General features: G+C 52.2%; 51 protein-coding genes and 1 CRISPR repeat array (1 of these 52 running past the window's edge). Of the genes, 25 read left to right on the top strand and 26 right to left on the bottom strand.

The window, feature by feature from the left end; all coding sequences use genetic code 11:
• The first annotated feature begins 36 nt into the window (after window positions 1-36).
• A CRISPR array of direct repeats spans window positions 37-1,721; the repeat unit is 36 nt; unit sequence AGTGTATCTGAGCAGCGCTTCCTTCCAAGCCACAGC.
• Between the two features lie 144 nt (window positions 1,722-1,865).
• From RIB44_11045 to RIB44_11055, 3 genes are all read right to left on the bottom strand, one after another.
• Window positions 1,866-2,090, bottom strand: a complete 225-nt coding sequence (locus tag RIB44_11045) for a helix-turn-helix domain-containing protein (GenBank protein MEQ8617120.1) — start codon at window positions 2,088-2,090, stop codon at window positions 1,866-1,868.
• Window positions 2,091-2,100: 10 nt separating this feature from the next.
• The gene (locus RIB44_11050) at window positions 2,101-3,420 is read right to left on the bottom strand and encodes a hypothetical protein (protein ID MEQ8617121.1); all 1,320 of its coding nucleotides are present in this window, start codon (window positions 3,418-3,420) and stop codon (window positions 2,101-2,103) included.
• 160 nt (window positions 3,421-3,580) lie between these two features.
• Window positions 3,581-4,069 carry a hypothetical protein gene (locus RIB44_11055; protein ID MEQ8617122.1) on the bottom strand — a complete coding sequence of 163 codons (489 nt, stop codon included), beginning with the start codon at window positions 4,067-4,069 and terminating at the stop codon, window positions 3,581-3,583.
• 846 nt (window positions 4,070-4,915) lie between these two features.
• Here RIB44_11055 and RIB44_11060 point away from each other — a divergent pair.
• Complete coding sequence (locus tag RIB44_11060; GenBank protein ID MEQ8617123.1) at window positions 4,916-5,122, top strand: DUF2934 domain-containing protein; 207 nt, start codon at window positions 4,916-4,918, stop codon at window positions 5,120-5,122.
• A gap of 1 nt (window position 5,123) precedes the next feature.
• On the opposite strand, the gene RIB44_11065 is transcribed toward RIB44_11060, so the two are convergent.
• Window positions 5,124-5,936 (bottom strand): ZIP family metal transporter, encoded by an 813-nt coding sequence (locus tag RIB44_11065; protein MEQ8617124.1) that lies wholly within the window; start codon window positions 5,934-5,936, stop codon window positions 5,124-5,126.
• Between the two features lie 245 nt (window positions 5,937-6,181).
• Between RIB44_11065 and RIB44_11070 the strand changes: the two genes are divergently transcribed.
• Window positions 6,182-7,345, top strand: a complete 1,164-nt coding sequence (locus RIB44_11070) for an MFS transporter (protein ID MEQ8617125.1) — start codon at window positions 6,182-6,184, stop codon at window positions 7,343-7,345.
• A 50-nt stretch (window positions 7,346-7,395) separates the two neighbouring features.
• Here RIB44_11070 and RIB44_11075 read toward each other — a convergent pair whose 3' ends face one another.
• From RIB44_11075 to focA, 8 genes are all read right to left on the bottom strand, one after another.
• Window positions 7,396-7,854, bottom strand: coding sequence for a universal stress protein (locus RIB44_11075; GenBank protein ID MEQ8617126.1), 459 nt, complete (start codon window positions 7,852-7,854; stop codon window positions 7,396-7,398).
• Window positions 7,855-8,017: 163 nt separating this feature from the next.
• Window positions 8,018-8,479, bottom strand: coding sequence for an Hsp20/alpha crystallin family protein (locus tag RIB44_11080; GenBank protein ID MEQ8617127.1), 462 nt, complete (start codon window positions 8,477-8,479; stop codon window positions 8,018-8,020).
• A 184-nt stretch (window positions 8,480-8,663) separates the two neighbouring features.
• Entirely contained in the window at window positions 8,664-9,131 is a 468-nt protein-coding gene (locus tag RIB44_11085; GenBank protein MEQ8617128.1) for a hypothetical protein, read from the bottom strand.
• 143 nt (window positions 9,132-9,274) lie between these two features.
• On the bottom strand, window positions 9,275-9,889 hold the full coding sequence (locus RIB44_11090; protein MEQ8617129.1) for an isoprenylcysteine carboxylmethyltransferase family protein: 615 nt from the start codon (window positions 9,887-9,889) through the stop codon (window positions 9,275-9,277).
• Between the two features lie 49 nt (window positions 9,890-9,938).
• Entirely contained in the window at window positions 9,939-10,361 is a 423-nt protein-coding gene (locus RIB44_11095; protein MEQ8617130.1) for a DUF2267 domain-containing protein, read from the bottom strand.
• 65 nt (window positions 10,362-10,426) lie between these two features.
• Window positions 10,427-10,990, bottom strand: a complete 564-nt coding sequence (locus RIB44_11100) for a nicotinamide-nucleotide amidohydrolase family protein (GenBank protein MEQ8617131.1) — start codon at window positions 10,988-10,990, stop codon at window positions 10,427-10,429.
• Window positions 10,990-11,469, bottom strand: a complete 480-nt coding sequence (locus tag RIB44_11105; GenBank protein ID MEQ8617132.1) for a CBS domain-containing protein — start codon at window positions 11,467-11,469, stop codon at window positions 10,990-10,992. The genes RIB44_11100 and RIB44_11105 overlap by 1 nt, the downstream gene beginning before the upstream one ends.
• Window positions 11,470-11,700: 231 nt before the next feature.
• A complete protein-coding gene (gene focA / locus RIB44_11110) occupies window positions 11,701-12,585 on the bottom strand; it encodes a formate transporter FocA (protein ID MEQ8617133.1) in 885 nt (294 codons plus the stop codon).
• A 350-nt stretch (window positions 12,586-12,935) separates the two neighbouring features.
• On the opposite strand from focA, the gene RIB44_11115 reads away from it, so the two are divergent.
• The 5 genes from RIB44_11115 to RIB44_11135 all read left to right on the top strand — a co-directional run bounded on the left by RIB44_11115 (window position 12,936) and on the right by RIB44_11135 (window position 17,905).
• Entirely contained in the window at window positions 12,936-14,603 is a 1,668-nt protein-coding gene (locus RIB44_11115) for an ATPase, T2SS/T4P/T4SS family (GenBank protein MEQ8617134.1), read from the top strand.
• Window positions 14,600-15,001: a hypothetical protein gene (locus RIB44_11120; GenBank protein ID MEQ8617135.1), complete on the top strand. Its 402-nt coding sequence runs from the start codon at window positions 14,600-14,602 to the stop codon at window positions 14,999-15,001. The genes RIB44_11115 and RIB44_11120 overlap by 4 nt, the downstream gene beginning before the upstream one ends.
• Window positions 15,002-15,075: 74 nt before the next feature.
• Window positions 15,076-15,555: a hemerythrin domain-containing protein gene (locus tag RIB44_11125; GenBank protein ID MEQ8617136.1), complete on the top strand. Its 480-nt coding sequence runs from the start codon at window positions 15,076-15,078 to the stop codon at window positions 15,553-15,555.
• Window positions 15,556-15,560: 5 nt separating this feature from the next.
• A complete protein-coding gene (locus tag RIB44_11130; protein ID MEQ8617137.1) occupies window positions 15,561-16,400 on the top strand; it encodes a class II glutamine amidotransferase in 840 nt (279 codons plus the stop codon).
• A gap of 2 nt (window positions 16,401-16,402) precedes the next feature.
• The gene (locus tag RIB44_11135) at window positions 16,403-17,905 is read left to right on the top strand and encodes a hypothetical protein (protein ID MEQ8617138.1); all 1,503 of its coding nucleotides are present in this window, start codon (window positions 16,403-16,405) and stop codon (window positions 17,903-17,905) included.
• 58 nt (window positions 17,906-17,963) lie between these two features.
• On the opposite strand, the gene RIB44_11140 is transcribed toward RIB44_11135, so the two are convergent.
• A complete protein-coding gene (locus RIB44_11140) occupies window positions 17,964-18,359 on the bottom strand; it encodes a hypothetical protein (GenBank protein MEQ8617139.1) in 396 nt (131 codons plus the stop codon).
• Between the two features lie 277 nt (window positions 18,360-18,636).
• Here RIB44_11140 and RIB44_11145 point away from each other — a divergent pair, with 277 nt between their 5' ends.
• The 4 genes from RIB44_11145 to fdhF all read left to right on the top strand — a co-directional run bounded on the left by RIB44_11145 (window position 18,637) and on the right by fdhF (window position 27,092).
• Window positions 18,637-19,920 carry a glycosyltransferase gene (locus tag RIB44_11145; protein MEQ8617140.1) on the top strand — a complete coding sequence of 428 codons (1,284 nt, stop codon included), beginning with the start codon at window positions 18,637-18,639 and terminating at the stop codon, window positions 19,918-19,920.
• A gap of 845 nt (window positions 19,921-20,765) precedes the next feature.
• The gene (locus RIB44_11150; GenBank protein ID MEQ8617141.1) at window positions 20,766-22,367 is read left to right on the top strand and encodes an endonuclease/exonuclease/phosphatase family protein; all 1,602 of its coding nucleotides are present in this window, start codon (window positions 20,766-20,768) and stop codon (window positions 22,365-22,367) included.
• Between the two features lie 664 nt (window positions 22,368-23,031).
• Complete coding sequence (locus RIB44_11155; protein ID MEQ8617142.1) at window positions 23,032-24,255, top strand: NADH-ubiquinone oxidoreductase-F iron-sulfur binding region domain-containing protein; 1,224 nt, start codon at window positions 23,032-23,034, stop codon at window positions 24,253-24,255.
• Complete coding sequence (gene fdhF, locus RIB44_11160) at window positions 24,252-27,092, top strand: formate dehydrogenase subunit alpha (GenBank protein ID MEQ8617143.1); 2,841 nt, start codon at window positions 24,252-24,254, stop codon at window positions 27,090-27,092. Before RIB44_11155 ends, fdhF begins: the two co-directional genes overlap by 4 nt.
• Here the strand turns inward: fdhF and RIB44_11165 are convergent.
• A complete protein-coding gene (locus RIB44_11165) occupies window positions 27,089-28,060 on the bottom strand; it encodes a hypothetical protein (GenBank protein ID MEQ8617144.1) in 972 nt (323 codons plus the stop codon). The genes fdhF and RIB44_11165 overlap by 4 nt on opposite strands.
• Before the next feature lie 88 nt (window positions 28,061-28,148).
• Window positions 28,149-29,069, bottom strand: a complete 921-nt coding sequence (locus tag RIB44_11170) for a universal stress protein (protein ID MEQ8617145.1) — start codon at window positions 29,067-29,069, stop codon at window positions 28,149-28,151.
• Between the two features lie 350 nt (window positions 29,070-29,419).
• Between RIB44_11170 and RIB44_11175 the strand changes: the two genes are divergently transcribed.
• The 4 genes from RIB44_11175 (at window position 29,420) to RIB44_11190 (ending at window position 36,122) form a co-directional block, all read left to right on the top strand.
• The gene (locus tag RIB44_11175; GenBank protein ID MEQ8617146.1) at window positions 29,420-29,866 is read left to right on the top strand and encodes a hemerythrin domain-containing protein; all 447 of its coding nucleotides are present in this window, start codon (window positions 29,420-29,422) and stop codon (window positions 29,864-29,866) included.
• A 57-nt stretch (window positions 29,867-29,923) separates the two neighbouring features.
• On the top strand, window positions 29,924-32,371 hold the full coding sequence (gene ppsA / locus RIB44_11180) for a phosphoenolpyruvate synthase (protein MEQ8617147.1): 2,448 nt from the start codon (window positions 29,924-29,926) through the stop codon (window positions 32,369-32,371).
• A complete protein-coding gene (locus RIB44_11185) occupies window positions 32,356-35,079 on the top strand; it encodes an HAD-IC family P-type ATPase (GenBank protein MEQ8617148.1) in 2,724 nt (907 codons plus the stop codon). Before ppsA ends, RIB44_11185 begins: the two co-directional genes overlap by 16 nt.
• An 83-nt stretch (window positions 35,080-35,162) precedes the next feature.
• A complete protein-coding gene (locus RIB44_11190; GenBank protein ID MEQ8617149.1) occupies window positions 35,163-36,122 on the top strand; it encodes a universal stress protein in 960 nt (319 codons plus the stop codon).
• Between the two features lie 11 nt (window positions 36,123-36,133).
• On the opposite strand, the gene RIB44_11195 is transcribed toward RIB44_11190, so the two are convergent.
• Genes RIB44_11195 through RIB44_11210 form a run of 4 tightly spaced genes read right to left on the bottom strand, consistent with a single transcriptional unit; the run spans window position 36,134 to window position 38,145 of the window.
• Complete coding sequence (locus tag RIB44_11195) at window positions 36,134-36,562, bottom strand: universal stress protein (GenBank protein ID MEQ8617150.1); 429 nt, start codon at window positions 36,560-36,562, stop codon at window positions 36,134-36,136.
• A gap of 15 nt (window positions 36,563-36,577) precedes the next feature.
• Window positions 36,578-37,096, bottom strand: coding sequence for a CBS domain-containing protein (locus RIB44_11200; GenBank protein ID MEQ8617151.1), 519 nt, complete (start codon window positions 37,094-37,096; stop codon window positions 36,578-36,580).
• Window positions 37,093-37,575: a universal stress protein gene (locus tag RIB44_11205; protein ID MEQ8617152.1), complete on the bottom strand. Its 483-nt coding sequence runs from the start codon at window positions 37,573-37,575 to the stop codon at window positions 37,093-37,095. The genes RIB44_11200 and RIB44_11205 overlap by 4 nt, the downstream gene beginning before the upstream one ends.
• Window positions 37,576-37,614: 39 nt before the next feature.
• Window positions 37,615-38,145 (bottom strand): universal stress protein, encoded by a 531-nt coding sequence (locus tag RIB44_11210; GenBank protein ID MEQ8617153.1) that lies wholly within the window; start codon window positions 38,143-38,145, stop codon window positions 37,615-37,617.
• A 349-nt stretch (window positions 38,146-38,494) separates the two neighbouring features.
• On the opposite strand from RIB44_11210, the gene RIB44_11215 reads away from it, so the two are divergent.
• The 4 genes from RIB44_11215 (at window position 38,495) to RIB44_11230 (ending at window position 42,203) form a co-directional block, all read left to right on the top strand.
• A complete protein-coding gene (locus RIB44_11215; GenBank protein ID MEQ8617154.1) occupies window positions 38,495-38,959 on the top strand; it encodes a hypothetical protein in 465 nt (154 codons plus the stop codon).
• A gap of 58 nt (window positions 38,960-39,017) precedes the next feature.
• Complete coding sequence (locus RIB44_11220; protein ID MEQ8617155.1) at window positions 39,018-39,734, top strand: cytidylate kinase-like family protein; 717 nt, start codon at window positions 39,018-39,020, stop codon at window positions 39,732-39,734.
• A 117-nt stretch (window positions 39,735-39,851) separates the two neighbouring features.
• A complete protein-coding gene (locus RIB44_11225; GenBank protein MEQ8617156.1) occupies window positions 39,852-41,696 on the top strand; it encodes a PAS domain S-box protein in 1,845 nt (614 codons plus the stop codon).
• 216 nt (window positions 41,697-41,912) lie between these two features.
• Complete coding sequence (locus tag RIB44_11230) at window positions 41,913-42,203, top strand: BON domain-containing protein (protein MEQ8617157.1); 291 nt, start codon at window positions 41,913-41,915, stop codon at window positions 42,201-42,203.
• Here RIB44_11230 and RIB44_11235 read toward each other — a convergent pair.
• The 4 genes from RIB44_11235 to RIB44_11250 are packed head-to-tail and all read right to left on the bottom strand — an operon-like array spanning window position 42,200 to window position 45,828.
• The gene (locus tag RIB44_11235) at window positions 42,200-42,961 is read right to left on the bottom strand and encodes a VIT1/CCC1 transporter family protein (GenBank protein ID MEQ8617158.1); all 762 of its coding nucleotides are present in this window, start codon (window positions 42,959-42,961) and stop codon (window positions 42,200-42,202) included. The two genes, RIB44_11230 and RIB44_11235, sit on opposite strands and share 4 nt — an antisense overlap.
• A 13-nt stretch (window positions 42,962-42,974) precedes the next feature.
• A complete protein-coding gene (locus tag RIB44_11240; GenBank protein ID MEQ8617159.1) occupies window positions 42,975-43,412 on the bottom strand; it encodes a hypothetical protein in 438 nt (145 codons plus the stop codon).
• A 27-nt stretch (window positions 43,413-43,439) separates the two neighbouring features.
• Window positions 43,440-44,795 (bottom strand): sigma-54 dependent transcriptional regulator, encoded by a 1,356-nt coding sequence (locus RIB44_11245; GenBank protein MEQ8617160.1) that lies wholly within the window; start codon window positions 44,793-44,795, stop codon window positions 43,440-43,442.
• A gap of 40 nt (window positions 44,796-44,835) precedes the next feature.
• Complete coding sequence (locus tag RIB44_11250) at window positions 44,836-45,828, bottom strand: dihydroorotate dehydrogenase-like protein (protein MEQ8617161.1); 993 nt, start codon at window positions 45,826-45,828, stop codon at window positions 44,836-44,838.
• A gap of 321 nt (window positions 45,829-46,149) precedes the next feature.
• Here RIB44_11250 and RIB44_11255 point away from each other — a divergent pair, with 321 nt between their 5' ends.
• The 5 genes from RIB44_11255 to RIB44_11275 all read left to right on the top strand — a co-directional run bounded on the left by RIB44_11255 (window position 46,150) and on the right by RIB44_11275 (window position 51,116).
• A complete protein-coding gene (locus RIB44_11255) occupies window positions 46,150-47,757 on the top strand; it encodes an AAA family ATPase (protein ID MEQ8617162.1) in 1,608 nt (535 codons plus the stop codon).
• 18 nt (window positions 47,758-47,775) lie between these two features.
• The gene (locus tag RIB44_11260) at window positions 47,776-48,639 is read left to right on the top strand and encodes a sulfite exporter TauE/SafE family protein (protein ID MEQ8617163.1); all 864 of its coding nucleotides are present in this window, start codon (window positions 47,776-47,778) and stop codon (window positions 48,637-48,639) included.
• A 17-nt stretch (window positions 48,640-48,656) separates the two neighbouring features.
• A complete protein-coding gene (locus RIB44_11265; GenBank protein MEQ8617164.1) occupies window positions 48,657-50,084 on the top strand; it encodes a rhodanese-like domain-containing protein in 1,428 nt (475 codons plus the stop codon).
• A gap of 73 nt (window positions 50,085-50,157) precedes the next feature.
• Entirely contained in the window at window positions 50,158-50,643 is a 486-nt protein-coding gene (locus tag RIB44_11270) for a YeeE/YedE thiosulfate transporter family protein (GenBank protein MEQ8617165.1), read from the top strand.
• Between the two features lie 20 nt (window positions 50,644-50,663).
• On the top strand, window positions 50,664-51,116 hold the full coding sequence (locus RIB44_11275; protein MEQ8617166.1) for a YeeE/YedE thiosulfate transporter family protein: 453 nt from the start codon (window positions 50,664-50,666) through the stop codon (window positions 51,114-51,116).
• A gap of 779 nt (window positions 51,117-51,895) precedes the next feature.
• On the opposite strand, the gene RIB44_11280 is transcribed toward RIB44_11275, so the two are convergent.
• The 3 genes from RIB44_11280 to RIB44_11290 form a co-directional block, all read right to left on the bottom strand.
• Window positions 51,896-52,693: a biotin--[acetyl-CoA-carboxylase] ligase gene (locus RIB44_11280; protein ID MEQ8617167.1), complete on the bottom strand. Its 798-nt coding sequence runs from the start codon at window positions 52,691-52,693 to the stop codon at window positions 51,896-51,898.
• A gap of 22 nt (window positions 52,694-52,715) precedes the next feature.
• Entirely contained in the window at window positions 52,716-56,159 is a 3,444-nt protein-coding gene (locus tag RIB44_11285; protein MEQ8617168.1) for a pyruvate carboxylase, read from the bottom strand.
• An 864-nt stretch (window positions 56,160-57,023) separates the two neighbouring features.
• Window positions 57,024-57,419, bottom strand: coding sequence for a hypothetical protein (locus RIB44_11290; GenBank protein ID MEQ8617169.1), 396 nt, complete (start codon window positions 57,417-57,419; stop codon window positions 57,024-57,026).
• Window positions 57,420-57,543: 124 nt separating this feature from the next.
• On the opposite strand from RIB44_11290, the gene nhaR reads away from it, so the two are divergent.
• Window positions 57,544-57,671 carry the beginning of a transcriptional activator NhaR gene (nhaR, locus tag RIB44_11295; protein MEQ8617170.1) on the top strand. Its footprint extends 772 nt past the window's final position, so 128 of the gene's 900 nt are visible here — the first part of the coding sequence; its start codon is at window positions 57,544-57,546; the stop codon falls past the right edge of the window.

A 57,671-nucleotide genomic window follows, 5' to 3' on the forward strand; every position in this document is an offset into this window, starting at 1 on the left:
CACAGCGTGGCGACGCTGCGGGAAGCTCATGTGTCTAGTGTATCTGAGCAGCGCTTCCGTCCAAGCCACATCTGTGAGGCAAAACACCAACCAGCAAGGCAAGGGGATCTGAGCAGCGCTTCCTTCCAAGCCACAGCTGCCGATTCGCAAAGGTTTCCGCATGGGCGAGTGTATCTGAGCAGCGCTTCCTTCCAAGCCACAGCCGGGAACACGCGGGCTTGCGTGCGGTTCTCAGTGTATCTGAGCAGCGCTTCCTTCCAAGCCACAGCTTGTTGAGCATGATCCTGAGCCTCGAAGTAAGTGTATCTGAGCAGCGCTTCCTTCCAAGCCACAGCCTGCCTCGCCAGTAGTGAAGCATGATGCCAAGTGTATCTGAGCAGCGCTTCCTTCCAAGCCACAGCTCGTCCTGGACGACGCATTGCAAAATGCGGAGTGTATCTGAGCAGCGCTTCCTTCCAAGCCACAGCGTCTGAGGTCAGGCATTGATGCCAGACGTCAGTGTATCTGAGCAGCGCTTCCTTCCAAGCCACAGCGCGACCCCAAACCATTGCGTGCCGGTGGGTAGTGTATCTGAGCAGCGCTTCCTTCCAAGCCACAGCCAAGCGTTGCTCCGCTTCTAACCAAATAGTAGTGTATCTGAGCAGCGCTTCCTTCCAAGCCACAGCGTGATGTTCGCCTGGCTGATCGTGCTGACCAGTGTATCTGAGCAGCGCTTCCTTCCAAGCCACAGCTAGTGAGTGCTTGTTTGCTGAGCGAGAAGGCAGTGTATCTGAGCAGCGCTTCCTTCCAAGCCACAGCCGGTGGACTTTCCCATGAACGGGACGTTTGAGTGTATCTGAGCAGCGCTTCCTTCCAAGCCACAGCGCTGTCGAACATTAGAAATCGCCTCCCTCTAGTGTATCTGAGCAGCGCTTCCTTCCAAGCCACAGCCGACGTCGCACTGTTCGCACAATTCGCGGTAGTGTATCTGAGCAGCGCTTCCTTCCAAGCCACAGCCTTACCCACTTATCATCCGACCGCTTGGTCAGTGTATCTGAGCAGCGCTTCCTTCCAAGCCACAGCGCAATGGGAGCTGCATCGGAGACGCCGGGAGTGTATCTGAGCAGCGCTTCCTTCCAAGCCACAGCCAAACCAATGGCCGATCCACACACGCTAACAGTGTATCTGAGCAGCGCTTCCTTCCAAGCCACAGCAAAAGCTCGCGCCGCGAACGCATAGCTGTAAGTGTATCTGAGCAGCGCTTCCTTCCAAGCCACAGCTTACGCTTACGCGGAGCGAGCGAAACCAGAAGTGTATCTGAGCAGCGCTTCCTTCCAAGCCACAGCACGCACCGACGACGACGATGTAATGTATCAAGTGTATCTGAGCAGCGCTTCCTTCCAAGCCACAGCGAGAGTATCGGACAGGCTTCGTTCTACCGAAGTGTATCTGAGCAGCGCTTCCTTCCAAGCCACAGCTCGCAGCAATGCTTGTCAATGCTTTCCCCGAGTGTATCTGAGCAGCGCTTCCTTCCAAGCCACAGCTCGTGCTTGGCAGGGTGTAATCCGGGTACAAGTGTATCTGAGCAGCGCTTCCTTCCAAGCCACAGCGCTAGAGGTGATGGGAGGAGCGTCTTACGAAGTGTATCTGAGCAGCGATTCCTTCCAAGCCACAGCTACTTCTGATGAAGACATAGGTCCAATTGTAGTGTATCTGAGCAGCGCTTCCTTCCAAGCCACAGCGAGTCCTAGGAGTCGCGGCACATCTCGCCTTGCGTTATTCCAGGACGAATCTTTGCATTGAGCCATGAAAAACACTCACTAAGTCAAACGGCCTAGTGAGTGTAGCGCGAGCCTAACGACCCGCTTCGCAGTGGTTTAATCCAGCTACAAATCAAGGTGAGGAAAAGACATCTTCCGCTCAGAAGGGCTTGTGCACTGGCTTTCTGTCAGGAAAGCTTCCAGTTGCTGCGTAGTAAATCGCATTGCGGTACCAACCCGATAGCATTGCAGCTTTCCGCCAGAGACAAGCTTGTAGACCATTCTGGTAGAGACGCGCAGCCGCTGGGCAACTTCTTTCGCTGTGAACATTCCTTGCTGTTCTCGTGACATGGCACTTCTCCTACGCTTCGTATTTCAAGCGACGACGTTCGATCTCGGTTAGAAACCTCTGGCGTTCTACAGGATCTCTGAACTGAGTGACCAGGAGCTCTCCTGCCTTCTTAGCAAACTCACTGTAAGAGACGATCCGCTCGCCACGCTGCAACAAGCAATTTGCCAAAGCTCCTCGAGCCATGCGTGCCAGTAGAAGCGGTTCGACTGCTTGCCTATCGATAGGCTTGAACTCTCCCAGCGGTTCTCCGAAAACTTGACGAAAGCCTTCTTGAATTGCTTTCCAGATTGGAGCCGTCTCTGCTCTTGATTGGTGCTTTCTCTTGCGATCGACAGGACTCTCTGTCAGTCGAAAGAAGTCGTACGTAAGCGTCTCCGCGAGTTTTCCGCATAGATCCAGAAACTGCTCGGGTGTGTCGATAGACTTCTTCCGCAAATAGGGTCGCCCAAGTTGGAATTCTAGTCTTGTAGCAGTTGGGGGAATCTTGCCGTGCCATCGGCGTTCGATGAGGGCTCTGTTGTAAAGTGCATCAGCTACACCGAAACGCTCCTTGTACTTGTCGTAAACGATGAATCTTCTGGGTTTCTTCCCTACGACGAAGTCGGCCTTATCCTCGTCCTGAAAGTCTATCTCAGGCTTCACAGAATGTGCCTGCGTGATATAGCAGTCCCGCTGTACGTAGCTTAGTAACCTCGCGGGGTTGAGATACGAAACGTCGAGACACATGTCGGCGCGACTGATCACCTTCTCAAGGATTCGGTAGCCGAGTATTTCAAGCAGTACTTCAGCCGTGCTCAACACTTCCTGCAGGCCGACAAGTAGGCAGTGTCGGCCTGTTTGCTGTACGCAAAAGTTTGGTGTCGGGCGATTCCTTCGGTCCTTTAGCTCACACTCCTCGATGTTTCTTGGAGATATTCCAATAGTTGCTCCTCGAATCGATAGCTTGTATTCGAAGTGCTGGCCTTTCGCACCGCCTCGATTCAGACCCTGACGGTGAACGTGAATTTCTCCGAATTCCCAGAGGGTCAGTTTGACGTATGGCTTGCTTGACTGTTGGCATCTCTCTTTCGCTTCTGCGATAACACGCAGCGACATATTGGACGTAGAGTCTGCTATCCGCTGTGCCCATGCCGTCCACTCAAACCAGTCAATCCCTCCCGCCAATCCGTACTCTGGAAAGTTAGGAAGAGTTGGATGGCTACTGTTCCCTTGGGTGTTACTAAGGCACCCAGCGGCTTCGCCGCCCGCCTGCGGGGCGTTCCCTCCGGAAACGGACCGCTCCTCGGCAGCCGGCGAGACGTTCTTTTCTTCATAGTCCTTCGATTCCATTCTAAGGTACTCCTTTGATTACGTGATGTATAAGACCTCTGCTCTGGCTCGACAAAAGGGGCCCGCCCCTACCACCTTCGCCGTCGCACCGGCCCCAACGGCGGGGCGTAGGCCGATGCGACGTCGAAGGCGGAAGGGGCTCACAGGCTCCCTATGAAGGCTACTTCTTACCCTTCTTCTTTCTCTCAATCTCGGCCTGCTTCTGCTCTTTAGCGTGAATCTCCTTCATCCTCTTAAATCGCTTCTCCTTCGGCAGAAAGTTGGCCATGATCTCATTCCAGTCTCGTTTACATTTGCTCCTTGCTTCACCTGACTTCCATAGTTCAACAACGTCTCCAAACGACACAAAGCACGCCTTCGGGAATGCATACGTTTGATCAAAGTCTCCAAGCCAAGCGGTAAGCTTGAGCCAGGTGGGATCATCATGACCCACTGCGACTCCCACTATGTCTGGAGGTTTGGGGAAATGGACAGCACGGAGGTAGCCACGATTGACTAAACGGCTTACCGCCATTCGGTTCAGGTTCAACATCGTTGCCGCCTGGGCTTGAGTGATTAGTCCATCCGGATATTCTTCGAGGGCTTCCGCGTACCATGCCATCATGGCGGCGCCGATGTCCTCTGCTTTGGGCTTCGGTTTTCTAGGCATGTTCTCTCGGTTTCAATCATTGTTACATTTGTCACCATATGCGCAACAGACACAGTAGGCAAGAGCAGTATAAGGGAATGCAATCACGTTTTCACTGAAAATTGATTGCGGGATAAGAAGTTGCAGAGTTATTGCAGAGTTACGGAAGATAACCCATGCATTTCAGGGTATTGCAGAGACCCTGTTCCATTAGTAGATTCGACGCAAGTAATGGATTGATAATCGTTTGCGGTATTCTATGATTATCCCTCGCTAGATTCGGGACGCAGAGGTCGGAGGTTCAAATCCTCTCAGCCCGACTCGACCGAAACTACGCCGAAACAAGAGTTTACGTTACCTGCCCAACCTCGGCAGTGCGGCACTTTCTTCGAGGCTAAAACGGTACGGTACCGTTTTAGCAATCACTCCAAGGAGATTGCATATGCCGCGCACTACTCACGCTATTCCAACATACCGCCGACGACGAGGTCGCAAGTACGCAAGTGGCCGCCGCGAGGTTGATCAGGCCGTCGTGACAATCAATGGCCATGATCATTACCTAGGGCCTCGTGGAAAAGCTTGCAGCTCACTACCCGCCAGCCCACGATTTTCTCCGACAGCGGCGGGAGCTGGAGCAGTGGATCACAGAGCAATGGGGACTGCTGGAAACCTACCGTAGCAACCGACCGAGATAGCGATTGCCTCCTATCCCAGCGATCAATCCAATTCACTGCCCATTACTCATGCTGCTTCTGCTTAGCCGGCACTAATGACGTTCGGTAAACGTCTTTCATTGACAGAATGGCGCGCCATTTGCGTCAATTAATCTCTGGGAACAACCCAAACCAATGAAACGGAGAGAGCAAGATGTCCACCACCTCACTCGAATTGCTGCTGCTCACTGAAGATGAGCTCGACGAAGCGAAAGCGCAAGTTGAGGAAGCAGCCTACTTTAAGTGGCTTGATGCAGGGTGCCCACAGGGCGTTGCTGACGAACTCTGGCAAGAAGCGGAGCTGGAATGGATTGAATACAGCTATGTTCCAGATCGATTGCCAGCAGCAATTAGTGATTAAATCAGCCCAGGGCAACATCCAAGATCATCATGACAGTGAAGCCAACTATTAGGTTTACTGTCGCCAAATCAACGTTGCCCTCCCTTTGGGATTCGGGAATCAGTTCTTCGACAACGACGTAGATCATTGCACCCGCAGCGAAGCTTAAAGCGTACGGCAGTATCGGAGCAGCATACACTACCGCCGCCGCTCCTAGGACCGCAGCAGGAGGTTCAACCAATGCCGAAAGTTGTCCGTACCAAAAGCATCTCAACCGGCTGACACCTTCACCACGGAGTGGCAAGGCAACGGCCACACCTTCAGGGAAGTTTTGGATTCCGATTCCAATTGCAAGCGCTACGGCTGCCCCCAGGTTCGCAGACGGGAGGCCGGCAATCACACCGCCGAATGCGACACCAACGGCCAGTCCTTCAGGGATGTTGTGCAAGGTAATCGCGGAGACCAGCAGGATTGCGCGTCGCCATGTCGTTTTCGGCCCTTCTGCCTCTTCCGTTGGATAGCCAATGTGAAGGTGCGGAAGCAGCTTATCCAGCATCCAGAGCGCAGCGCAGCCCAGGAGAAACCCTACTGCTGGAGGCAGCCATGCGGGGAGAGAACCCTGCTCGGAAATTTCAATCGCTGGTGCCAATAAAGACCAGTAACTTGCAGCGAGCATCACACCGCCTGAGAAACCCAACATGGCGTCGAGAACTCTCCGATTCACTCTCGCAGCAAAGAATACCAGTGATGCACCCAGAGCAGTGACTGCCCAGGTAAACAATCCTGCCATCAATGATTGTCGAATCGGCGTTTGTTGGCTGAACCACTCGATCATGCTAAGAATCGCTCACGTTCGCAGGTTCACAACCGCTTACTCCTTCCACGGCACAGAACTTGCTTGTCGTAGGCAAGCAATTGCCAAGGCTTGTAGGGCATCGAACATTGGTTCCTATTTCTCAAAAAAATGCTGACCAACCTGCTAGGCGTAGTGAGATAGCAGCTTGGGTTCTCTATGACTGGGCAAATAGTGGTTATGCCGTTCTTATCATCACGGTCTTCGTTGCGTACCTTCAAAACGACGTGTTTCCAGCGGCAGTATGGGGATCGACAGGTCCCATCGTCTGGGCTTGGAGCATCGCGTTGTCGATGCTGATCGCTTCGATACTTTCTCCATTCCTAGGTGCGATTGCCGACGGGCATGCTTGCAAGTGGTTGTGGCTGGCAGGCACAGCATACAGCGGTTCTGTCTGCTGCCTATTGCTGGGGATTATGCCGACCGATTACCCCTGGCTGATCGTTTTCATCTTCTTCCTAGCTAACCTAAGCTTCGAACTCTCGCTCACATTCTACAATGGTTTCCTTCCTGAGCTAGCTGAGGAAGATAGACTCAATCAAATCTCGTCGTGGGGGTATGGCCTTGGGTACGTCGGAGGCGGAATAGCGCTCTTGATCTCCGTACTAATCATTAGCTACGGCCAATACCTTGGGTTAACTGATCGAATATGCCAACTCAAGTTCAGCATCGTTTTCATGGGATTATGGTGGGGTATCTTCACGCTCCCCGCAGTACTGCTACTGCGTGACAAGCATGTTGCTGAGTCCGGCCCAAGGTCAACTCTCGATTGGGCCCAATACTCTTGGCGTGATGTGGTTTCCACAATACGTAGCATTCGAAAATACAAAATGCTTGCGTTGTTTCTGTTAGCTTTTCTTTGTTACAACGATGGAGTGCAAACCGTATTGAGCCAATCTTCGACCTTTGCCTTGCAAGAACTGAGTTTCACAGAGAGCGAGCTAGTAAAAGTCATTCTTATGATTCAGTTTGCCGCACTGCCGGGTGCGATCGCGGTTGGTTGGGCGTCTGACCAATGGGGGCAGAAGCGCGTGCTTATGTGGTGCCTTGCTGTTTGGATTATCCTGCTGACTCTTGCGTATTTCATAGAGAGTAAGCATGAGTTTTGGATACTTGGCGGAGCAGTCGCCATGGTAATGGGAGGAACTCAATCGGTCAGTCGTGCCGTCATGGGAGTTATGACTCCCCAGAAACAGTCCGCGAAGTTCTTTGGATTTTATAATTTCTCTGGGAAGGCAACCGGATTCTTCGGCTCCTTCATGTTCGGGCTTATTCTGGCGTTCACAGGTAGCTCTCGCTTGGCCATTGTGAGTTTGTTAATCTTATTTGGCTTGGGTATGGCTCTTCTATCGCGTGCTAACTTCGTCAAGGCGCGGCGAGTAAGCAGCTAGCCGGATCCATGAACGGAGAGGAGCCAGAAAGCAATCGTTCCGTTGGGCAGCTAGGGCATCTCGAATTCATGTTCGGCTTCTCGAACTGTTAAGACGGGGCAGCTGGCCTTGCGAACAACTTTTTCCGCGACACTTCCAATCAATGCATGTTTGAGACCTGTTAGACCGTGGGTACCCATCACGATGAGATCAATCTGATTCTCTCTTGCATAGCGAATGATCTCTACGAAGGGGCTCCCATGGCGGATTGCGCGGCCACTTGAACGACTAACGCTGTGTTCTGCTGTCATCCAGCGATTCAATTGCTCCTGAACAGAACTCTCTTGTTGATCCAGGTAAGTTGTCGGCAGCGATTCTCCAATCATCGGGGCGACAATAATTGGCTCGATCACATGCAGCAAGTGAATTGCTGCGTCGAATCGTTCCGCAATTTCCTCAGCGTAGATCGTCGCGTCCTGCGAACACTTACTGAAGTCTACGGGAATGAGGATGTTCTTGATGGTACTCATGCTTACACGCCAGTTGCCTTGGAAATTGCTCGGCCTTGGAGCGGTAGGACTGACTTCTATCAAGTCACCTCACCGCACTTCGGGCTCGCCTGAGTGCTTAGAAAGGGAAGCAGTGAGTCCCAACAAACAGTAGAGACTCGCTGCTTCGCTATTAGCCCCCTTGTTAGCTCTTGACTTCGATTTTTCGCGACTTTGCTTCTTCCGCCTTGGGAAGCGTGACGCAGAGGACCCCGTCATGAAATTCAGCGACGGCCTCTCCTTCTTCGACAGAGCAAGGCAAAGAGGTCGTTCTTGAGAAGCGACCGCTAGAGCGTTCAACTCGATGGAACGATTTCCCTTTTTCCTCTTTCTGCTCCTCGCGTTCGCCACTAATCGTAAGGATGTTGTCGCTGAGGCTGATGTCAATCTCGCTGGCCTTCATGCCTGGAAGATCTACTTTGACCTCAAGGGTACTTTCGGTTTCAGCGATGTCCATGTTTGCCGTGACGTGCGGGGCAAACCATCCTTCGCCAATCTCGCCCCAAAGTCGTGAAGCAGCCTGCTCAAGGTCATCGATCAAACCTCGCCCAGCGTTAGAGCGTGCTGTGGTAGAGCTGGGCCCTCGAGCTGTTAATGCACCTGCCATTGTCTGGTCTCCTTTTTCCTGTTGCGCTTTGATAGATAATGATGACCTCGTTCCTAAAGAAGCCAATCGTCTCACTCCATGCTTTGCAACTGTCGTGCCATCGCACCTTCATCACTCCGTTCGCATTGCCGTTCCCAATTTGTTCTTCGCTTCTCCAAGAGAACCGGAACCTCTCAGAAATCTCCTAAAGATCGTTTAATCTCCCTGCATCTCGCACGAACTGCTTCAGAGCTTTTTCTTCCATCCGTTGGACATTTGAGAAAACCTCGCGCAGAAATTTTGGCTCTGCTCGGTCCGCCAATTCACGATACTGAGCGATTAATTCTTCACTAAGCGAGACACCAAGTGCGATGACTTCGTCCACGTCGGAGGAGACGTTGAGCTGCAAAGCTCTAATCCGATTATATAGATGGTGATGTGATTCGCCGTTTCCAGCATCCTGAAGCCACGAATCGAGGACTTTTTTTGGGGCATCGTGTTCATACTCTGCCAAGGCCTCTGCGATCCTCTGCTCATGTTGACTCATGTAGTCGAGCAGTAAGCGAACCCTCGTTTGATTGGCATCATCGGCCATTCTGTGATAGAGAGCGCTCACTTGCTCATGGAAATCTCGCGAACGATCAATAATGGCGCGTGTTTGTGTGAGTGGCATTGCTAACCCCCATTTCTGATAAGTAACCAGCAAGCTAGAGGGCATTTCTTATTCCAAGCCGCGTGACAGCGGTACGAAGTGGATTTCGCGGTAGCCCTTGAGCGATGCGAGCCGTTTCGCACAGTGAGGTGTGCGAAAAGTGGTCACGGTGTACTCTGCTCGCCCCCACAAGCCTTGGGTAAAAACCGTCCGCTGTGCTTAACATATGCTCGATAGTCTTCGCCAAACTTTGCTTCAAGATACCGTTCTTCGAGAAGCGCACGCTGGAAGAGCAGTGGCATTATCGACAGACCCAGTAACCCAATTAGCCAGTTACCCGTAATCAAGATCATTCCAAGGATAAGTAGCCCGAAAGAGGTGTACAGCGGATGACGGACGCAGCGGTAGGGGCCTCTCGTGATCAAACGCTGTCCGGCATTGGTTTGAACACTGTCGCTCCAATTCATTCCCAGGCAACGATAAGACCAAACCGCCAAGGCAGTACCGAGCGTGCCAGCAGTTGCTCCCATAACGATGACAGACGTTGAAGTCTGGAAACTTGACCACGCAAGCAATTCCGGGTTCAAGGTGTAAACCACAATTGCCAATGCTGTCAGGGCACTTGTGATTCGAACTCCGAAACGTGAAGCGATATGGTCGCTACGTTTCGTCACTGTGCTATCCGCCCCCGTAGCGCGCTTGCGAGCAAGCTGGGTAACAGCCAGTACGATCAGGAACCCAGTAATCAACAGGATCCTCGAAAGATGCGTCGCTGCCATTTGATGCTCCTGCAGAACTTTTTGAGTTCATCTGTCGCGGCGTCATAGGCTACCAGAGTCCTTGAAGGCTATCGGGTAAGCAGTGTCGGATATCGCGGACTTCGCCTTCGCTGACATGCTTTGCAAGGACACGAAAGACTGCCCTCGTAACCCTCTCAACATCCGTGAATTTATCTTCTCTGTAGCCTTCACGCACATGTTCTAGAAATTGTTCTTTCGTACGATCTTGAATAGGGACCTCTACCGGCTGCCAACCTTCGTAGAAAAACCCTCGCACAAGCATGGGCAGTTGTGCAGCTAGATCGACTGTTTCAGGAAGCATCAAGCGATCTCGTAGCGTGTGCAGCACTGTCCGTAGGGCGTGGTAGGCTTGACCATGAGTCTCTAGTTCAAGCTCCTCGGACAATTCGTGGAGCCACTGGTTGGTCTTGTGTATCGTCGAGTCAAATTGTTTAAGCCCTGAGCTAGCCATTTGATTACTCCTGAGAAAACGTTAAGTGCAGCGAACGCTTGCTTAAGCGTTCATTTCTCGCTCCCTTATTCTGTGGGATGTCGTGTCGCAAGTATGCAACGTCTTAGCTGCTCAAATAATTCTGCTGTCGCTTCATCTCGGCGGGCCAATCGATTCTTCGCCTTGAGATTCTTCAAGGTTACTTGGTAGGGCTTCACTCCATCGTTAGTCCTCCAAGCTAAGCCGATATAAACCATGCCATCGTGGCACTCTGCGGACATCGGACCAAGATGCCCGGTGATTGAAGCGGCATAATCAGCCTCAGAGGTCTTGAATAAAACACTGCACGCCATCTGCATCGCTACGGGTTCGCTGGTGCTAGTCCATTGCTCAATACCTTCCGCTCCAACGTCGAGCAGATCAATCTTTGTTTGATCGCGATAAGCAATCACCGAACCACAGAAGTACTCCGAAATATCTGGGATCGCCCCCAGAGCAGCCGCAGCGCGCCCCGAAGTGCAACTTTCGGCCAGAACCATACGCAAGGACTCGCTCCTGAGCAGCCTGACCAAGCTTGTCGTACTGGCACTCAACGGGGCACGGATCGAGTTTTGGACTGCGGATGTTGTCTGCGGATCGCCGCCATTCATTACGACCTCCTCTGAGAGGCTTGCTTGAGTGCCATCAGAATATCAATCGTGGAGACCAATCCTTTGAGATGACGTTCCTCATCAAGCACGAGCAGGCGATGGATACGGGAATCGATCACTGATGCAAGGATCTTCGACAAGGGAGCGTCAAGGTCCGCGTAGATCAGATCCGTTGACATGAACTCGCTGACTGGTCGCTCCGCAGCGAGAGCGATCTCCTTGCGAATCTTTTCGAGCTGTTCGTCATAGACTCTAGAGGGCAGGACCAAGTCGCTCGTAAAGTAACCTGAACTTGCTGCCTCTACCTGTTTCTCTGCAACCTTCTCTTCAGCCTTTAGGAAGTCGCTGATTGAGAAGACACCAACACAGACACCATCTTGCGAAACAACCGGGACACCGGAAACACCCTCCCTGAGAACAACGGCTGCAACTTGTGCCAGAGTGTGTGTCGGCCAAACAGACTCCACTTTTCGGGTCATGATGTCGCAAGCTCTTGTCTTGTTACACCACTCATGAATATCCATTGGGAATTTCCACCTTCAAGAGACGCAGGTTGTTAAACGGTTAAGGAACTCTGCAAAGAGAGTGCCAAATACGATTTCGTCTGGGCAGTTCAATTCCTTTCTAATGTGTGGTCCGCTCATCGACACAACGACGCACGAATGTGCGAAAAGCGTCCTTGTGTGCTGGATCGCACATCAGAAAGGGGGCTAGCCCTCGTCTTGCCCGCGCAAATAGACGAACCAATAGACAAGCCCAACCATTAGTGAACCTCCAACAATGTTTCCCAGGGTCACGGGCAAAAGATTCGCTACTAGAAAGTTCTCCCAATTCAGGCCAACGAACTCAGTCGAAGTCTTATCGACGATCTCCCAGAAATGTTCTTCAGCAAAAGACTTCACAAAGAGCCCTGCCGGTACGAAGTACATGTTGGCAACACTATGCTCGAATCCAGCAGCAACGAACGCTGTGATCGGAAAGAGAATGGCGAGGATTTTGTCGGTAGTGCTTCGAGCGCTGTAGCAGAGCCACACAGCTAAGCAAACTAAGGCGTTGCAGAGGATACCTAAGGAAAAAGCCTGTAAGAAGCTATAAGAGCACTTGTTGGCGGCGATGCTTAGAACATTCAGGCCAATGCCACCATGAGCTTGGTTGTATTGTCGAGTAAAAAGCATGATCAACGCTGTTAGCACTGCTCCAGTGAAGTTGCCGGCATACACGATGGTCCAGCTCCAGAGCAGCCGGGTGACTGTCAGTTTGCCACTTGCAAGAGCCATCACGACAAGGTTATTTCCCGTGAAGAGTTCCGCTCCCGCTACGACAACGAGAACTAGCCCTAGACAAAAGGCGACGCCTCCTAGTAATCGGGTAACCCCGAATGATAATGTTTGTGCGGTTTGTGTCGTGACCACTGTTGCGAAGATAGCTCCCAAGGCGATGAACGCACCGGCAAGCACCGCCAGGACAAACATTTTGCTCGCTGGGAGCGCTGCTTTCTGGACTCCAATCTGTTCGGCGCGCTTTGCCATTTCGACTGGTAAGAATGCGTCGATATGTATGTCTTGCGTCTGATTGTTTGTCTTACTGACAGGCACAGGCACCTCCCAACGGTTATCGCACAAGACTCTCCTGCAAGTTCGGGGCCGCATTTGGGCGTACACCTACATAGTTGCCGCATTTCATCGGCTTGAGTTTCGGAAGTTTCAAGCCGTAGCAGTCCGTACAGACTGTGCGAGTTCGCACGTACCCTGTTCGGCTTCTCCTGGTTGCGGGCGGTAGTCCACTGATTCTTCGCAAAATTCTGGGGGATTCGGCGAGGGGGACTCTTTGGCACATTCGTTGCTATTGTCTGGTTGGAAGATGAAAAGAAACCTAACTCGACAGCCAGTGGTGCGGACACTATTAGCAATACTAACTCTTGGTATTTGTTTCGCCGCCGAACTTTATGGACACGACTAAACGCATCCTCGTTCCCCTTGACTTCAGCCATTGTTGTTCGATCGCTTTGTCGAAGGCATTGCATTACGCGGATGAACATCATGCGAGGCTTTTCTTGCTTCATGTGCTGACGGCATTGCCCCACACACAATCCACAACGCAATCGCATAGCGAAGAGTCGCGCCTCATCAAGGCGGAATTGGATAAGTTGATCTTGCCTAGGGGAGAGCGCAAATACGACCTGATTCGAGAAGTAAGAGTTGGCTGCCCCGCTGAACAGATCGTCGAGTACGCCAAAGAGGAGGGGATCGACCTCATTATCATGGGCACTCATGGGCGATCTGGAAGCTCGACCGAAACGCTAGGAACCGTTGCGGCCCGCGTCGTCCGGGACGCGCCATGTGCCGTCATGACCGTACGTTCTAGTGATCCCGTGTCGCAAGAAGCGGCGCCCGTTGACTTTGAAGAAATCAAAGTCCCACGGGAGGAATTACCTCCTTGCCTTGACCTCGTGGAACGTGGCGTTTCTTTGCGGGCGACAGATATCCACATCGATCCATTGGACGAAGACTTCGAAGTGCGGATGCGAATCGATGGTCGCCTGCAACATTACTGCAATCTGAGTCACGGCATTGGCCGTCATATCATCGGTCAGCTGAAAACGCTTACCGACCTACCAATGACGGACAGTCTCCACACTTGGGAAGGGCGTTTGCATCTGCCGCGTCGACTCAATGAGCTTGAAGTACGCATGACCTCATCACCGGTGGCTGGAGGCGAAGCTTTGGCCCTGAGGATCCTTGATCGCAAGCACGCCTTGCGTCCGCTTCAAGAATTAGGACTCAGTACCGAAGCTGAGCAGGACGTAAGGCGAATGATCTCTCACAGAGAAGGGCTCGTGCTAGTTGTTGGTCCGACCAACTCTGGCAAGACAACGACTGTTTACTCGATCCTCAGCGAACTGAACGACAAGCAACAGAATATCATTTCGATCGAAGATCCTGCTGAGGTATCGGTCCCATTTGTACGCCAACTGACCGTGGATAGCAATCACGGGAGGACGATGGCAAGTGGTTTACAGACGGTTCTCCGGATGGACCCTGATGTCATCTTCGTTGGAGAAGTACGCGACCCAACAACGGCTAGCCTAACAATGCGGGCTGCTAGCTCCGGACAATACGTCCTGAGCACACTTCATGCCCGCGACGCTGCGTCAGCAGTGACGGCACTTCGTGATCTCGACCTTGATGGGCGGTCAATCGCTGGGCATCTGACAGGCGTCATTAGCCAACGGCTTATTCGCCGAGTCTGCAAAGAGTGTGCTGTGAAGCGCGCCTGCACTGAGGAGGAGAAGCAGCTGTACCAGCAACACCAGCTACCTGTTCCTGAGTCTGTCTTGGATGCGAGGGGATGCGACACATGCCGCGATACGGGATATCTCGGAATGACGGGAGTCTTTGAAGCAGTCGTTCTGAGCGGTGAATTGAAATCGGCGATCGAGGGTGGGCACTCAGAAGAGGAACTGAGGGCGCAATTGATCGAGAACGATAAAACCTCGATTACGGTGGATGCACTTCGCAAAGCAGCTTCCCACATCACGAGCCTTAGCGAAGCGACACAGCTTCGCTGGAATCACAGCAACAATCCTCTTAGCAGTGAGGAGATACCTCGATGAACAGTATCGACCTAGATAGCCGTGACTCCATTGTTCATGGTGAGCACCTTTTCTGGCACGAAGAGAATCTGCGTTGGGAAAAGGATGCGTTGGAATGGCAACAAGAGATGACCAAATCGATGGAACGACTAAAGCAGCTAGAGCTGCTGATTAAAGCGAACAGTCGTGCTGTTGGCGACCACGTTCTGGCAATTGATGAGAACGAACGAGCCCTGAGAGAACACGATAATTGCCTACAAGACATTCCCGGCGACCTCAAAGACCCATTAGCCCGAGAACGATTCCGTGAGCAGCACGAAGCGCAGCGAGCTAAGCACGTAGCTCAACGAATCAAGCACGAAGAACTTAGGAAAGAACTCTACCAGCTGTGGGCGAAGATGCACGCTTTGACGAATTAGCCTGAAGCTACCTAGGGGGCGTATCAGAACTTTTAGGTATACGTTTTCCAGGTCACTATATCCGAAAGTAAATCATGACTACCAAGCAATCTAACCTCCTGTGCGAGCTCTTCTTGCAAGATCATAAAGATTTCACACGCAAGTTGAATTGCCTTGTAGAGCAACTAGATCAAGGAAGCCTTGCTGCGGCAAAGCGAACTGCCTTCGAGCTCGATGTCTTGGCTGGCCCCCATGTCGCCTTTGAGGAAGAAGTGCTTTATCCCGTAACGGGCAAGGCTCAAGGGACGCCATTTCAAACTAGGTTGCTGCGGGAACATGATCAAACTCAAGCGGGATTAGTGCGTTTGCTATCCGCAAACGAAGACGAACTCAACGACCCTGGCTTCGTGAAAGCAGTCGCTGATGCCTTGCGAAAGGGACTGGAGCACGCGGAAAGCTGTGGGACTCTGGTCAGCCACCTGGGGATGCTTTCCAAGGAGGAAGAGTCGAAAGCTGCTCAGCGTTTTAAGGAACTCAAAGAGGAGGAGCGTCGTTGGACCGAGCTCCCAAGGTGAAAGTTATGTGCCGACTCTATGGACTACTTGCTAACGAACCCACGAAAGTAGAATGCACCTTAGTGCACGCACAAAATGCTCTTCTCCACCAGAGCCGTTCTGACTTAAGAGGGCACACGCACTCGGATGGTTGGGGAATCGGGTGCTATGCGAATTCCAAACCAACTTGCGAGCGCCGAGCGACTGCGGCCCATGAGGATCTGTGGTTCAGTGCAACTGCCGAGAGGACTTACTCGCAAGCGGTCGTCGCTCACGTACGACGAGCGACCGTCGGAAACCCAAGCTTAGAGAACTCCCATCCCTTTGTTTATGGTTGCTGGACGTTTGCCCATAATGGCACGCTGGCCAACTTCAAGCTGCACGAGCATCAACTTGCCGAGGAGATCAGCAGTTCACTGCTTGGCTGTCGTCATGGCAGCACTGACAGCGAGCTGATCTTCTTGTGGCTCTTAAGTCTTTTCGAGAATGAGGGCATCTCACTTCGCGCCGCTAATGCGGATGCCAGCCGCTCGATTGAGATTGTCTCAAGTGCCTTGTCTCAACTCGAATCATGGTCTGCAGAAATTACGTCGGAGAAAATGAATAAGCTGAACTTCGTTCTAACGAATGGAGAGTTCTTACTGGCGACTCGCTGGAACCACACCCTCTACTACACGGAGCGAATCGGTGTTCACGACTGCGAAATCTGTGGCATCCCTCATATTCAACATGCACGCGACCACGAATATCGGGCCTGCGTCGTTGCCTCTGAGCCTATCTCCGACGAGCCATGGAAGCTGGTCCCCAATCACTCAATTCTACTAGCTGACAGCAAAGTTAGACCCTGTATTTACCCTGCTGACTAGCCATGAACGTGCCATCATTCACAGTTGTGAAGCAATATGAACCTAAAGTTGGGGAAGAACGGTTAGGCTCGGCCATTGACCTTGCAGACCAGATACTCAAAGAGCGGCCTTCCCTGCGGCTAACGAGTGAATTCCAAGCCTTGGTCCCAGAGCGTATTAGTCCGGCTCCTACTTTACATCTCGATGACCTTTCAGAAATTCGACGACTCAAGTCTCTTAGCAATGCTTGTTACTTCCAAGAACGTGCACGGCTTCGTGCTTCGGAAGATGACATGGTTGCAGTTTGCGGACCGGAGACTGCAGCGTACGAGGATTATTGCCGCGAACAGTTGGGGCTGGGAAGCGTTCGGTGGCTTCATCCGAAGCCTCGTGCCAGATTAGATCAACTAGCCGGGGCATGCTGGGAAGATGATGTTGTCCGAACCGAACTGATTTGTCGGGTTCTTAGCGATGAACTCGTTTACCTGCATCCCCACATGGGTTGTTTACCCGTCTGGGAACTCGCTTCCCTCCTTAGCCACGAATCCGGGAGGAGCATTCAAGTCATTGCCCCGCCACCCCAACTAACGGCCTGGGTAAACAACAAACTCGAATTCGCTACCATCGTTCAAAAGCTTTTAGGAGAGCGATATGTTCCGAGGACCGTCTCCGCTGGCTGCTATGCCACGCTAGCAGACCGCGTGATGGAAATCACTTCGTCTTGCAAAACGATTGGAATCAAAGTTACGAATTCAGCAGGAGGCAAAGGCATTGCCATTCTGGATGGGGCTAGCTTGCACAATCAGACTTTGAGCGGGCTTCGTACTCATCTGCAGTCGGAACTTGAATCTTTCCAATGGGATGGCCAGTCTGAACTGATTATCAACTGCTGGGAGACGGCGATTGCCTGCTCACCCTCGGCTCAGTTGTGGATTCCGCCTCCACAACAAGGGGGACCGATAATCGAAGGCATTTTCATGCAAGCCATGTCTGATCGACTTACCGACTTCAAGGGGAGCGAAGCTGCCGTTCTTCCTGAACCGCAAATGCAGGAAATCGTCGACAAAAGTTATCTAATTAGTTTGCTCTTTCAGCGGCTTGGCTATATGGGTAGGTGCTCGTTCGACCTCTTACTGGTAGGTGACGGTCTAGAAGACAGTCGCGTTGAATTTATCGAGTGCAATGGTAGATGGGGAGGAACCTCGGCTCCGATGACGCTGATGAACCGCTTGTTCGATGATTGGAAGGAGCAACCTTACATCAGTCGCATAGTTACGGTGAATCATCTCAGCTCAGTGGGATTCAGCGAATTGAAGGACTCGCTAACGGACATTCTCTACAGTCAATCAGCAAAAAACGGTCGCGTTATCATCATCCTGCCAGGACGTGTTGCTTTCTGTAGTGAGATTGAATTGATCATTCTTGGTTCGACAACTATTGAAGCGAAAGAGTTCTTAGATGGTGTGATTCTGCCGAGGCTTCATAGGCTTGTCGACGACTACGATTTGGCTAGCGGCATCCACTGATCTTGGGGCAATGGCAAGAAGGGTAGGACACTGCAGGGATGGACGCTCGGCTCCGTGTTCAGCTTCGTTCAGAAAGCTGATGTTCGATCCACGCACTAATTCCATGGATCAATTCTGAAGAGTGATCCAATCTGCAGAATTCTTCATACGCACGATCCAACGCCGCCAAGCAGGCAAACGCTCGATCTCCCTTGAATTCGCTGAGAGCAGCTCGAAGGTCTTCCATGGCATAAATCCATTGGATCGCAGCCTTCGCCGGATGACTGGGATCGTCCACATAGTTTCTCGCAACTTCCCAGTAGGCAAACCGCGCACAACAGTCAGCAAGAGATTCTTGGAGTCCCAATGTGATCGCCTCTTGAAACAGTTGGTGGACACTGGTTTTTGCTGTGCTCAGTTCACTCATCGGATTCCTCGACGATTCTTTGCGGTAACGATTCCAGGTGGAGAGCATTACGCATCTCTGTGAAAACTTATGGTCATCACACGCAAAAGCTGTACCACGACTTGGCGAACAATGCTGACCAAAACGCGAAAAGTATCACCGACTCACCGTGCGAAATAGCACACCACCTGTCACTCTGCACACTGGTCTCTTGAGCAGCAACGGAGATTCTGACAGTAGATGTCGTGAGAAACATCACATGCGCAGGGATGCTTCTCGGCACACGCTTTGCGATTTAGTGGTAGAAACGCATGTTTCGAATCTGGCAAAGAAGTGGTGATTGTTCATGAAGATTCTCATGCTAACCAACACGTATCTCCCTCATGTTGGTGGAGTCGCTCGTAGCGTCCAGCAATTCGCAGCAGAGTTTCGCGACCTAGGTCATAAAGTATTGGTCGTCGCTCCCAGTTTCGATGATGACAGCGACCAAGACGACGAGGTGGTCAGAGTACCAGCGATTAAGCATTTCGGAGGCTCGAGTTTCTCAATCCCTCTTCCTATCCCCGGACTGCTTAGCGATCGGATCGATGCATTTCAGCCTGAACTGATCCACTCGCATCATCCCTTCCTCTTGGGTGATACGGCATTGAGAATCGCCTCCTCAAGGAACTTGCCTCTCGTTTTTACGAACCACACGGTCTATGCGAAATATGCGCACTATGTGGTTAGCAATTCAGAGGCTCTCAAGGCATTTGTCACCGATCTGGCGACAGGCTACTGCAATCTCTGTGACGCGGTCGTTGCACCTAGTAGCTCGATCAAGCAGATGCTGATCAAGAATGGCGTTGAGCGGCCGATCGAAGTGATCCCAACTGGCGTTGACTTGAAGAAGTTCACCCTGGGAGACAGAAAGGGATTTCGAGAGAATCATGCCATCCCAGATAGGGCTTTCCTGGTGGGACATGTGGGTCGGCTGGCACCCGAGAAGAGTATCGCCTTCCTTGCCGAGGCTGTGGCTGAGTTTGTCGCGTCCAACAAGAGATCTTGGTTCCTGGTCGCGGGAACCGGTCCATGTGATGAGGAGATCCTTTCGACCTTCATCAAAAAGGGAGTGGCAGATCGACTTGTGATTCTCGGGGAATTGCCGAGTCAGGAGCTCGTAGACGCGTACTACGCAATGGATACGTTTGCCTTCGCCTCCCTTTCTGAGACTCAGGGGATGGTAGTCACTGAAGCAATGGCAGCGGGCACTCCTGTCGTGGCTATTGATGGGCCGGGTGTTAGGGAAGCCGTCCGAAATGGAATGAATGGTCTTCTATTACCAACGCAGGAGGTGTCGAGTTTCTCTGCTGCGCTACGTTCCATCGAGAGCCTGGGCGACGAAGCTCTAAGTCGAATGAAAATAGGTGCCCTTGCGACCGCTAGCGAATCTTCAATGACAGTAAGTGCTGAGCGAACTCTCAAGCTCTACGATCGGCTTCTAAATCAAGAAACTTTGCAGCATCACCAAGATGCCTGGACTTTCCTGGGCCATCGCGTAACTCAAGAATGGAAACTCTGGGAGAACATGCTGCTCGCAGCCGGTGACGCCCTACTCAAACACGAAAGCGTCGCCGAGCCATGTATGTAAAGTGGACAGGCTGGTTTCCTCGGATTCGACGATGGTTCAGCCGGGGCGAGTTGGCAAGACGCATCCTCAAAGTGCCGCGAATTCCGGGTCAATCCGAAGCGGATGGCTTGATCCTTATCCAGATCGATGGTCTTTCCAAGAGCGAACTCGAACTAGCGATCACCTACGGGAGGGTGCCGTTCTTGAGACGGCTCCTCAAGCGTGAGCGATACCGCCTTCACACGATGTACTCTGGTGTCCCCTCGACAACACCAAGTGTCCAAGCAGAGCTGTTCTACGGCGTAAGGTGTGCCGTGCCAGCCTTTAGTTATCGCTCATCTGCCTTAAAGAGAGCAGTGAGGATGGCAGAGCCAGAGGCGGCAGAAATCGTTGAGACGAAGATATCTAAAAGCCGTGAGGGGCTCCTTGATTCGGGGAGTGCCTACTGCGATGTCTACAGTGGCGGAGCATCTGAGACGCATTTTTGTGCACAGAACCTGGGGTGGGGAGGTTTTGTTCGATCGGTCAGTCCGGTACGAATGTTGATGTTGGTAACTCTTTACGCTTGGAGTCTAGTGAGGGCTATTGGACTTGCTCTTGCGGAACTCTTCCTAGCACTAAGAGATTTCGTGACAGGGAAATTAAACGGAAGTGAACTCTGGCATGAGTTGCTCTTCATCCCATCCAGAGTGAGTGTTGGGGTCCTGCTCAGAGAACTTGTTGCAGCGGGGGTGGCACTAGATATAGCCCGAGGCGTTCCAAGAATTCACTGCAATTTTTTGGGCTACGACGAACAGGCTCATCGACGTGGCCCCAGTTCAAAACTCGCAAGATGGAGCCTCAGGGGAATTGATCGCGTTGTCAGGTTGATCTGGAAAGCAGCGCATCGCTCACCACACCGGCACTACGATGTTTGGATCTACTCCGATCATGGGCAAGAAGCGACGGCTCCGTACGAGCAGAAGTATGGTCGTACGATTCAAGAGGCGATTGGAAGAGTCGTCTCCGAGGTCCAACGCGTTGAATTTCGTCTACCAACCAAGGCGTTGCGTCACCCCGGAATCGACCGCTCGCGTTGGATCGGCGGGGGACGCATCGCGAGAGCAATATTTGATCGTGAGCCACCACACGGCGAAACGACAGACGAATTGCCGGTTGTGGTCGCGAATGGCCCTATTGGGCTGGTCTATTTGTCGCACTCTGCTTCAGAGGAAGAAATAAGGAAGCTTGCCAGAGCGATAGTCGACGGTACAGGATGCCCGATTGTGCTAACGGCAAAGGCGGATGGTAAAGCCATCGCTCACAGAAGGTCAGGCGAGTACCTATTGCCAGAACAAGCAAGCAGCGTGTTGGGCGAGGGACATCCGTTTCTCAGAGAAGCAGCAGAAGATCTCGTTCGCTTGGTGCATCACCCTGACTCTGGGGACCTAGTCTTGAGCGGTTGGAACCCCAAGGGAGAGCCACTCTCATTCGCGCTCCAGCACGGAGCGCATGGCGGTCCTGGTGCAGCAGAGACAAACGCTTTTGTTCTCGCACCACCCGATACTCGACTTGAGGCGAAGGGTGGAAACGTGCTAAGGCCCAACGACCTCAGGAACGCAGGACTAGCTCATCTGTGCGAGCGGAATGGCTTTTCTATTTCCAAGGCAACGGAGCGTTCTAACACCGGTTTTCGTCCTCGTTTCCGCATGCTGACCTACAACGTCCATAGCTGCATCGGTATGGACAATCGCCTCTCACCAGCACGAATAGCACGCGTGATCGCTCGCAGTCAGGCGGACGTCGTCGCACTCCAAGAGCTAGATGTGGTGCGAAAACGAACCGGACATATCGATCAAGCGCATGAGATCGCACGGCACTTGGAAATGGAATTCCACTTCCATCCAGCTTGGTCTCTCGAAGAGGAGCTCTACGGGGATGCGATCCTCAGCCGTTATCCGATGCGGCTCGTCAAAGCCGACAAGTTGCCGAATTCACTCACAGGGAGTCACGAGCCCCGTGGTGCTCTTTGGGTCGAGATCATGCTCGGTGAGGATCGAATCCAGATTATCAACACTCATCTCGCGGTAAATTCACGCATCCATGCAATTCAGATAGAAGAACTCGCAGGTCAGAACTGGCTGGAAAGTGCGCTCGAAAGAGGTCCAACCATCCTCTGCGGAGACTTCAACTTCGGACCGCGCTCGCCACACTACAAACGGTTGTGTAAAAAACTATCGGACTCCCAAAGCGTAGCGGGTCGTCCCTCTCCTACTTGGTTCAGTTGGAAGCCGATGAGAAGAATCGACCACATTATGATCTCACGAAAGCTTTATGTTACAAGTGCGTACGTCTGGGCGGATCATCTCGCACGGCAAGCCTCTGACCACTTACCCTTAGTCGTTGATCTTCAATTGAAAGCTGAGAGCTTCAGTGCAGACATGAATGCCCCTTCAGAATATGTGGCACCAGATTCCAACGCTTACTGAACTCTGATTATGTTCAATAGTATCCGGATGTAATACATCATACCGATCCTCAAATAAGAGATAATGGACATCACCAAAACTCACTGATTCCTGTACCCCATTAGGGCAGGACTAAGCCATGCGAAATCATTACCATCAGTCGAGAAAGGGCAACGGAGATGCGAATAGGGCATCGCACCACGACTTACTAGAGAGCGACATTGAGAAGCAAGTTGCAATCCATGGTTCGAACGAGCAGGCCATCTTGCCCATTCTGCAAACACTGGCCAACACCAGTGTAGATCCTACCAGCAACCAACTAAATGAAGTGTCTGCTGCCACACGAACTCCGCCAGCTCAAGTCGCGGGAATTCAGTCGTTTTACACGATGCTTTCAGGCTCCGAAGGAGCGAAGATTCCTGTTCGCGTTTGTGATGGTCCTGTTTGCATGGCGCTTGGAGCAGCAGATTTTCGGAAAGCTCTCGAGGCAATCGATCGCGGGCAAGAGCGATTTCGAATCTGCCGCACGAGTTGCCTGGGCTTGTGTGACCGAGCTCCAGCAGCCTTGGTCGGAATTCATCCATGTGGTCCGCTCTCGCAGGAGGAGTTGCCTCACAGCCTCATAGTTCCCCAGAGAAGTAGCTTCACGTATTCGCAACCTCTCACTCACGAACACCGAGTAGCTATGGCTCGGCTACAACCATCGAGTGAACAAAATCCTAATGGCGGCATTCCGAAAGAAGCTTATAGATCACTCGAATCGGCACTTTCTCAGCCAAGTGAACAGGTATTGAAAGAGATTGAGGACGCCGGACTACGCGGTTGTGGGGGGGCTGGCTTTCCTACTGCCCAAAAATGGCGGATGGTAGCACAAACCGGGGCGAAACAGAAATTCGTCATCTGCAATGCCGATGAGTCAGAGCCAGGTGCCTTCAAAGATCGAGTTCTCATGGAGGGAGATCCCCACTTAGTCATTGAAGGCATGGCGCTGACAGCTTACGCAGTTGGAGCAAACGAAGGAATCGTTTATGTGCGTGGCGAATACGAGCAAAGTGCGACGCAAATTGAACGAGCGATAGAGCAGGCCCGCCAAGCTGGGTGGCTTCGAAATCGCCTCGGAGATTCTGAATTCCTCTTTGATGTTCACGTTCATCGTGGCGCAGGTGCGTATATCTGTGGAGAGGAAACGGCTCTGCTCGAATCTCTTGAGGGGCACCGCGGTGAACCAAGGTTACGACCGCCTTATCCCACAACTCAGGGATACCTGGGCCAACCAACGGTCGTAAACAATGTTGAAACCCTCTGCTTGGTCCCGCCGATCGTGCAGAGAGGTGGAGCCTGGTATCGGAACATTGGTCACCGTGGAACTTCGGGTACGAAAGTCTTAACGTTGTCGGGCCACATCAAGCGTGCTGGTGCCTTTGAAGCACCCCTCGGCTTGACCGTCAGGGAGGCGATCGACTGGTTCGGCGCTGGGATGCGAGAAGGCAGTCGATTCAAAATGGCGCTCACCGGAGGTGCTGCCGGCACATTCGTACCCGCTGATTTACTTGATACACCGCTCGACTATGGGGCAATTGAAGAAGGAGTTGCCTTAGGGTCGGGGGTTATTATGGTATTCGACGAGTCGATCTCTGCGGTCGATACTCTAAGCTGGGTATTGAAGTTTTTCCGCAATGAGTCTTGTGGGAAGTGCACTCCTTGTCGTGAAGGATCATCAGTCGCTTGCAACATCGTTGATCGCATCGCTCATGGCAACGGATGCTCAGGCGATTTCTCTCGGCTGAGGCAGCTAGCACGGATGCTCGATTTAACCTCTCTCTGTGGTCTGGGAAAATCGATAGCTCTGCCAATTGGTAGTGCCCTAAATCATTTCGCTGAAGATTTCTTGGTACGAGGTGCATCATGATGCCACCTGCAGAAACAGTGAGAGTTTGTATTGACGGTCACGAGAGTCGCGTCGATGCAAACATCTCGATCCTAGAAGCTGCCAGAAAGTTGGACATTGAGATTCCCACACTTTGCTACCACAAAGATCTTTCTGTGGTTGGCTCATGCCGACTTTGTCTCGTCGAGATTGAGGGTCGTGAGGGGCAGTATCCTGCCTGCGCTGAATCGGTTCAGGACGGGATGGAAGTCTTTACCGAGTCATCCGATCTTTCTGAGTCCCGACGATTCGTTCTCGAGATGTTGCTATCCAACTACCTTAGCGAACAACTGGAAGCAAACCATTCCGCTTCCGAGTTCTTACGTTGGGTCAGGCAATACCAAGCGAAAAGCCCTCCTGAAAGCTCTTCTCCGACGCATCATCCCGTTGATGCGGACTCCAACCCCTTTATTAGAGTCGACCTCAACAAATGCATTCTCTGCACTCGCTGCGTTCGTGCTTGCGCGGAAGTACAAGGGCGATTCGTCTTGGGAGTCGCTGAGCGTGGACCGGAAACCAGAATCATCGCAGGGCTTGGCACGGACCTACTTGACGCGCGCTGCGAGTCCTGCGGAGCCTGCTCAGCCTATTGTCCTACGGAGGCACTCATTGATCGTGACAAGTTTGAGTCGGATTCTCCGGACCGATTGGTCAGGACAACGTGTGGCTATTGTGGAGTTGGCTGCCAGTTCAACCTCAACGTGAAAGAGCAGCGTGTCATAAGCGTTACTTCACACCCAGACGCACCAGTGAACGGCATGTCGCTTTGTGTCAAAGGAAGATACGGATACGACTTTCTGCATCACAACCAGCGGTTGAAGCAACCAAAGATTCGCCGCTACCTCCTTGATGACATCGCATTCACCCGTCGTCCCAACGACAGGGGACCTTGGATGGAGGTCGATTGGGAAACAGCAATTGATCTAGTCGCCCGAAAGTTGGCTGCGATTAAGAGTCAATCTGGAGCAGATGCACTAGGATTCCTCTCCTCGGCGAAGTGCACCAATGAGGAGAACTATCTCGTCCAGAAACTGGCACGCCAACTCATCGGTACAAACAATGTCGATCACTGTGCACGGCTCTGCCACTCGTCGACAGTCGCTGGCTTAGGAATGGCGTTTGGGAGCGGTGCGATGAGTAATTCGATGGATGACGTTGTTCAGGAAGCAAAAGCAATGCTGATCATCGGTTCCAACACCACGGAGCAGCATCCTGTGTTTGGTGCAATGATTAGGCAGTCGGTGCTGCGTCGGAAGGCCAAACTCATTGTCGCTGATCCTCGAATGATCGATATGACGGAGTTTGCAACGGTGCACTTGCGGCAAAGACCTGGCACGGATGTCGCACTTATCAATGGAATCATGCACCTTGCCATCAAGAATGACTGGCATAATCAGGACTTCATTGAGCAACGCTGCAAAGGCTTTGAAGAACTGAAAGCAATGCTAGAAGCCTATCCGCCTGAGCGTGTTTCGCAGATAACCGGTATCCCTGAGAGGCGACTCTGCGAAGCGGCAGAAATACTCTGTACCAACCGTCCTATGGCTGTGATTTGGGCGATGGGGATTACTCAGCACACCACGGGAGTCTTCAACGTTCTCTCATTAGCAAACTTGCAGATGTTGCTAGGAAATATGGGCATCCCCGGTGGGGGAGTCAATCCGCTGCGTGGCCAAAACAACGTTCAGGGCGCCTGCGACATGGGAGCGCTACCCAACGTCTACCCTGGCTATCAGCCTGTTAATGATGAGCAGACCTACAAGAAATTCGTCGAAGCTTGGTCACTTCAAGACAATGGCAACGGTGGAGAAGCTCGATTTGGACTATCCCAGAGCAGCGGATTGACGGTTACCGAACTAATTGAGGCAGCAGGCGAGAATAAGATTAGGGGGCTCTACATCCTCGGTGAAGACCCGGCCATGACGGAGCCCAACGTCAATCATGCGGTGGATTGTTTACAACGGGCGGAGTTCACTGTCCTGCAGGAAATCTTTCCCTCAGAGACCTCAAAGTATGCAGACGTGCTACTGCCTGGGGCAGCTTTCGCAGAGAAGAATGGCACGTTTACGAATACCGAACGTAGGATCCAACCGGTACGTAAAGCGATTGATCCGCCTGGAGCTGCTTTGCCAGATTGGCAGGTCTTAGCACGACTTGGAACATCCCTGCAAAGAGAGCTGGACTATTACCCCCATGGCACGCAATCGGGGTGGGAATATCAGGATGCTGCTGAAGTGCTCGCAGAAATCAACACGCTGACACCGTCCTATGCAGGTGTCACCTGGAACCGCGTGGATGCCGGAGAAAGACTACAGTGGCCCGTCCTTTCTGAATCCCACGATGGGACACCGATTCTGCACGTCGAAAAGTTTACTTGTGGGCTCGGAGAGTTTCATCCCGTTGAACACCTTCCTCCAGCTGAAATACCGGACGACGAGTATCCCCTGCTTCTGACCACAGGTCGGGTTCTTTATCACTGGCATGGTGGAGAGTTGACCAGGCGCAGCCAAGGGCTTTCTGCCGTGTATCCTAATCCAATAGTCGAAGTCTCTCACGAGGATGCTCGAAGAAGTCGCATCGCAGACGGGATGACTGTGTCGATTCAATCGCGACGAGGGATCCTAGTTGCTCGGGCAGCGGTGACTGATCGCGTTCCAGAAGGCCTCATCTTTGGGAGCTTCCATTTCCCAGGCTTGGGCAACGTAAACAATCTTACGATCTCAGCACTTGATCCCGTGGCAAAGATTCCCGAGTACAAAGTCTGCAGTGTCAGACTTCAGCCATACGATGAGGAGCAAGTTTCAGAGGCTGATTCCTAACCACTTATGTAGCCGATTGCCACTAACGCTGTTACCGAGAGGCATACGATCAGTAGAGCATCAGGCTCGAACAACCAGAAACGTTTCTCGGGCCGGTAGAGCAAACTCATCGCGGCGAGACTTGTAATGACAACGATGAAGCCTGCCGTCACGGAGTGAAAAGGATCGATTGCCTTCAGTAGACTGCCTGGCTCGTAGAAGGCATCAACAATTGGCAGTATGGCGACGTTAAAGCAGTTACTGCCGAAGACATTTCCAGCTGCAAGCTCATAGGCACCCAACCTAACGGCTGCCAAGGTGGTTACAATCTCGGGCAATGAGGTGGTCAGTGCCACCAAAATAGTCCCGACGAAAGTACCGCCCAAACCTGTTTCATGCGCTAAGGAGTCCGCAGTCCTTGCCAGATGGGGTGCCCCTACGAAAACGACCGCTCCCCCTAGGCAAAACAAGAACAAACTCTGCTTAACAGGAGGTGCTTTTTCACTCGATATTTCCTCCACCCCTGATTCTGCTTTTCGTGCAAGGTATTGGTCAATGAAGATGAGCCTCACAGAGAATAGATAGACGATCGCTACTGCCCACAAACCAAGGCCAATGCCCAGAAACTCTTTCTCGAAGGGCGAGAGAATTCCTAGTAGCACGATGCCCGTCAGCGCAATGCTGGTTGTTGCACTAAGAGCATGTGCCGCACAGACGGGAGATAGGATGCGAACCGGGCTTCGATGCGCAAGATCGATGATTCCTAGTATGAGCAGATTGAAAATCGAGCTTCCCAGGAGGTCGCCAACTGCCAGGTTAGGTGCTCTAATTCTTGCGGCGTTGCAATCGATCACCAACTCGGGAAGACTTGTTGCCGCAGCCAGTAGAAAGAAGCCAACGAGCGTTCCTCCTAGCTTTGTCCCCCGAGCGATCCGATCCGCTGAGGTCGCCAGTAGAATCCCGGACGCAACCATAAGTATGGCTAGCACTATGAACCGGATTGCTAGCTCAAGCATTTGATGCCTTCAGGATTTTCTGTCGAATGAGGTTACTGAAAGTAAGTGAAAGTCGGAGGCCCTACGGAAGATCATGGTGGGGTACTATTAGTATTGAGCAGCTTGCGAAGTTCAAGATGTGCTCGGAGGTGCTCCCAACGAGGAGCCGCGTCACTGGCCCGCTGTGATGGGCTCCAATGACGACAAGATCCATTTTCTCTTTCTCAGCATAATCCACGATTTGTGCTCCTGCGCTACCTGAGAGAACAACCGGCAGACTCTCGAGGAATGCCGCAGGTAACTCTCGGCAATGGTCTCGTAGTTGTTGCCTGAGTTCCTCAAACTCTCTGTCCTGCTGATCGATATACGCTTTTGCTATTGGGTCATTCTCGGCAGTTCGCGCTTCTTCTTCAATCCAGCTCGGTATGCCGTGCACAAACGGTGATTCCACGACATGCAGAATGCGTCCCTTCACATTCTCAGGAAATGAAAGACTCCCGAGCAAAGCATCAGCATCTCTATTCGCATCGATGCGGTCGTAGCATAGAAGGACTCGTAGAGATTCAAAGTGGTCTCGAGTACTGGGGCGTGCGATCAAGACGGGGATATCTGTGGAATGAACAACGGCTCGGCTGACGCTCCCGATCCTTGGCAGACCTAAACGATTCGTACCCCGAGCGCCGACAGCAATGAGGTCAGGGCGATGCGTCTTGATGGCTGCAAGAATTCCGGCTCGCGGCTTCTGCTGGCCGGTGATGGCCATCGAGTGCTCCGCTAGCTGCTGTGGCAGTAACTCGCGTGCATGTTCGAAGATTCTCTCAGCAAGCGAGGCCCTGGCCTGCTCAATGAGCTTCGAATCAGGGGACGACTGACCGTGGACAGTAATCTCCGGGGGCGAGTAATAGAAAATGACAAGATCGTCGTCTTGGGAAAGGAACTGACCTAACATCTCGACGGCAGCATCGCTGCCTGCTGACCCGTCGATAGCACATAACGCTTTCATTTTCGCGTCCCTCTTACTTTGTGGAAATCGTCCAAGAAATCATGCTGCCGAAGCACTCTTACTCAACCTAAGTCTCAAGTGGCCTCCTATTGCTGGAAAGCAAACAGTGCGCCAACGCGCCAAGAAACTCATTTGAAGAAGGTTAGCTCGAATACTAAGCCCCTCACCGCCACAGAACTGTGCAGATTGGCTTACCGGTGTGCGATACCGCTCACAACCCTTGCAACATGCCGAGAATCCCTCAGCCAGATGACTCGTGTTTGACTCCATTTGTAAGGGGTCGCATTGGCATGATCATTGCTTTCTTTCAACTGCGAATACGTCTTTAGGCTCAAGTATGGAGATTCGAAATGGCCGCTGGTGAATGGGACCATGAGCTATTCAAGGTCATCAAACGAAAGAATGAGGAACTCTACGACTCAATCGAAGCCGTTCGTCTGTTAGTGGCTGGACGATCCTACGAGAAGCTTGATCTAGAAAAGACGATGGACGAGCTGCATGACTTACTCGAGCTCCACTTCGAGATAGAAGAACGGGGCGGCTACTTAGCCGACCTTGTCAAGAATGAACCACGATACGAAGCACGGGTTGGTACTCTCTTGTCTGAGCATCGAGCTTTACTTGAACAGTGTGAGAAATTGCGACTGCTTGTTCGCTCGGGCGTCGAATCGCCCGCATTCCAGACCCGCATCGAGAGCGATTTCCACAAGTTCTTGTCGAGATTTCTTGCCCACGAACACGCAGAGCACCAACTCTTGCAGGGCGCGTTTAGCGACGACATTGGCTCCGGCGATTGACGACGTTCGCGAACGGTGACTCCCTCGACGTTTACTTTCACACTTAATGAGAATGTCATGGCTAACGTGCAAACTAGTACCGCTTACATTCGCTGGTTCGATGACCTGACTATCAAGGATGTTGATACGGTCGGCGGCAAGAACGCCTCCTTAGGCGAGTTGATTCGTGAGTTGCAGCCCAAAGGCATCAAAGTTCCCGACGGGTTCGCCACGACGGCTGACGCATTTTGCTATTTTCTCCGCGATTCTGGGCTCGATACTTTTATCGCAGAAACTCTCGCCGAGATCGATGTTCACGACGTAGCAAGCCTGCAAAAAGGGGGCAACGCAATCCGCCAAGCAATCGTCACGCAACCGTTGCCAACGGATTTGGAGCTAGAAATCGTAGATGCTTACACGCAACTGCGATCGCGATCTGTATGTGATCCCGACGCACTGCTTGAGGTTGCCGTGAGAAGTAGTGCCACTGCTGAGGACCTCCCGGACGCAAGCTTTGCCGGCCAGCAAGAAACCTACTTGAATGTGCGTGGAGAATCCGACTTACTTCAGACGTGTCGGCGCTGCTTCGCGTCTCTTTATACCGACCGTGCTATTTCCTATCGGATTGATAAGGGCTTTGATCATCAACAAGTAGCCCTTTCCATAGGAGTCCAGGAAATGGTGCGTTCTGATTTGGGTGCTGCCGGTGTCATGTTCACGATCGATACCGAAAGTGGATTTCCCGATGTCATTCTTATCAATTCCGCCTACGGACTTGGAGAAAACGTCGTACAAGGTGCTGTAATCCCTGATGAATTCTATGTCTTCAAACCTACACTGAAGCAGGGCTTCGATGCCATTGTGCGAAAGAAGCTTGGCTCCAAGGAGTTCAAGTTGATTTATGACACCGGTGGGGGAAGAATGACGAAAAATGTGCCCGTAGATTCGTCTGACCGCCATCGTTTTTCGATTAGCGACTCCGAGGTTCTCCAACTCGCCCGTTGGGGACAGATCATCGAAACTCACTACAGTGAGCAGGCAGGGACACCTCGCCCAATGGACATCGAGTGGGCCAAGGATGGGATCACAGGCGATCTGTTTATTGTCCAGGCAAGACCTGAAACGGTTCAGTCGCAAAAGTCGCTGGATTGCCTAGAGCAGTATCGTCTACTGTCTCAAGGAAAAGTGCTGGCCACGGGCCGAGCGGTCGGCTCAAAAATCGGCACCGGCTCAGTTCATTGCATCACTGACGTAAGCCAGCTTAGCGGTTTTCAAAAGGGAGAGGTCCTGATCGCTGAGAAGACCGATCCAGATTGGGAACCTGTCATGAAGAAAGCTGCTGCGATCGTTACCGAGCGTGGCGGTAGGACATGCCACGCTGCAATCGTCAGTCGTGAGTTGGGACTACCTGCAGTGGTGGGTGTCGAGAAGGCAACCCATGCCCTCAAGGACGGTCAAGCAGTCACTGTTTCTTGCAGTGAAGGAGATGTTGGTAAGGTCTACGAGGGGACCTTGGATTTTCAAGTTGACCGCATATCGCTAGCCGATCTTCCGCGCCCCAAAACGCAAGTCATGATGAACCTTGCGAACCCTGAACAGGCGTTTTCTCTGGCTGCCGTTCCTAATGACGGAGTCGGCCTCGCTAGAATGGAGTTCATCATCAACGATACCATCAAGATTCACCCGATGGCTCTTCTGAATTTTGAGAAAATCGATCACTGGAATACTCGCTCTACCATCGATACCCTCACCCGCGGGTTCGCTGATAAGGCGACCTTCTTTGTTGATCGGCTTGCGCAGGGCATCGCGACTATTGCTGCCGCGTTCTACCCGAAGGACGTGATCGTACGGATGAGCGACTTCAAGACGAATGAATACGCCAACCTAATCGGAGGAGAGCCGTTTGAACCGCGCGAAGAGAATCCTATGATCGGCTTTCGTGGCGCTGCTCGATACTACCACCCTCGCTACAAGGAGGCGTTTGGCCTTGAGTGCCGAGCGATCCGCAAAGTTCGCGAGGAAATGGGGCTGATCAACGTGAAACTGATGATTCCCTTCTGTCGGACGGCAGATGAGGGGAGGCAGGTTCAGGCCGTCATGGCACAGCACGGTTTGGAGCGTGGGAGCAACGGCCTGGAAATCTACGTGATGTGCGAACTGCCTAGCAATGTGTTTAATGCGGAAGAGTTTGCAGAAATCTTTGATGGATTTTCAATTGGTTCGAACGACCTCACACAACTTATCCTTGGAGTCGATCGCGACTCAGAAATCGTCGCCAACATCTTTGATGAGCGAAATCCGGCGGTCGTCAGTGCTATTGAGTCGGTTATCAGTGTGGCGAAGGCCAAAGGCCGGAAAATAGGCATCTGTGGACAAGCGCCAAGCGACTACCCCGACTTTGCGCAAATGCTTGTCAAAGCGGGCATCGACAGCATATCGCTCACGCCCGACGCCATTCTTTCAACGACCGTCAAGATCGACGAAGCCGAGAAGTCGCTGAAGGAGCGAATATGCCAACAGTCCTAGCAGAACCAAGGGGGGAAGTGGAAAAAACTCAGTCCGAACTCTGGCATGCCAAGGAACCCGCGTACGCCATGGGGCAACTGGGCACAAGTGTCGACTTCGGCCTGAGTACAGAGGAGGCCAAGTTTCGCCGTAACCAATATGGCAATAACGAAATCCGTTCTGAGGCAGAAACGCTCTGGTACGAAGTGTTAGGACGTCAGTTTTTCGATGTCCTCATTTTTATCTTGCTCATCGCCGCGGGAGTCTCTTTAGCCGTTGGCGAATTGACTGACGCCATCACCATCCTTGCTATCGTCTTGCTTAACGGACTCTTAGGCTTTGTCCAAGAGTGGAAAGCGGAGAAAGCAATCGCGGCGTTAAAACAGATGCTGAGCCCGCAATGCCGCGTCATTCGCGATGGAGACGAGCAACAGATTGATGCAGTTGCTCTGGTCCCCGGAGATGTCGTTCTGCTTTCCACGGGCGATCGAGTTCCGGCTGATCTGAGATTAGTAGAGACTCTGAGCCTCAAAGTAGATGAATCGGCGTTGACCGGGGAATCTCTCTCTGTGGATAAACAATCCGATGCGATTGATACGAACGCTCCGCTTGCTGAAAGACCCTCGATGGCATGGGCAGGTACGGCAGTGACGAATGGACGTGCGTTGGGGATTACTGTTGCTACGGGTTCGAATACCGAGTTTGGACGCATCGCCAAACTCACACAAGACATTGGTCCTGAGACAACCACCTTGCAACGCGAACTCAGCGGCCTTGGTAAGCAACTTGGCATCTTTGCCATCGGGGTGTCACTTCTCATCGGCTTCACTGGTTGGTGGATGGGAAAAGAACTACTCGAGATGATTATGACCGGCATCTCCCTTGCCGTGGCTGTCGTCCCCGAGGGCTTACCAGCGGTCGTCACGCTCACGATGGCTCTAGGAATCCGGGAGATGGTCCGCCGAAAGGCCTTGCTTAGGCGTTTGCAAGCTGCCGAAGGACTTGGAGCCGCGACTGTGATTTGCACTGACAAAACGGGCACACTGACACAAAACCAAATGACCGTCCAAGCGATTTGGACGCCCTCGCAAAGCTACGAGGTGACAGGAGTCGGCTACGATCCGGCTGGACACTTTGAGGTGAACGGCGAGAAGATTAACTACCGTGCACAGCCTGATCTCCTTACGCTCTTGCATACAGCACTGATCTGTAACAGCGCCAAACTGACCAAGGATTCTGACGGCTGGCACGAAAGCGGTGAACCCACTGAAGCCGCTCTAGTCACCGCTGCTTTGAAGGCTTGGCTAGTGCCGCAAAAAGGGATGGCGAATGAGGCTGAGTTTCCATTCAACTCGGCACGAAAACGCATGACGGTCGTACTTCGTGATAAAGACTGCTTGACGTCACATACCAAGGGGGCACCTGAAGTCATTTTGCCACTCTGCACAAGTTGGCTCGCCGATGGCCAACAACAGCCAATGACCGACCAAGACCGTAATGCAATCTTCGAAGCTTACACGGAGATGGCCGAACAAGGATTGCGGACGCTCATCGTCGCTCGCCGTGAACTACCTGCAAGCGAGGTATTGATTGAAAGTGCCGTAGAGAAAGAGCTCACCTTGCTGGGAATCGTTGGCATGACCGATCCGCCGCGACCTGAAGCCGCGAGCGCGGTTCAGTTAGCGCAGACGGCAGGTATTCGGGTCCTCATGATCACCGGAGATTCTGCACCGACAGCAATCGCTATTGCGCGGCGTGTCGGAATCAATGCAGAGCAAGCGATTACCGGGCAGCAATTGGAGCAACTCAGCAATGAGCAGTTAAGTGAAGAATTGAAAAATGACATTGTCTTCGCCCGCACGACACCCGAACACAAACTGAGAATCGTCAAGCTGCTACAAAGCCAGGGCCATATCGTGGGTATGACTGGCGATGGTGTGAATGATGCACCGGCTTTGAAAAAAGCAGATGTCGGTATCGCCATGGGGATTCGGGGCACCGAGGTTGCCAAGGGAGCAGCTGACATGGTACTCACCGACGATAATTTCAACTCCATTGTGAAGGCCGTCGAAGAAGGGCGGCGACAGTACGACAACATTCAGAAGTTTGTGCGCTATTTGCTTTCCGCAAATACCGGCGAGATCGTTGCGATCTTTCTAAATATCGTGCTCGGCGGCCCGCTTATCCTGCTTCCGGTACAAATCCTTTGGATGAATTTGGTCACCGACGGTTTGAGTGCTTTGGCACTTGGGTTGGAGCCTGCCGAGCCTGCCCTGATGCGCTCTAAGCCACGTGATCCGCGTCAGCCGATCTTGGATCGCAAGGGAATGCTTATTATCGCGTGCCTAGGAACCTACATCGGCGTTGCAACGCTGGCCTTGTTCCAATTTTATCTCCGGAGCAACGATCCACACCAAGTTGCTCTGGCCGGAACTGTGGCATTTACTGGGATCATCATCATCGAGAAAATGAATGTTCTCAACTTTCGCTCACTCCGTTCGCCCCTAACCTCGATTGGATTTTTTACGAATCCGTGGATATTGATCGCGATCCTTTCGACAATCAGCCTGCAGGTAATGGCCGTTTATTTCCCCCCTTTGCAACGAGCCCTACATACCGTGCCGCTAGGATGGCGTGATTGGGGACTAATGGTTGCGATCTCGCTGCCCATTCTAATCGTTCCGCAGGCATATCGGTTGGTGATGTCGGAGGGAAAGGAGCCCGTTTAAATGAAATCGTGACTAACGGCTTAGCAGATGCAGTATGCTGCAAAGCAAAAAAAAACAATCGAAAGAATATTGGAGGTGAGGCTATGAACCGTTTTAAGAAAATCCTAGTAGGAGTTGATTTATCATGGGGAGACCGCCTGGTCGCACAAAGGCTGACTCCCCCCAATGCTGAGGCGGTCAAGCAGGCCATTTGGCTCGCAAAGCGCAACTCCGCGGCGATTCATTTTTTCGCGGCGCTCGACCTCTCTGCAAGAGCGCAACATCTACTCTCACAGTGCGAAACCACGGAGAAGACGATTCTGGATGAAGCGCAGCAGCAACTCGATGCCTGCGTTGCTCGTGCGAAGGAACGAGGAGTCGATGCCAGCGACGAAGTCGTCATCGGACGAAGTTGGTTGGAATTAATCAGGCAGGTCATTCGCGGCCAGCATGATTTGCTTGTGGTCGGAACACGCCATCTGGGAGCCATGCAGGGAGCATTGTTTGGTAGTACAGGCATGAAACTCCTGCGGAAATGTCCCTGTGCGCTCTGGGTGACACAGCCCTTAAGAGACGAGGCTTTCGATTCGATCCTGGTAGCGCATGACCTGCGTCCTGTCGGCGACCTCGCATTGGAATTGGGGAGTACGATGGCGCAGCTACACGATGCGAAACTCCACGTGCTTCACGCAGCCGACCCTCGTGAGGTCGACCATCTGCCTGGCGAGAGTGACTCTGCGGAAAGTGCAGAAGGCTACTGTCGCGAGGCAGAGAAGCGGCTTCGCTCGAATCTTTCGAATGCAGACTTTTCCAGTCCGCCACAAGTACACGTGAGCATCGAGCGCCCAGATATCGCTATTTTAGATAGCATCGCGAAGAATCAGATTGACCTGGTCGTCATGGGAACGATTGGACGAACGGGTTTCCCAGGTTTCGTCATCGGGAACACGGCCGAACGACTGCTGCCTAAGATTCCTTGTTCCTTACTGGCTGTGAAGCCAGAGGACTTCAAAAGCCCTGTCCAGCTAACTTCCGATGAGTTTGAAGACGATCTCGTCACTTAGCAAATCACTCACTAATCCCGCAGCACAAACACAGGACAATGAGCTAATCGAACAACGCGTTCTGCGACCGATCCTAGTAGAATACGCTTGATTCCTGTCCTGCCGTGCGAGGGGATCACGATCACGTCAGCACCGATTTCCTCCGCGCACTTGGCGATCTCGTGCCCTGGGTCACCAAAAGAAACTCGGAAATCGATTACACGGTATCGCTCATCCGCGAAGTTTTTCCAGAATGCTTCCTCAATGTGGTCGCGTTGCGACTTCTCTGAAAGGGCACCCCAAACCGATTCCGGCGAAGTCACAGACAGATTCACCCCCACATTAACAGCACAAACGTCCGTGGTTAGGGAAACCATCTGCAACGCCTCGTCTAGAGCACGATGCGATTCCTCACTGAAATCGATTGGCACCAGTATTTTCTTGCCCTCAAACCAGTTCATTCTGATGACTCCGTGTTAGAGGTTCTTGGTCGACAGCCGCGAGCCTTCCTGAGGCATCACAATGGCCTTTAGGATGTCAAAGGTGCTCACGATCCCTACTGGGCGTGAGTTCTCATCAATGACAATCAAACGATGGATGTGACTGCCAATCATGTATTCCGCCGCATCCAGCAGCGAGAGGTTTAAATCGACTGTCTGCGGTGCTCGACTCATGAACTGATCGACCAGATCTTCTGCTCCAAACTCAGCCCAGTAGCGTTGGTCGCGGACTTCAGTCGTTTCGGATGAGTCGTCAGGATGCATCGCTACACCGCACCAACCCTCTCTTGGTCGTTCGCGTCGCATAAAGTCGTAATCGCTGAGTACCCCCACGCAGTGATCGAACTCATCAACGACGGGGGCCCCAGTGACGCCAGCCTTAATGAGGAGTTGTGACGCCTCAGACATCGTGGCGTGGACTGGCAGTGTGACCAATTCCCGTGACATGGCGTCACTGACTGGAATCTCTTGCAAATGTCGGGCAGCAACATTCATGAGCTAGCCATCTTCTGTTTTTCCGTGCTTGACTCCTCAAGCTCCGGGTTTGGCATCTTTACCGTGAGAACCGGGCACTTCGCTTGTCGAACCAGGGACTCCGCCACGCTTCCCATCAACAACCGGTAGGCTCCTGTCCTACCGTGTGTGCCGATGACAATCATGTCAGGCTCTTCCTTGGCAGCGTATAGCAGGATCTGCTCCGTGGCTTTTCCACGCATGAAGACATGCTCGTAGGAGACCTTTAAAGACGCCGGGCGAATACGGAGCAGGCGATCGTATTGCCGACGGGCTATTTCATCCACCTGCGGGACATATCCGTACCCGACATCCCCAAAGATCAACCCTGGCGTCTCATCATCAACGTGGAGGATCAGAAGCTTGGCACCCGTCGCTGCTGCCAGGGTAGTGGCATACTCAAGGGCCAAATCACTGTTTGGGGAAAAGTCAGTCGCATAGAGAATCTTGCCGAATTTCATGGCTTCTCTCCACCTAAGTCCGTGACGTAGTGCCCGAGATCAGTGCAGGCTGAGCTTCGATCTGATACTCGGTCCTTTCTGGCCAGCCGACTGTCTGTCGCCTTCATCGCCCTCGGTGCTTGCCTGAGGCATTGGTTGCTTGACGGTTAGCACGGGGCATTTTGCGTGACGCAACACGCCTTCCGCGATACTTCCCATGAGCAGACGGGAAAGGCCGGACCGACCGTGCGTACCCATGACAATCAAGTCCACCTGCTCTCGGTCAGCGAGGCTCACGATCTCCTGCTCTGGAGAGCCTTCCAAGAAGCGATGCTCTACTTGAACACCGTCTTTGGTGGGCTGGACTTGCTCAAGCAACCTGCGGTTCTCGCGTTCCACATCCTGAGCGTAGTCAGGCATCGTTGCCATTGACACTCCCGTGTACCCTGTGAGGTAAAGTGGTGTCGCATTAAATACATGGGCAATGATGAGCTTTGCCCCAGTCTCCGCTGCAAGCGTGGAAGCATATCCGAGGGCAGCTTCACTCGACTCAGAGAAATCGGTTGGGAATAGGATCTTAAGAATGTTCATGACTTCTCCTTCAGGCTAAGGCGACAGTTCGACGACAACGTGCTTCGCGTTTTTCCCCGTCCAACTAGCTGACTAGTGAAGCAATTCACGTACCAAGTTCAGGGCCTTTGCCTGTCTGACTCTTATCCGTGTCTCTTAACAAGTTTCCGCCTTTATGGTTCGTGACCGCACAGTGCCGCTGTGCAGTTCCGCACACTAAATCACAGTTTCCGACGGGAAGCTGCAGTTTCGTAATAGATTTCCCAGCAATTGAAAGGGTTCGGTAGTCCTTCTTCTGGGTACGCAGTTTGCTTACTGCAAAGTGGGATCTCGCTGAGTAAGCATATTCTCTCGTTACTAGGAGTCACGAATGAAAATTGTCATCGCAGGGGTTGCCGCTTTATCCCTCATCCTTATCTCGCAAGTCTCTGGGCAAGGTGAGATCGCAGGAGGGGGGTCGAAGAGTAAGAATCCACCCGCGGCAAAGAAGATTGATGATCCAGTGAAGTTCAATATCTGGATGGATGTCAAACTCAAGCAATCGCAGGAAGTCCTCGCCGGTTTGGCCGAGGGTGATTTTCAAGCGATACAAGAGAGCACGAAGCAGCTCAAAACCTTGAGTAAGATTGAAGGCTTTGTGCGACGTGGCTTTCCCGGTTACACAACCCAGCTGCAATCTTTCGAGTTTGCCGTCGAAGAGATCGAAAATCAGGCTAAGAAAGAGAATATTGAAGGCGTTGCGCTGGGATTCCAGCAACTCACACTTAGTTGCGTGAATTGCCATAAACAGCTCAGGCAGCCTCTGGCAGCTGAGCGTGAGGAGAGTGCCAAGTGAATCGTCTACGTGGTCTGTCTAATAGTCTCGTAACAGTGCAGAAAGAAAGGGTGCAAAAATGACAACCTATGCGAATGCACGCGGAGCGGCGCTTGAGCGTGCCTATCAACACTGGCGTGAACGTGGTGCACTCTTGCAGGTCCACCCCAAATCCGCGAAAGAACTTCCAAGCCCGGTGACAATTGCCATTAGCCGCGAAAAGGGAACTGGAGGCGAAGTCGTTGCGAGACGTGTCGCCCAGGAGCTTGGCTGGCCCTGCTATGACCGTGAACTGGTAGAAACGATCGCGGAAGATTCAGGAGTGCGAGCAGATCTGCTAGAGAAACTTGACGAGAAGCGTCCTAACTGGATAGCCGAGTGCTTGGAAAGTTTCTCCGACGGTAAGCACATGAGCGGCGCAGGCTATGCGAAGCGTCTCCGCGATACGCTGTTAGCACTCTATTGCCATGGAAATTGCGTCATCCTCGGTCGGGGTGCCGCACAAGTCCTTCCGCCTGCGAACACACTGCGGGTATGTCTGATCGCACCTAAGCTGTTTCGCATACGGGAAGCGACCGGTCGGCTTGGAGTTAGCGAAAAAGCAGAAAAGGAAGTCGCACACGCCGACCGCGACCGTGTGGACTTCGTCAAGAGCTACTTCCACAAGGATCCCAAAAATCTACGTGACTACGATGTTGTGTTGGATGCATCGCGGCTAGGAGAGGAGACGATGGTTCGTCTCCTCGTTGCGGCTGCAAAGGCTAAGCAGCCTCTCCAAGATTCGACAAGTACGTAAGTCACGACCGAGGCTTGCAAAATGGACTAATACCGCCCAAGATGGCTGGCTTACCTCCAGCTTTTCCGAGGCGTACGCGTCCCCGCGTTACCGTAGGTCCAGATTGTCAGGCCATCCATGGAACCGCACTCCACCGAACGTGAGTTTGGTCGCCTTCTCGAAGATTCGCTCAACGAGATTTTCATCTTCGATGCAGAAACCCTGCAGTTCTTACAAGTGAACCGAGGTGGCCGAGAGAATCTCGGGATGACGATGGAGGAGTTGCGCGAGCTGACCCCCGTTGATATCAAGCCCGAGTTAACCCGCCAAGCCTTCGAAACGCTCCTTCAGCCATTGAGGGATGGCTCCCAGGAGACACTGGTCTTTAACACCCTGCATCGACGTAAAGATAGTTCCGACTACAGTGTCGAGGTTCACCTGCAGTTGGCAACCTTTCACGACCGGCCAGCCTTCATCGCCATCATCCTGGATACGACGCTCCGCAATGAGACGGCTGACCAGTTAAGGGTGCGCAACCAAGCGATAGAATCTGTCGGGGTAGGCGTGGTAATTAGCGATGCTCGGCAACATGATATGCCGATCGTGTATTGCAACCAGGCTTTCACAAAAATCACGGGCTATTCTTCGGCGGAGGTTATTGGTCACAACTGTCGTTTCCTGCAACAGAACGACCGCGATCAAGAAGCGAGACATACTATCCGCGATGCGGTGAAATCAGGCACAGAATGTCGGGTTCTCCTGCGTAATTATCGTAAGAATGGCGAACTCTTTTGGAACGATCTGCTCATTTCTCCGGTGAGAAACATCGAGGGTACCGTCACTCACTATATCGGGCTCTGCAATGATCTCACCCAACGCATTCGCGCTGAGGAAGACAAAGCCGATCGAGAAGCACGACTACGGGCAATTCTGGAAGCGGCCGTTGAGGCAATCATCACGATTGATGAAGACGGTATCTGCGAATCCCTAAATCCTGCGGCAGAATCAATGTTTGGCTATTCTGCAGGTGAGGTCCTTGGCAAGAACATTTCGATGCTCATGCCCTCTCCCTACCGCGAGGAACATGACCAGTATCTTCAAAATTATTTGAGCACGGGCGAGAAGAAGATCATCGGAATAGGTCGTGAGGTGATCGGGAGGCGTAAAAACGGAGAAGAATTCCCGATGGAACTCTCCGTCAGCGAGGTCGACGTCAAGGGAAGGCGGCTCTTCACGGGAATGATTCGCGACATCACCGATATCAAACGATCTCAACAGCAGCTGATCCAGTCGGAACGACTTGCAGCATTGGGTGAAGCCACAGCTCGATTAGCGCATGAAAGCCGCAATTCGTTGCAGCGGATCCAGATTGCCGTGGAAACGGCACGACTACATTGCGATGAGCATCAACTGCTTGAGGATCAACTCGATTCCATCGAAAATGCCAGTGATCGACTCCATGCTTTGCACGAAGAGGTACGCAACTATGCCGCGCCACTGAACCTCGAGTTGACGAAAACGAATCTTACGGAAGTTTGGAGAAACGCCTGGGAGTCAACCCGGTCTCTCCGGGAGGGGCGAAAAGTCTTGCTAACGGAAAACGTACAGCGTGAGGAAGTGCATGGCCATGTTGATAAGTTTCGGTTCGAGCAAGTCTTTCGCAACCTGTTTGAAAACGCACTTGTTGCGTGCCCCGATCCGGTTGAGATAACGATCGATTTGAAGAAGAGCCATACTGCTTCGGGGGACGAATGGCACATCACGGTGCAGGACAACGGTACTGGCCTTGATGAGCAGCAGTGCAAGCGTGTTTTTGAGCCGTTCTATTCAACGAAATCTAAAGGGACCGGTCTCGGCCTTGCTATTGCGCAGAGAATTGTGAGGGCTCACGGCGGCAATATGGCCGTGATTTCAACCGAAGAGCGTGGTGCCAAATTCGAAATCGTGCTACCGGACGATTCAGCCACGAAGTTGCCGACTTAGTTATGGCCAGTTTGTGTGCCGAACCGCTCAACACGGTGACGTATTCGCTCACTTCCTTCGAGATAGATTTTCGAACACGGGCTCTGGTCTGTGCTGGTGAGAAGAAAATGATTGGCGCGCGAGTTGCGACAGCTCTCTACTCCTGCATGATCTGGCTGCGGATTGAGTTTTCCAGCTAGGTTACGGAACTTCGAGAGAGCGAAAGGAACTTGCCCAATGGTTGCTGCTACAAAGCTAGTGAGTACTACTTCCGAACCACGACAGTCGACAAGAACGGCTTCGTCCGCCTATCACGTCGCTGAAGCTTTGCGAAAGAATGCACATCACGGCTTAACTTGCGTGACTTGCGAGATTCGCGACGGGATGGTGATTCTGCACGGCAAAGTGCCTCGCTACTATGTCAAGCAAATGGCCCAAGAAATCGCAAAGAATTCCGAGGGGGTCGACTCGGTAGTGAATCGCATTCAGGTAGAAACAGAGCCTTTGGACCCAACACACTCCCGCTAGACAATACCAGCTAGCCCCAAACCAACGAGGTAGGCAAGCGCTGCAGCTCCTCCGCCGATCGCCAATGTTTCGAATCCAGCTCGGTACCATGGTTCGTCCACGAACCAAGACTTGGAAGCGCCAACCAAGAAAAAAGCGACTGCCGTCAGGACGGTGCTCATGACATAAGGATTGCCGATTCCCTCAGCAAAAATCATTTCCAAGAAGAATGCCAGGAGTGGAATAAAACCGACGACGATAAACGCGACCAGGGTCGTCACCGCGGCTCGGATCGCCGAGGGACCCTCCAGCTGCAAACCCAACTCCTCCACGAGCATTGTATCGACCCAACGTCGGCGATCCGCGGTAATCACATCAACGGCTCCTTCCAGCTGCTCGCCTTCGAACCCCTTGCTAGCGAAGATTTGGCGTATCTCCTCACGCTCTCCTTCCGGGTATTCTGCGATTTGGCTCTCTTCGATCCGGCGAGCCTTTCGGAGGAGCTCTTCTTCGGTTTTGGTTCCCAAGTAGTTACTCGCCGCCATACTGAATCCGTCACCGACAAGATTTGCCATCCCAAGTATGATGATCACGCCTGTAGATAGTCCTGCGCCTGCAACTCCCGAGACGACGGCAAAGGTCGTCACGGTGCCATCGATAGCTCCGTAGACAAAGTCCTTCAAATAGCTGTGAGTCTTCGGGGCTTGAAGTCGCTCGCGGATAAGGTCAGGGGTGTGGGAGGCAGCGAGCTCATTTTCCTTGCCAGATGCAGTCTTCACAGTTGATATTCCCTTATGAATAATCCTCGAGAGCTAGTCTGTTCTCTGAACTCGTCTTATTAGCCTGAGCAGACGTGTGTGTCATCCGCTTGTGTAACTTCCGATTCAAACCCCAGCTAATCAAGGCCAGTATGCCTGTGATCAGTAGGCTTGGGAAAACCCAACCTCCTGGTAAGTCACCGGTTATTTTGAAGTGGATAAGATAGAACGAGCTGATTCCAATGGCGACCAACAGACCTCCTGCGAATTCCCAGCGCCAGAGGATAGCAAAGCCGAGTAAACTTGTGACAAAACTTAGTGTCAGTAACGCTTCGCCTGGTTTGCTAAAAAGTTCCTTAGGGATGCCTTCTCCCAGGATATGCAGGATCACGAAAGCTAAAATCAATAAGCCAACGATTCTTGCTGACCACCTGAGAAGCAAAGATGAAATGCGGAGCAGATCAATTTTCACAATGCCCTCCATAGGCTTGATGATCTGTCAGGACTCGCGTGCTGTTTCGGTCGCGTCAATCTGAAATTTTTCAATTAGGCGGTACAAACTACGTCGGCTCACTCCTAGAGCCTTGGCGGACCTGAGCTTATTCCCATTTTCTTTCTGTAGCGCCTGGACGACTCGAGCACGCGTCAGTGACGCCAAGTCGGCATCAGCCATGGCGGGTGAACTCGACGACGTATCATCGGGGCTGAGAACCTCCGGGGGCAAGTTCTCTCTCCGAAGCAACTCGTCGCTAGCGAGAATCTTGGCCCGCTCGATCGCGTTGATCAGTTGCCTGACATTCCCAGGCCAGGAGTACTCCTGAATCGCCTTGCGGAATGCAGGTTCCAGCTCCCAGCCTGCACCCGCAAAATGCCCCGCCAGCAGGAGGACATCGTCTCCACGCTCACGCAGCGGCGGAAGGACGAGTGACATAACGTTGATTCGATAGTAGAGATCTTCCCGAAATCGCTTCTCGGCAACCTCCTTGACCATGTCGCGATTCGTCGCGGCAATGATGCGGACATTGACTCGGCGTTCTTTCAGCGAACCGACTCTTCTTAGGGAACCGTCCTCTAGTACACGCAAAAGTTTAGGTTGTAGTGATGGTGCAAGCTCGCCGATCTCATCAATGAAGAGCGTACCGCCATCGGCAACCTCGAAGAGACCAGGTTTCGTATTCGCGGCTCCAGTAAAGGCTCCCTTCTCGTGGCCAAACAGTTCACTTTCTAAGAGTTGCTCCGGCAGGGCTGCACAATTGACCACAACGAGAGGCTTCTTTGCCCGCTGACTGGACTCGTGCAATGCGCGAGCGACCAACTCTTTGCCCGTGCCGCTTTCTCCCTGGATGAGAATCGGCTTATCGCTAGGAGCAACGCGTTCAATCAATCGAAAAACTTCGTGCATTGCTGGCGATTCACCAATCATGCTGCCATGAGGCTCGTTTCGCCTTATTAGAGTCCGCAGTTGATTGTTTTCCTTTCGTATGCGGCCTGCTTCTGCAGCCTTGGTGATCACCGCCTCAAGTTGGCTTAGCTTGGTAGGCTTAGTAAGAAAGTCATACGCACCAAGCTTCATCGCTTGGACAGCTTTTTCTACTGTTCCCTCACCAGTAAGTAGGATCACTTGAGTTTCTGTGTTGTCTGTGTTGATCTTTTCTAACAGGTCAATTCCTGACATTCCTGCCATGACCATATCCAAGATCACCACGTCATAGGCGCGGCTCTGCAACTTCTCCAAGGCGGCCTCAGCACTTTCCGCTTGCTCAACCTGATGCCCTAACTGGAAAAAATAGTTGGCAAACCCTTGGCGAAGATTGTCGTCGTCATCCACAAACAGAAGATCGAGGGTGCTACTCATGTTGCGTTTTCACATGGTTTTATTTGATCGTCATGAAGGACTATTGAGCGGCGACTCCTTCGTCCATGTAAGATGCCAGAGTGGTTGCGTAGTTCGCCCGCTCGAAAACGGCTGAAGAGCCACATGCTTTTCTGCTGAGGCTTCCAATCAACTGGCTTACCTTCTGGTACTCATGATACGTTAACCAAGCAAGCATCTCATCCCGAATATCTAACAGGGAATCGACCCCATTCTGCAGCAGCGTCGAGGTTAGCATGACCACGTCAGCTCCCGACGCTAGAGCCTTGAGGGCATCAGTCCCGTTGTGAATGCCGCTAGAAGCTGCCAATGAAATCCTGAGTTGGTCTCGAAGAATGCCCAGCCAACGTATCGAGAGTCGCGCTTCACTGGGGTGGCTAAGCTCAAGGTGCGGAGCTACGCGGTGATGCTCCAGGTCAATGTCAGGCTCAAGAAACCGGTTGAAGAGTACTACCCCGTCGACTCCGGCTTCCGCCAACTGCCTAGCAAAGTAGGGGAGACTCGAAAAATAGGGCCCGATTTTCACCGCAAGGGGAATGTCCACTTTTTGCCTGACCTTCGAAATGACATCGAGATACTGTGCCTCGACCGTCATGGGGGATGCACTCGGATCGATGGGAACGTAGTAGAGATTGAGTTCCAATGCATCAGCACCGGCGTCTCGGATGCGTCGTGCGAAATCAATCCAGCCCCCAAGCGATATTCCGTTAAGGCTCCCGATAATTGGCATTGTTACTGCTGCCCTTGCCCTCCCCACAAGCGATGCGTAATTGTCAGGGCCTGAATTGTAGTAGTTGAGAGTTGGAAACTCTGCCATTGATTCGAGAGCTTCGTCGGTCTTTTTGCTCCGCGTCACCTGTTCTTCAAATAGTGAGGGAAGGACCGCAGCCCCCGCTCCAAGTTCCTCCATATGCCGTAGCACATCCGGCTGTCCGGTACATGGCGATGCAGAAGCGACGATTGGGCTGCGAAGTTTTAGTCCAAGATATTCCGTGGAAAAATCAACAGCAGGCATGATTCATCCTCTCAATGAAGATTGATGGGTTTATGGTCAATTGAAAGAGCAATTCACGCGCCAACTGCATCTATGCAGGGACGAACTATCGGAAACGCTGAAAGATCGCAACGATCCTCAGGAAACAAGCGTGCGTTCCTTACGGCAACTGTGCGGTTTCGCACAGCGACCAACCTGTCAAAGGGGGGAGTGTTTGTAAGCGGAGATTGAAAAGAGCATCAATCACACCTTCGGCAACGATTAGGCGCAAATGTTGCGGTGGGTTAGACCGAAGGCCTCATTGACAATTTACTGCAAGTAATCCGTATCAGGGTCTATCCGATGCTCTCACTCAAAAGCGAAAAGAAGCAGTACGAATCGGCTAATCTCGTCCAGTTGCTATGCGATCCGAATACTTACTCTGATGGTACTCAGCGAGTGGATTTGCTTGAGACCCATATCTCGTGGCTGTTTTTGACAGAACGCTACGTGTACAAGCTCAAGAAACCTGTCAAATACGACTTCCTCGACTTCTCAACCCCTCAAGCGAGACGGCAGGCATGTGACGAGGAAGTACGAATCAACAAGCGTCTAGCCTACCAAGTCTACTTCGGAGTCTTGCCAATTACGTCAGACGAAACTGGCCAGCTTACCCTAAATGGCGAGGGCCGCCCGATTGACTGCGTCGTGAAGATGAGGCGTTTGCCGAGCGACCTAGCGTTAGACACGACCATCAAACGTGATCGTCTCGACGAACGAAAAACGAAAGAGCTGGCAAACTCCCTCGCCTCTTTCTACTGCCAGTTGCCGCCACTTATTTTGCGGCCTGAAGAGTATTATCAGAGAACACTACATCACTGTCAGTCAAATTTTCGCGATCTGACGAGCCTAGCAGAACCACTTCATCGTCCTTGCATAGCGAAGATCCATAACGCCCAGCTTCTATTTGCTTGGCTTCAGAGAGACGTCTTATTCGACCGGACTCGCGATGGCCGAATCGTCGATGGACATGGTGATCTGCGTGCTGAGCATATCTTCCTAGAAACACCACCAGTCGTTATCGATGGGATCGAGTTCTCCGAAGAGCTTCGACAAATTGATGTTCTTGATGAGCTTAGCTTCCTAGCTATGGACTGCACGCGTCTGGGCAGTAGCGATATTGGTGAAAAGCTGCTTGATACCTACACAAAACTTAGTGGCGACAGGCCTCCCCTTAGACTTCGGGACTTCTATAAGAGCTACCGTGCGACGGTAAGAGCAAAAGTAGCTCTACTCAGAGTTTCTCAATCGACTGGTAAAGCTCGTAAACGCTGCCTTCGAGAATTCCACCAATACCTCAAATGGGCAGATCACTATGCCTCAAGGATCGGCGGGCCTTATCTCTTTATTATCGGTGGTCTGATGGGCACAGGAAAATCGACTCTTGCAGCTGGCTTGGCGGAAATAATCGCTGCAAAAGTCATCAGCACGGATACCATTCGTCGCAAACTATTTGGAGGAAGCGAAAGCCCGGCCGACTTCGGGGAAGGGAACTATCGTCCAGAGCTTCGAGAGACTGTTTACCGTGAGATGTTTATCGAAGCTGGAGAGGCTCTCGACTTCGGGCAGACGGTCATTCTTGACGGCACCTTTCTCACAGACGAACAACGCCAACGTGCTACCAGTTTGGCGATAAAGCACGGTGCTAACCCAGTCCATATCCAGTGTGAATGCCCGATTGACGAAGCTCGACTCAGAATCATAGAGCGTAGTTCTAGCAGCGATTCGGAAGCAAGACCTGAACTATTGCGTCAGCAAGTTGCCGAACGTGAAGAGTTAGCAGATTCACATAAGTGCATTCGAATTGATTCGTCTCAATCGATGCTAATGATGATCGACGACATTGCCAAAGCAGTGGTACAGCGGCAAGCTGCGGCTGACAGAGCTGACCACTCGCCAAACACCCTCTGATTATTTAAAGGCTTGCAGATGACAGCGGTATTCATCGGAGCACTGGTAATCGGGCTGACACTTGGACTGCTAGGATCGGGTGGGTCCGCAATAACCGTTCCGGTATTGGTCTACCTTGTCGGACACCAACCGAAACAGTCCATCGCTGAATCAATGGCAATTGTCGGAATCATCTCGATCGTGGCTGCGATACCGTACGCCAAATCAAGTCAAGTTGATTGGAGGAGTGTTCTCTACTTCGGACTGCCTGGGATGGTGGGAACCTTTATTGGTGCGTGGCTAGGTGGCCTCGCTACGGAGCCGATTCAATTGATCGTATTCGGAGCTGTTTTGCTCGCGGCCGCCTACGCCATGCTGCGAGATCCCAAGCCACGCACATCAGCTACCTCTCATAGCGAGATATCAACTCCAAATCCTTCACCAATCGGGAAGATTGCTCTCGAAGGCACAACCGTTGGCATCGTGACGGGGTTTGTTGGAGTCGGGGGAGGTTTCCTGATTGTCCCCGCACTGGTTATCTTCGGAAACTTGCCGATACGATTAGCCATTGGCACTAGCCTTGTGATTATTGGCATGAAGGGGTTAATTGGCTTCGCAAAGTACCAGCACTACCTTATGGCTCATGACCTGTCGGTCGACACTCAGACCATTCTCATATTCGTATTGATTGGTGTTGCGGGCAGTGCAATCGGCAAAATATTGAACACTCGCATGAATCAGAAGACACTGAAAACGGGCTTTGGTATGTTTCTCGTGGCGATTGGGTGCTTCGTTATTATCAACGAAGGCAGCCAGCTAATCGCTTCGGAAGATTATCAATCGGCTGTAGAGTCCTTCAAGATTCGAAGTGTGATTACAAATACACTGCTCACTGCAACCTAATGAGAAAGGAGCAAACGATGTTGCTCAAGTATTTCTACGACACGTCTCTAGCGCACGCTTCCTACATGGTCGGCTGCCAACGTGCGAAAGTGGCCATAGTGATCGATCCAGGTCGTGACATAGAACAATATCTGGATATGGCCGAACGCGAAAATCTCAACTTAATCGCAGCAGTTGAAACTCACATACATGCGGACTTCGTCTCTGGAGCACGAGAACTTGCCGATAGAATCAACGCGAAAGTTTATCTCTCCGACGAAGGGCCTGAGGAGTGGAAGTATCAATTTACTGATCAGTATGATCATCAGCTACTAACAGGTGGCGACACATTCATGATTGGCAATATTAAATTCGATGTTCTCCATACGCCTGGACACACGCCCGAAAGTCTCTCATTACTGCTGACCGACCAAGGTGGAGGAGCAGACCAGCCTATGGGAATCTTCACAGGAGACTTTGTGTTCGTCGGTTCGATAGGTCGCCCTGATTTACTGGAAGAAGCGGCTGGAATAGCGAACACTGCCGAACCTGGCGCCCGGGACCTCTTCCGATCTGCCCAGAAATTCAAGCAATTACCCGACTACCTGCAAGTATGGCCTGCTCATGGTGCCGGTAGTGCATGCGGCAAAGGGCTAGGTGCCATTCCTTCTTCGACTGTCGGATACGAAAAAATGTACAACCCGGCACTTCAGTTTACTGATGAGGAAAAGTTTGTTCAGTACATCCTGGCCGATCAGCCAGAGGCTCCTAAGTACTTTGCGCTCATGAAACGTGTCAACAAAGAAGGTCCAGACGTGATCGGTAACTCGGACTTACCCAAGTCCCAACCGACCAAAGAGTTAACTGCTATCTCGGAAATAGCAACGGTGATTGACCTGTCTCCGTCAGCTCAATTTGCCGAAGGCCATGTTCCTGGCTCAATAAACATACCGACTTCGATGCTGGCAGGTTGGGCCGGCTGGGTCGTAGATTATTCCAAGCCCACCTACTTGATTGCGACGAAGAGGCAACTGCCCGAAGCAACTCGGATACTTCGTAAGATCGGCCTCGACGATATCAGAGGCTATTTCGACCGTGAAAAGGTCTGTGAAGCAGGACTAGCCTGTGAGCGAATGCAGCGTAAAACACCAGAAGAATTAGCAGAACGAATTAAGACTGGCGAAGCCACGTTACTAGACGTACGCTCCGATGAGGAATGGAAACTGGGCCATATCTCTTGTGCCAAGCATCACTTCTTAGGACGTTTGCCCGATGAGCTAGAATCGCTGCCTAACTCGAAACCGTTTATTACTCAGTGCCGCAGTTCCGCTCGTTCGGCTATCGCTGCGAGCATCCTGCAAGCGGCTGGTGTGGCTGTTATCGACATGAGCGGTGGAATCGACGAGTGGCAAGACGCGGGCTTGCCCGTGAGTACCGCTGAGGAACTTATCCCTTGTGATGCTTAGAAAAACCCGTAGTTGACTAGCAATACTGGCCAACTTGGACGAGATGAACATCGGTTAGAAAGGAGTGATGCAGATGGACTGGATTATGGAACCTTGGCCTTGGTGGTTTTCGGGCATTCTCATTGGATTAACCGTACCATTGCTCTACTTGTTAGCAGGGAAGGCCTTCGGAATATCAACAAGCCTGCAGCAAGCCGGAGCAATGTGCTTTCCGAACAGTAAGTTGGAATACCTTCGCAAGCATGATCGCAAGGGAAACCTTTGGACGATTGTATTCGCTGTTGGCATTGGTTTAGGTGCCTTTGTCGCGACGCGATTTCTGTCAAACACACCCGTTGAGTTTCTCCCTGCATCGTTTAGCAGTCCCGCGGGAAGTATCAAACTGTTGCTCGGCGGGTTTCTCATAGGGTTTGGAACACGATACGCCGGTGGTTGCACGTCTGGGCATTCAATCACGGGAATTGCAAATCTTAATTGGCCTAGTCTCGTCGCAACCACTTTCTTCTTTGTAGGTGGATTAGCGGTGACGTGGGGGTTCGGCCATTTGATCTTCGAATAAGATCACGAGAGGAAATCCAAATGAAAGAAACAACAAAGCCTGTAGTGAGTCCAGGAATGTCTGCTGGTAGCTACCTCAGCGTGCTATTGATTGGAAGCTACCTAGGTGCGCTTTTCGTCAAATCCGAAGTGGCCAATTGGCAGAGAATACATGATATGTTTCTCTTCCGCGAAGCGCACATGTACCTCATTATCAGCGTCGCAATACTTGTGGCAGCGATCTCAATGTTCATCATTAAACGTTTGGGGATTAAAAGCATCGAAGGGAAGCCAATTATCTACAAGCCAAAACCATTTCACACTGGAGTTGTGATAGGAGGGATGCTATTCGGAGCAGGCTGGTCAATCACAGGTGCCTGCCCCGGTCCGATTTATGCCCAGATCGGAGCAGGAGAGTGGATGGCTTTGCTAACTCTGATAGGAGCAATGCTAGGTATGTTCGCCTATGCTTATTTGAAACCAAGGCTCCCGTGAGCTTCCTGATAGATGGCTCAATCAACTTCGCATCGAGCTTGAGCTTGGTATATTATTGCTAAGGCCTACACGTGAGTACGATAATTTCAAGACCATGAATTCTATGAACTCCCCTGTTCCAAAAAAATGCGACTCTAATAGCTGCGGGTTCAACCTATTTTCGGCTTAGATAGAGTCAATGGTCTGCAACCGGACACGATGTCCGGCGGGGATCACTGCTCTCACCGAATTCATCATTTTCGTACCGCCAAAGTTAGATTCGCTTCTGAACGGTTCCGGTATTCAACGGGTATGAGTGACATTAAGTGATAGGGCTTGACATTGCAGGCATGCTACCGAAACTCAATTGATTCTCGAGAGAAAAGGCTGCAAACGTTCAATTCGTCACTCGGTTTCGGGACGCAGAGGTCGGAGGTTCAAGTCCTATCAGCCCGACTGTCTTTAGAATCGAGCCCTTCGGCCAGCACATCGAAGGGCTTTCTCCTTTCCGGCACAAGCGTTACGTCATCGAGCGTGAAGTTCAAACAGACAGTTTTCAGGAAACGGTTTCCGACTCGACAACCAGTGCTGCCATTTGTGGGATGCGAAAAAACCAATTTGCTTCGCACTTGAAGCCAAGGGGATCCGAAGCATCAAACAAAAGCGTTTAGCAGAGGATCAGATCGCGTTTACTCTCCTGTCACACGGACAATGCAAGTACCACTCTGCTCCTATAAGAATCAACCGTCTCGTTCCGGTTACCGCGAGGACGACTCAAGAAATACCCAAACGCACTCACTTCAGTTCCAAGAACGGACCTCTCCACTGAAGAAGGGTTGCAGTCCGGTCTCTGTTTCTAGGAGCAGGGCTCCAGCTTTGTCGATGCCACGGCAGGTCCCTACAATCTCTGTCGAGCCAGTAACTAAGGTCACTCGCCTAGCGGTAAGTAAACAGTAGGCGGGCCAATCGTCAAGAATCTCTTCACCCGCTCTTAATGAGTTCAACAGAGCTTCAAACTCAAGTAATAAGGTCCGTAGAATTTGAATTCGACGATGCTGAACACCCGACTTGTCGGACAGCGAAATACTGGTTGCCGACAGCTCCTCGGGAGCCTCCGAGAATGAGTTATTGACATTCAAGCCAATGCCAATCACTGCCTGACCGGCGGAATGAGACGGAACTTCGATAAGCACCCCAGCCAACTTTCGTCCCGCCAGATAAACGTCGTTGGGCCACTTAAGCGCGAAATCAGCGTTTGGCAGAAGTGACTCACCAGTACGGAGGATGGCCTTCCCGGTTAGTAACGGAAGCAATGCTTTCCGCTCCGCAGACAAAGCCTTGTTCGGGAATTCGACGACGAGCGAAAAAGTGAGACTACCGCTGGCAGACCACCACCGGTTCGCACCCCGCCCTCGCCCTGCGATCTGAGATTCGGCATAGATCAAGCAAGGTGATTTCATGGAATCACCAGATGCTAGAAGCTCGATGGCTCGTGTGTTCGTCGAATCGGTTTCGTCATAGTGAAACACACTTTGGAGAAACGTATCCTCCAGCAGCGATTCGAGTTCGCCTTGGCAGATAGGATCGGTAATGCTCAAAGAATGATGATCCTCGTGAGAGCTATTCCAATTCGATCATCAGGTCGCCCGCTTCGACCTGAATGCCTGGGGAAACATGGACCTTGGCAACGGTCGCGTCGACTTCCGCGTTGATGGTTGTCTCCATCTTCATCGCTTCTAGCGTGATCAGTTTCTGGCCCTTCGTGATCTTATTCCCTGCCTTGACGGCAACCGTGACCACCATTCCTGGCATCGCTGTTCCAACGTGCTTTAGGTTATCGGCATCGGCTTTTGTACGCGAAGCCACGCCGCTGCCAAGAGATTTATCAAGCACCGAAACGTCGCGCGGTTGTCCGTTTAATTCAAAGAAGACCTTCCGGTAACCATCGGCATTGCCTCCATCAGCGGTCAGGAACTTGACGATAAGCGTTTTGCCTTCTTCAATCACGACTGTAAACTCTTCACCTGGCACCTGGCCGAAGAAAAAATAAGGTGTCGGAATGCAGCTAACGTTACCGTAGTTTCTATGGTGCTCAGCGTAGTCTTTGTAGACCTTGGGGTAGAGCAAATAGGTTACGATCTCACGCTGGGTCGGTTCGCGGCCGAGGAATTTGGCGATCTCCTCACCAGCGGCTGCGAAGTCGGCCGGGGGAAGCGATTCTCCTGGTCGACCGACGACAGGCTTCTGCTGTTGCAGGACGCGTTTCACTAAATTCGGATCGAAGCCGCCCGGCGGTTGGCCCATCATGCCGCCGACGAGGTCGATCACTGATTGTGGAAATGCAAAATCGCGGGTCTCGTCGAGCACGGTTTCGGTAGTGAAATCGTTCGCCACCAGGAACAAAGCCAAGTCCCCTACTGCTTTGGACGTCGGCGTCACTTTGACGATGTCCCCTAACAGTTGATTGCAGTCGGCATAGGTCCTGCAAACCTCCGACCAACGATCGGCTAGGCCGAGGGCTTGTGCCTGAGCAAACAGGTTTGTGTACTGACCGCCGGGCATCTCGTGGTTGTAGAGATCTGCCGTCGAGGGCAAAACGGTTGTTTCGAACGGCGCGTAAAACTCGCGAGTACACCGCCAGTATTCGGCAATCTCATCCAGCGCTTGCTGATTGAGTCCCGTGTTCCGGTCAGTGAATTCCAGCGAAGCGAGAATCGTATTCAAATTCGGCTGCGACGTATTGCCCGACATTGGAGCCATCGCCGCGTCTGCAATATCAAGATCGACTTCAGCACCCTTGAGAATTGCAGCCGCTTGGATACCCGACGTATCGTGGGTGTGGAAATGAATGGGGATTCCGACTTCCTGCTTGAGAGTTTTGACTAGCAACGCCGTAGCGTCGGGTTTGCACAGTCCGGCCATGTCCTTGATCGCCAGAATGTGAGCGCCCATGTTCTCCAGTTCTTTGGCAAGCTCGACATAGTATTTCAAGTCGTACTTAGTGCGCTGGGGATTAAGAATATCACCGGTGTAACAAATGGACGCTTCACAGATGGCCCCGGTTTCAAGCACCGCGTCCATAGCCACCTTCATATTTGGCGTCCAGTTGAGTGCATCGAAAACCCGGAAAACATCCAGCCCGGCATCAGCCGTTTCCTTGACAAACGCTTTGACAACGTTGTCGGGGTAGTTCGTATAACCAACAGCGTTCGATGCTCGCAGCAACATTTGCAGCAAGATGTTTGGAACTTTTGAACGAATGTCTGCCAGTCTTTGCCACGGGTCTTCTTTCAAGAATCGCATCGACGTATCGAAGGTCGCACCGCCCCACATTTCTAGTGAGAACAAATCAGGAGCAAGCTTGGAATACGACTCGGCGATGTTGAGCAAGTCGTGCGTTCGGAACCGGGTCGCATGCAGCGACTGGTGCGCGTCGCGGAAGGTCGTGTCCGTGATGAATAGTCGCTTTTGCTCTTTCACCCATTGCGCAAATTTCTCCGGGCCGAGTTCCTTGAGTTTGTCTCGTGTCCCGGTCGGCACGGGAGATGCCGTGTCAAAGTGCGGAATCGGGGCCGGATCTCGACGCGTAGAAGCCGCCCGCCCTTTCACCAATTCGTTCCCGTTGACAATCACATCACCGAGAAACCTCAGGAGCTTCGTAGCACGATTTTTTTGGGCTGGAAACTCAAACAGCTCTGGGGTTTGGTCAATAAAGCGAGTCGTACAATCACCCTGAACAAAAGTTGCGTGTTCCAGAAGCTTTACCAAAAACGGGATGTTGGTCTTCACGCCACGAATTCGGAATTCTAACAAGCAACGCTTCGCACGCTGGATTGCGTCAGAAAACTTTCGCCCACGTACGGAAAGCTTCACAAGCATCGAGTCATAGAAGGGATTAACAACCGCTCCCGAGTAAGCAGACCCTGCATCCAATCGAACGCCTGCTCCACCAGGAGAACGGTAATGTACGACCCGCCCGTAATCGGGCATGAAGTTGTTCGCAGGATCTTCAGTCGTTATGCGGCATTGGAGTGCAAAGCCGTTGGTCTTGATCGATTCTTGACTGGCGAGTCCGATCGCCTCGTCGGCCAGCGGTAGACCTTGGGCGATCAAGATCTGGGACTTCACGATGTCAACGCCGGTGACCTCCTCGGTGACCGTGTGTTCCACCTGAACGCGAGGATTCACCTCGATGAAGTAAAACTTGTTCGTATCCGCATCGACTAGAAACTCAACGGTGCCAGCGTTCTGGTAACCAACCTGCCGGCCGATTGCGATCGCAGCATCGCACAGAGCTTGGCGAACGTCTGGAAGGAGGTTCGGTGCGGGAGCGATCTCAACAACCTTCTGATGTCGCCGCTGCACGGAGCAATCACGTTCAAACAAGTGAACAAGATTTCCATGTGTGTCACCGAGCAGTTGAATTTCAATGTGCCGAGCATTCTCAATGAACTTTTCAACAAACACCTCGGAACTTCCGAACGCAGACAGCGACTCGCGCGACGCTTGCTCGAATGCGGAGTTGAATTCGCCTTCGCTGCGAACGATCCGCATCCCGCGACCACCGCCACCATGAGATGCTTTCAAAATCACAGGATACCCAAGCGAGTTCGCCTGCTCGCGACCGGCGTCAGCATCGGTAATCGCTGAGTCAGTTCCACTCAGCACCGGGACTTTAGCGGCTTTGGCAATCTTCCGAGCAGACGTTTTATCACCAAGGTTTTGAAGCGTGTCGAGCGTTGGTCCAACAAAGATGATGCCATTTTCCTGACAAGCTTTCGCCAAGTCAGGATTCTCAGAGAGAAAGCCGTACCCCGGATGGATGGCGTCGACATCGTGGTCGAGGCACAACTCGATCAAGGCGGGAATGTTCAGGTATGATTTGATCGGCTCCCCCGGTTCACCAATCTGATAGGCCTCATCGGCCTTGAACCGATGCAGTGCATAACGATCTTCGTGTGCATAAACGGCAACTGTGTTAATCCCAAGTTCCGTCGCGCTACGAAACACCCGAATGGCGATTTCACTTCGGTTGGCAGCAAGCAGTTTTTTGATCGGTTTCATGGGATGAATTAGCAAAGATTTGGCAAGTGATGAGAGAGGTACTGGGAACCGAGTGGTGCAAGAGCGGAGCCACGCCCCGTCTGCCAAGAAAACCAGACTTTGAGACTTGGTTATCAGAATACTACAATTCAACAGCAAGCTGCAGTGGTGAACTGCCCTTCTCCGCCGCGTTCAATTGAATTGACACATCCGATAGCACTTGACCGCTAGAATCAGGAAAGCATCCGGGTTCCCTTGTCATCGTCCCCTCATATAAGCAGGCAAAAGCTGGGCCATGCCAACGACACTTTCCCACTGAACGTCAGGCTGGCCCGCTTTCGACCGCGAACAACTGTTCGATCTCAGGGCCGACCCCCGGAAGAGAACGGTTTTGCGAACTCCCCAGCCCACGCTGAGCGGTTGCGAGAAATGCGGGCGAGGTTTCAGGAACTGAAATCGACTTAGAAATGATCGTCGCGAAGTTTGGATGGGCGAGGATTGATATGGCACAGACGAAGGGCCAGTTCTCTACCTGCAAGAGTGCCGCTGGCTCTGCCAGTGCCGGACTTCTCTGGTGGCAACAACTTCGATGAAGTATTTGGTGTCGCAGCCACAAGCCTATCGATACACACCGATGCTTGCAGCTTGTATCCGACTAGAGGTTTCGTAAGTCCTAACACTCTCGCAAATAAATCCACAACCCAAGCCACATACAGGCAGAGCCAGTGCCGCCCGCCGAAAAAGGCAAGACAAATCTGAAACTGCAACAGTTCTTTGGGCAGATCTCCTGGATACAAAAGGCGACTCACCCTCGACCAACGTGGGCCAAGGGTGAGTCATTACTGGTCATCTCGGTTTGCTTGATTCGAAAAAGTTCTACATCAGCTACGCAGAAGCTGGCAGCATTGCATCAGCAAGCCCGAGCTCAGACGGCACCCACGGTGGTTCGGATTGGCTCGTGCGGCGGCGACGTTTTGTCATTCGGTTGCGATCAATCGCTCTTGAGACCGTCCGACCAGCTCGCTCAGCCGTTCGAGCAATGCACGTGAGCAAGTCTGAGTCGCTGTCAGTAATGACGATCTCCGAGCTTCGCTTCAATTTGACCAGAAGTTTGCAGTGCTGATCGACGCCACCCTTGGGACCATTCAGGTCAGATAATACCAGGATCACGTCATCGATCTTATTATGAAACCGCGACAGGGCGAAACGCAGGCGTCGCTCAGCATAATCCCGCGACTTCCCGTCCAGACACTCATTACGGTCGACAATCGATAGCTTCATCCGAAACTCTCCTGAAAGAAATGAAGGAATATGTCCTTGCCTATTGAGGTATACGACAATAATAACATATAAATAAATAGAATATTTCTCTCGCAGACATTGAAAACTTCAATGGGAGGCTTTCGTGGATTGGCTCAATTATCACCACCTCCTTTACTTCTACACCGTCGCAAAGCATGGCAATATGACGCAAGCGGCAGAGCACCTTCATCTCTCGCAACCGACGCTCAGTAGCCAGATCAAAAAACTCGA

This window comes from Lacipirellulaceae bacterium (assembly GCA_040218535.1).
GTDB lineage: Bacteria > Planctomycetota > Planctomycetia > Pirellulales > Lacipirellulaceae > Adhaeretor.

Coding starts and splice junctions, on each gene's coding strand:
- RIB44_11225 (MEQ8617156.1), top strand. CDS start 39,852: ATGGAACCGCACTCCACCGAACGTGAGTTTGGTCGCCTTCTCGAAGAT.
- RIB44_11230 (MEQ8617157.1), top strand. CDS start 41,913: ATGGTTGCTGCTACAAAGCTAGTGAGTACTACTTCCGAACCACGACAG.
- RIB44_11120 (MEQ8617135.1), top strand. CDS start 14,600: ATGAACAGTATCGACCTAGATAGCCGTGACTCCATTGTTCATGGTGAG.
- ppsA (MEQ8617147.1), top strand. CDS start 29,924: ATGGCTAACGTGCAAACTAGTACCGCTTACATTCGCTGGTTCGATGAC.
- RIB44_11175 (MEQ8617146.1), top strand. CDS start 29,420: ATGGCCGCTGGTGAATGGGACCATGAGCTATTCAAGGTCATCAAACGA.
- RIB44_11275 (MEQ8617166.1), top strand. CDS start 50,664: ATGAAAGAAACAACAAAGCCTGTAGTGAGTCCAGGAATGTCTGCTGGT.
- RIB44_11265 (MEQ8617164.1), top strand. CDS start 48,657: ATGTTGCTCAAGTATTTCTACGACACGTCTCTAGCGCACGCTTCCTAC.
- RIB44_11055 (MEQ8617122.1), bottom strand. CDS start 4,069: ATGCCTAGAAAACCGAAGCCCAAAGCAGAGGACATCGGCGCCGCCATG.
- RIB44_11050 (MEQ8617121.1), bottom strand. CDS start 3,420: ATGGAATCGAAGGACTATGAAGAAAAGAACGTCTCGCCGGCTGCCGAG.
- RIB44_11210 (MEQ8617153.1), bottom strand. CDS start 38,145: ATGAACATTCTTAAGATCCTATTCCCAACCGATTTCTCTGAGTCGAGT.
- RIB44_11145 (MEQ8617140.1), top strand. CDS start 18,637: ATGAAGATTCTCATGCTAACCAACACGTATCTCCCTCATGTTGGTGGA.
- RIB44_11140 (MEQ8617139.1), bottom strand. CDS start 18,359: ATGCTCTCCACCTGGAATCGTTACCGCAAAGAATCGTCGAGGAATCCG.
- RIB44_11045 (MEQ8617120.1), bottom strand. CDS start 2,090: ATGTCACGAGAACAGCAAGGAATGTTCACAGCGAAAGAAGTTGCCCAG.
- RIB44_11115 (MEQ8617134.1), top strand. CDS start 12,936: ATGGACACGACTAAACGCATCCTCGTTCCCCTTGACTTCAGCCATTGT.
- RIB44_11060 (MEQ8617123.1), top strand. CDS start 4,916: ATGTCCACCACCTCACTCGAATTGCTGCTGCTCACTGAAGATGAGCTC.
- fdhF (MEQ8617143.1), top strand. CDS start 24,252: ATGATGCCACCTGCAGAAACAGTGAGAGTTTGTATTGACGGTCACGAG.
- RIB44_11190 (MEQ8617149.1), top strand. CDS start 35,163: ATGAACCGTTTTAAGAAAATCCTAGTAGGAGTTGATTTATCATGGGGA.
- RIB44_11195 (MEQ8617150.1), bottom strand. CDS start 36,562: ATGAACTGGTTTGAGGGCAAGAAAATACTGGTGCCAATCGATTTCAGT.
- RIB44_11130 (MEQ8617137.1), top strand. CDS start 15,561: ATGTGCCGACTCTATGGACTACTTGCTAACGAACCCACGAAAGTAGAA.
- RIB44_11100 (MEQ8617131.1), bottom strand. CDS start 10,990: ATGAATGGCGGCGATCCGCAGACAACATCCGCAGTCCAAAACTCGATC.
- RIB44_11215 (MEQ8617154.1), top strand. CDS start 38,495: ATGAAAATTGTCATCGCAGGGGTTGCCGCTTTATCCCTCATCCTTATC.
- RIB44_11135 (MEQ8617138.1), top strand. CDS start 16,403: ATGAACGTGCCATCATTCACAGTTGTGAAGCAATATGAACCTAAAGTT.
- RIB44_11245 (MEQ8617160.1), bottom strand. CDS start 44,795: ATGAGTAGCACCCTCGATCTTCTGTTTGTGGATGACGACGACAATCTT.
- RIB44_11260 (MEQ8617163.1), top strand. CDS start 47,776: ATGACAGCGGTATTCATCGGAGCACTGGTAATCGGGCTGACACTTGGA.
- RIB44_11250 (MEQ8617161.1), bottom strand. CDS start 45,828: ATGCCTGCTGTTGATTTTTCCACGGAATATCTTGGACTAAAACTTCGC.
- RIB44_11125 (MEQ8617136.1), top strand. CDS start 15,076: ATGACTACCAAGCAATCTAACCTCCTGTGCGAGCTCTTCTTGCAAGAT.
- RIB44_11065 (MEQ8617124.1), bottom strand. CDS start 5,936: ATGATCGAGTGGTTCAGCCAACAAACGCCGATTCGACAATCATTGATG.
- RIB44_11205 (MEQ8617152.1), bottom strand. CDS start 37,575: ATGAAATTCGGCAAGATTCTCTATGCGACTGACTTTTCCCCAAACAGT.
- RIB44_11255 (MEQ8617162.1), top strand. CDS start 46,150: ATGCTCTCACTCAAAAGCGAAAAGAAGCAGTACGAATCGGCTAATCTC.
- RIB44_11185 (MEQ8617148.1), top strand. CDS start 32,356: ATGCCAACAGTCCTAGCAGAACCAAGGGGGGAAGTGGAAAAAACTCAG.
- RIB44_11290 (MEQ8617169.1), bottom strand. CDS start 57,419: ATGAAGCTATCGATTGTCGACCGTAATGAGTGTCTGGACGGGAAGTCG.
- RIB44_11095 (MEQ8617130.1), bottom strand. CDS start 10,361: ATGGCTAGCTCAGGGCTTAAACAATTTGACTCGACGATACACAAGACC.
- RIB44_11155 (MEQ8617142.1), top strand. CDS start 23,032: ATGGCTCGGCTACAACCATCGAGTGAACAAAATCCTAATGGCGGCATT.
- RIB44_11170 (MEQ8617145.1), bottom strand. CDS start 29,069: ATGAAAGCGTTATGTGCTATCGACGGGTCAGCAGGCAGCGATGCTGCC.
- RIB44_11220 (MEQ8617155.1), top strand. CDS start 39,018: ATGACAACCTATGCGAATGCACGCGGAGCGGCGCTTGAGCGTGCCTAT.
- RIB44_11090 (MEQ8617129.1), bottom strand. CDS start 9,889: ATGGCAGCGACGCATCTTTCGAGGATCCTGTTGATTACTGGGTTCCTG.
- RIB44_11270 (MEQ8617165.1), top strand. CDS start 50,158: ATGGACTGGATTATGGAACCTTGGCCTTGGTGGTTTTCGGGCATTCTC.
- RIB44_11285 (MEQ8617168.1), bottom strand. CDS start 56,159: ATGAAACCGATCAAAAAACTGCTTGCTGCCAACCGAAGTGAAATCGCC.
- RIB44_11200 (MEQ8617151.1), bottom strand. CDS start 37,096: ATGAATGTTGCTGCCCGACATTTGCAAGAGATTCCAGTCAGTGACGCC.
- RIB44_11080 (MEQ8617127.1), bottom strand. CDS start 8,479: ATGGCAGGTGCATTAACAGCTCGAGGGCCCAGCTCTACCACAGCACGC.
- RIB44_11075 (MEQ8617126.1), bottom strand. CDS start 7,854: ATGAGTACCATCAAGAACATCCTCATTCCCGTAGACTTCAGTAAGTGT.
- RIB44_11085 (MEQ8617128.1), bottom strand. CDS start 9,131: ATGCCACTCACACAAACACGCGCCATTATTGATCGTTCGCGAGATTTC.
- RIB44_11105 (MEQ8617132.1), bottom strand. CDS start 11,469: ATGACCCGAAAAGTGGAGTCTGTTTGGCCGACACACACTCTGGCACAA.